Origin of the sequence: Microbacterium sp. LRZ72 (assembly GCF_033792225.1) — a bacterium.
Lineage (GTDB): Bacteria > Actinomycetota > Actinomycetes > Actinomycetales > Microbacteriaceae > Microbacterium.
Window position 1 is genome coordinate 114,694 of sequence record NZ_JANGEX010000005.1, and the last position, 57,082, is coordinate 171,775.

Annotated in this window: 51 protein-coding genes and 2 pseudogenes (2 of these 53 running past the window's edge); 21 read left to right on the forward strand and 32 right to left on the reverse strand. The window is 71.6% G+C overall.

From position 1 onward, the window contains the following. The 4 genes and pseudogenes from rpoB to M4I32_RS07535 form a co-directional block, all read right to left on the reverse strand. Positions 1-2,012: the 5' portion of a DNA-directed RNA polymerase subunit beta gene (gene rpoB, locus M4I32_RS07520; RefSeq protein ID WP_319033866.1), read on the reverse strand. The gene continues 1,483 nt to the left of window position 1, outside the view; the window shows 2,012 of its 3,495 coding nt (coding positions 1-2,012); its start codon is at positions 2,010-2,012; the stop codon falls past the left edge of the window. Between the two features lie 273 nt (positions 2,013-2,285). Next, on the reverse strand, positions 2,286-3,269 hold the full coding sequence (locus M4I32_RS07525) for a biotin-dependent carboxyltransferase family protein (RefSeq protein WP_319033973.1): 984 nt from the start codon (positions 3,267-3,269) through the stop codon (positions 2,286-2,288). Positions 3,270-3,296: 27 nt separating this feature from the next. After that, positions 3,297-3,902, reverse strand: a pseudogene (locus M4I32_RS07530) (5-oxoprolinase subunit B family protein); the annotation flags it as partial. Positions 3,903-3,917: 15 nt separating this feature from the next. Beyond that, positions 3,918-4,673: a 5-oxoprolinase subunit PxpA gene (locus M4I32_RS07535; RefSeq protein WP_319033867.1), complete on the reverse strand. Its 756-nt coding sequence runs from the start codon at positions 4,671-4,673 to the stop codon at positions 3,918-3,920. Positions 4,674-4,732: 59 nt separating this feature from the next. On the opposite strand from M4I32_RS07535, the gene M4I32_RS07540 reads away from it, so the two are divergent. The 3 genes from M4I32_RS07540 to M4I32_RS07550 all read left to right on the forward strand — a co-directional run bounded on the left by M4I32_RS07540 (position 4,733) and on the right by M4I32_RS07550 (position 6,802). Then, positions 4,733-5,614 (forward strand): spermidine synthase, encoded by an 882-nt coding sequence (locus tag M4I32_RS07540; protein WP_413466797.1) that lies wholly within the window; start codon positions 4,733-4,735, stop codon positions 5,612-5,614. A gap of 132 nt (positions 5,615-5,746) precedes the next feature. Further along, positions 5,747-6,274 carry a hypothetical protein gene (locus M4I32_RS07545; RefSeq protein WP_319033868.1) on the forward strand — a complete coding sequence of 176 codons (528 nt, stop codon included), beginning with the start codon at positions 5,747-5,749 and terminating at the stop codon, positions 6,272-6,274. Between the two features lie 39 nt (positions 6,275-6,313). Further along, complete coding sequence (locus M4I32_RS07550; RefSeq protein WP_319033869.1) at positions 6,314-6,802, forward strand: SprT-like domain-containing protein; 489 nt, start codon at positions 6,314-6,316, stop codon at positions 6,800-6,802. Positions 6,803-6,808: 6 nt separating this feature from the next. Here the strand turns inward: M4I32_RS07550 and M4I32_RS07555 are convergent, their stop codons facing one another. Next, positions 6,809-7,396: a 2-phosphosulfolactate phosphatase gene (locus M4I32_RS07555; protein WP_319033870.1), complete on the reverse strand. Its 588-nt coding sequence runs from the start codon at positions 7,394-7,396 to the stop codon at positions 6,809-6,811. Positions 7,397-7,446: 50 nt separating this feature from the next. Here M4I32_RS07555 and M4I32_RS07560 point away from each other — a divergent pair, with 50 nt between their 5' ends. Further along, positions 7,447-7,932: a hypothetical protein gene (locus M4I32_RS07560; protein ID WP_319033871.1), complete on the forward strand. Its 486-nt coding sequence runs from the start codon at positions 7,447-7,449 to the stop codon at positions 7,930-7,932. A 14-nt stretch (positions 7,933-7,946) separates the two neighbouring features. On the opposite strand, the gene M4I32_RS07565 is transcribed toward M4I32_RS07560, so the two are convergent. Then, positions 7,947-9,296, reverse strand: a complete 1,350-nt coding sequence (locus M4I32_RS07565; protein WP_319033872.1) for a PLP-dependent aminotransferase family protein — start codon at positions 9,294-9,296, stop codon at positions 7,947-7,949. 103 nt (positions 9,297-9,399) lie between these two features. Here M4I32_RS07565 and M4I32_RS07570 point away from each other — a divergent pair, with 103 nt between their 5' ends. The 9 genes from M4I32_RS07570 (at position 9,400) to M4I32_RS07610 (ending at position 19,781) form a co-directional block, all read left to right on the forward strand. Next, entirely contained in the window at positions 9,400-10,248 is an 849-nt protein-coding gene (locus M4I32_RS07570; RefSeq protein WP_319033873.1) for a nitrilase-related carbon-nitrogen hydrolase, read from the forward strand. Positions 10,249-10,387: 139 nt separating this feature from the next. Further along, entirely contained in the window at positions 10,388-11,836 is a 1,449-nt protein-coding gene (gene hydA / locus M4I32_RS07575; protein ID WP_319033874.1) for a dihydropyrimidinase, read from the forward strand. A 146-nt stretch (positions 11,837-11,982) separates the two neighbouring features. Then, positions 11,983-12,999, forward strand: coding sequence for a TIGR03842 family LLM class F420-dependent oxidoreductase (locus M4I32_RS07580; protein WP_319033975.1), 1,017 nt, complete (start codon positions 11,983-11,985; stop codon positions 12,997-12,999). Beyond that, positions 12,996-13,937 (forward strand): ABC transporter permease, encoded by a 942-nt coding sequence (locus M4I32_RS07585; RefSeq protein ID WP_319033875.1) that lies wholly within the window; start codon positions 12,996-12,998, stop codon positions 13,935-13,937. The genes M4I32_RS07580 and M4I32_RS07585 overlap by 4 nt, the downstream gene beginning before the upstream one ends. Further along, positions 13,937-14,734 carry an ABC transporter ATP-binding protein gene (locus tag M4I32_RS07590; protein ID WP_319033876.1) on the forward strand — a complete coding sequence of 266 codons (798 nt, stop codon included), beginning with the start codon at positions 13,937-13,939 and terminating at the stop codon, positions 14,732-14,734. The genes M4I32_RS07585 and M4I32_RS07590 overlap by 1 nt, the downstream gene beginning before the upstream one ends. Beyond that, complete coding sequence (locus M4I32_RS07595) at positions 14,731-15,552, forward strand: ABC transporter permease (protein ID WP_319033877.1); 822 nt, start codon at positions 14,731-14,733, stop codon at positions 15,550-15,552. Before M4I32_RS07590 ends, M4I32_RS07595 begins: the two co-directional genes overlap by 4 nt. A gap of 69 nt (positions 15,553-15,621) precedes the next feature. After that, a complete protein-coding gene (locus tag M4I32_RS07600) occupies positions 15,622-16,773 on the forward strand; it encodes an ABC transporter substrate-binding protein (protein ID WP_319033878.1) in 1,152 nt (383 codons plus the stop codon). A 120-nt stretch (positions 16,774-16,893) separates the two neighbouring features. Beyond that, entirely contained in the window at positions 16,894-18,210 is a 1,317-nt protein-coding gene (locus M4I32_RS07605; RefSeq protein ID WP_319033879.1) for an aspartate aminotransferase family protein, read from the forward strand. Positions 18,211-18,248: 38 nt separating this feature from the next. Then, a complete protein-coding gene (locus tag M4I32_RS07610; RefSeq protein WP_319033880.1) occupies positions 18,249-19,781 on the forward strand; it encodes a CoA-acylating methylmalonate-semialdehyde dehydrogenase in 1,533 nt (510 codons plus the stop codon). 48 nt (positions 19,782-19,829) lie between these two features. On the opposite strand, the gene M4I32_RS07615 is transcribed toward M4I32_RS07610, so the two are convergent. The 5 genes from M4I32_RS07615 to M4I32_RS07635 form a co-directional block, all read right to left on the reverse strand. Further along, positions 19,830-21,257, reverse strand: a complete 1,428-nt coding sequence (locus M4I32_RS07615; RefSeq protein ID WP_413466798.1) for an FtsX-like permease family protein — start codon at positions 21,255-21,257, stop codon at positions 19,830-19,832. Further along, a complete protein-coding gene (locus tag M4I32_RS07620; protein ID WP_319033881.1) occupies positions 21,254-22,018 on the reverse strand; it encodes an ABC transporter ATP-binding protein in 765 nt (254 codons plus the stop codon). Before M4I32_RS07620 ends, M4I32_RS07615 begins: the two co-directional genes overlap by 4 nt. 79 nt (positions 22,019-22,097) lie before the next feature. Next, complete coding sequence (locus M4I32_RS07625) at positions 22,098-23,105, reverse strand: diacylglycerol/lipid kinase family protein (RefSeq protein WP_319033882.1); 1,008 nt, start codon at positions 23,103-23,105, stop codon at positions 22,098-22,100. A gap of 78 nt (positions 23,106-23,183) precedes the next feature. Then, positions 23,184-23,831, reverse strand: coding sequence for a response regulator transcription factor (locus tag M4I32_RS07630; RefSeq protein ID WP_319033883.1), 648 nt, complete (start codon positions 23,829-23,831; stop codon positions 23,184-23,186). Beyond that, a complete protein-coding gene (locus tag M4I32_RS07635; protein WP_319033884.1) occupies positions 23,828-24,991 on the reverse strand; it encodes a sensor histidine kinase in 1,164 nt (387 codons plus the stop codon). The genes M4I32_RS07630 and M4I32_RS07635 overlap by 4 nt, the downstream gene beginning before the upstream one ends. Before the next feature lie 97 nt (positions 24,992-25,088). Here M4I32_RS07635 and M4I32_RS07640 point away from each other — a divergent pair, with 97 nt between their 5' ends. Beyond that, on the forward strand, positions 25,089-26,198 hold the full coding sequence (locus M4I32_RS07640) for a low specificity L-threonine aldolase (RefSeq protein WP_319033885.1): 1,110 nt from the start codon (positions 25,089-25,091) through the stop codon (positions 26,196-26,198). An 8-nt stretch (positions 26,199-26,206) separates the two neighbouring features. Here M4I32_RS07640 and fmdA read toward each other — a convergent pair whose 3' ends face one another. The 4 genes from fmdA to M4I32_RS07660 form a co-directional block, all read right to left on the reverse strand. Continuing rightward, on the reverse strand, positions 26,207-27,466 hold the full coding sequence (gene fmdA / locus M4I32_RS07645; protein ID WP_319033886.1) for a formamidase: 1,260 nt from the start codon (positions 27,464-27,466) through the stop codon (positions 26,207-26,209). A gap of 35 nt (positions 27,467-27,501) precedes the next feature. Beyond that, positions 27,502-27,810: a zinc ribbon domain-containing protein gene (locus M4I32_RS07650; protein WP_319033887.1), complete on the reverse strand. Its 309-nt coding sequence runs from the start codon at positions 27,808-27,810 to the stop codon at positions 27,502-27,504. A gap of 12 nt (positions 27,811-27,822) precedes the next feature. Continuing rightward, a complete protein-coding gene (locus tag M4I32_RS07655) occupies positions 27,823-28,455 on the reverse strand; it encodes an AmiS/UreI family transporter (protein ID WP_319033888.1) in 633 nt (210 codons plus the stop codon). A 279-nt stretch (positions 28,456-28,734) separates the two neighbouring features. Beyond that, a complete protein-coding gene (locus M4I32_RS07660) occupies positions 28,735-29,334 on the reverse strand; it encodes an NUDIX hydrolase family protein (RefSeq protein WP_319033889.1) in 600 nt (199 codons plus the stop codon). A 193-nt stretch (positions 29,335-29,527) separates the two neighbouring features. On the opposite strand from M4I32_RS07660, the gene M4I32_RS07665 reads away from it, so the two are divergent. After that, complete coding sequence (locus M4I32_RS07665; protein ID WP_319033890.1) at positions 29,528-30,205, forward strand: alpha/beta hydrolase; 678 nt, start codon at positions 29,528-29,530, stop codon at positions 30,203-30,205. 46 nt (positions 30,206-30,251) lie between these two features. Here M4I32_RS07665 and M4I32_RS07670 read toward each other — a convergent pair whose 3' ends face one another. Then, positions 30,252-31,742 (reverse strand): thioester domain-containing protein, encoded by a 1,491-nt coding sequence (locus M4I32_RS07670; RefSeq protein ID WP_319033891.1) that lies wholly within the window; start codon positions 31,740-31,742, stop codon positions 30,252-30,254. A gap of 124 nt (positions 31,743-31,866) precedes the next feature. On the opposite strand from M4I32_RS07670, the gene M4I32_RS07675 reads away from it, so the two are divergent. The 5 genes from M4I32_RS07675 to M4I32_RS07695 all read left to right on the forward strand — a co-directional run bounded on the left by M4I32_RS07675 (position 31,867) and on the right by M4I32_RS07695 (position 39,722). Continuing rightward, the gene (locus tag M4I32_RS07675; RefSeq protein ID WP_319033977.1) at positions 31,867-36,723 is read left to right on the forward strand and encodes a DEAD/DEAH box helicase; all 4,857 of its coding nucleotides are present in this window, start codon (positions 31,867-31,869) and stop codon (positions 36,721-36,723) included. Positions 36,724-36,731: 8 nt separating this feature from the next. Continuing rightward, a complete protein-coding gene (locus M4I32_RS07680; RefSeq protein ID WP_319033892.1) occupies positions 36,732-37,514 on the forward strand; it encodes a DNA-formamidopyrimidine glycosylase family protein in 783 nt (260 codons plus the stop codon). A gap of 209 nt (positions 37,515-37,723) precedes the next feature. Further along, on the forward strand, positions 37,724-38,131 hold the full coding sequence (locus tag M4I32_RS07685; protein ID WP_319033893.1) for a transferase: 408 nt from the start codon (positions 37,724-37,726) through the stop codon (positions 38,129-38,131). A 163-nt stretch (positions 38,132-38,294) separates the two neighbouring features. Continuing rightward, positions 38,295-38,933 carry a LysR family substrate-binding domain-containing protein gene (locus M4I32_RS07690; RefSeq protein WP_319033978.1) on the forward strand — a complete coding sequence of 213 codons (639 nt, stop codon included), beginning with the start codon at positions 38,295-38,297 and terminating at the stop codon, positions 38,931-38,933. Between the two features lie 39 nt (positions 38,934-38,972). Continuing rightward, entirely contained in the window at positions 38,973-39,722 is a 750-nt protein-coding gene (locus M4I32_RS07695) for a glutamine amidotransferase-related protein (protein ID WP_319033894.1), read from the forward strand. A 36-nt stretch (positions 39,723-39,758) separates the two neighbouring features. Here the strand turns inward: M4I32_RS07695 and M4I32_RS07700 are convergent, their stop codons facing one another. The 6 genes from M4I32_RS07700 to M4I32_RS07725 form a co-directional block, all read right to left on the reverse strand. Further along, the gene (locus tag M4I32_RS07700) at positions 39,759-40,580 is read right to left on the reverse strand and encodes a TspO/MBR family protein (RefSeq protein ID WP_319033895.1); all 822 of its coding nucleotides are present in this window, start codon (positions 40,578-40,580) and stop codon (positions 39,759-39,761) included. Between the two features lie 108 nt (positions 40,581-40,688). Continuing rightward, positions 40,689-41,735: an isopenicillin N synthase family dioxygenase gene (locus M4I32_RS07705; RefSeq protein WP_319033896.1), complete on the reverse strand. Its 1,047-nt coding sequence runs from the start codon at positions 41,733-41,735 to the stop codon at positions 40,689-40,691. Between the two features lie 268 nt (positions 41,736-42,003). After that, positions 42,004-43,743: a malto-oligosyltrehalose trehalohydrolase gene (gene treZ, locus M4I32_RS07710; protein ID WP_319033897.1), complete on the reverse strand. Its 1,740-nt coding sequence runs from the start codon at positions 43,741-43,743 to the stop codon at positions 42,004-42,006. An 85-nt stretch (positions 43,744-43,828) separates the two neighbouring features. Further along, complete coding sequence (gene treY, locus M4I32_RS07715; protein WP_319033898.1) at positions 43,829-46,228, reverse strand: malto-oligosyltrehalose synthase; 2,400 nt, start codon at positions 46,226-46,228, stop codon at positions 43,829-43,831. Positions 46,229-46,262: 34 nt separating this feature from the next. Beyond that, positions 46,263-48,473 carry a glycogen debranching protein GlgX gene (gene glgX / locus M4I32_RS07720; RefSeq protein WP_319033899.1) on the reverse strand — a complete coding sequence of 737 codons (2,211 nt, stop codon included), beginning with the start codon at positions 48,471-48,473 and terminating at the stop codon, positions 46,263-46,265. A gap of 66 nt (positions 48,474-48,539) precedes the next feature. Beyond that, a complete protein-coding gene (locus M4I32_RS07725) occupies positions 48,540-48,719 on the reverse strand; it encodes a hypothetical protein (protein ID WP_319033900.1) in 180 nt (59 codons plus the stop codon). 149 nt (positions 48,720-48,868) lie between these two features. Between M4I32_RS07725 and M4I32_RS07730 the strand changes: the two are divergent. Continuing rightward, positions 48,869-49,168: pseudogene (locus M4I32_RS07730) on the forward strand (hypothetical protein); the annotation flags it as partial. Positions 49,169-49,360: 192 nt separating this feature from the next. Here M4I32_RS07730 and M4I32_RS07735 read toward each other — a convergent pair. The 10 genes from M4I32_RS07735 to M4I32_RS07780 all read right to left on the reverse strand — a co-directional run. After that, the gene (locus M4I32_RS07735) at positions 49,361-49,687 is read right to left on the reverse strand and encodes an ATP-dependent DNA ligase (protein WP_319033901.1); all 327 of its coding nucleotides are present in this window, start codon (positions 49,685-49,687) and stop codon (positions 49,361-49,363) included. Between the two features lie 30 nt (positions 49,688-49,717). Continuing rightward, positions 49,718-50,230 carry a glutaminase gene (locus M4I32_RS07740; protein WP_319033902.1) on the reverse strand — a complete coding sequence of 171 codons (513 nt, stop codon included), beginning with the start codon at positions 50,228-50,230 and terminating at the stop codon, positions 49,718-49,720. Positions 50,231-50,270: 40 nt separating this feature from the next. Then, positions 50,271-51,167: a TerC family protein gene (locus M4I32_RS07745; RefSeq protein ID WP_319033903.1), complete on the reverse strand. Its 897-nt coding sequence runs from the start codon at positions 51,165-51,167 to the stop codon at positions 50,271-50,273. Between the two features lie 34 nt (positions 51,168-51,201). Next, complete coding sequence (locus M4I32_RS07750) at positions 51,202-52,407, reverse strand: cation:proton antiporter (protein ID WP_319033904.1); 1,206 nt, start codon at positions 52,405-52,407, stop codon at positions 51,202-51,204. 48 nt (positions 52,408-52,455) lie between these two features. Beyond that, positions 52,456-53,571 (reverse strand): 5-methyltetrahydropteroyltriglutamate--homocysteine S-methyltransferase, encoded by a 1,116-nt coding sequence (locus M4I32_RS07755; protein ID WP_319033905.1) that lies wholly within the window; start codon positions 53,569-53,571, stop codon positions 52,456-52,458. 39 nt (positions 53,572-53,610) lie between these two features. After that, positions 53,611-53,949: a DUF6804 family protein gene (locus tag M4I32_RS07760; RefSeq protein ID WP_319033906.1), complete on the reverse strand. Its 339-nt coding sequence runs from the start codon at positions 53,947-53,949 to the stop codon at positions 53,611-53,613. Positions 53,950-54,007: 58 nt separating this feature from the next. Then, complete coding sequence (locus M4I32_RS07765) at positions 54,008-54,955, reverse strand: PDR/VanB family oxidoreductase (protein WP_319033907.1); 948 nt, start codon at positions 54,953-54,955, stop codon at positions 54,008-54,010. Further along, entirely contained in the window at positions 54,952-55,752 is an 801-nt protein-coding gene (locus tag M4I32_RS07770) for an MOSC domain-containing protein (RefSeq protein WP_319033908.1), read from the reverse strand. The genes M4I32_RS07765 and M4I32_RS07770 overlap by 4 nt, the downstream gene beginning before the upstream one ends. Before the next feature lie 5 nt (positions 55,753-55,757). Then, positions 55,758-56,492, reverse strand: a complete 735-nt coding sequence (locus M4I32_RS07775; RefSeq protein WP_319033909.1) for a GTP pyrophosphokinase family protein — start codon at positions 56,490-56,492, stop codon at positions 55,758-55,760. Positions 56,493-56,580: 88 nt separating this feature from the next. Continuing rightward, positions 56,581-57,082, reverse strand: the 3' portion of a protein-coding gene (locus M4I32_RS07780; RefSeq protein WP_319033910.1) for an SDR family oxidoreductase. The gene runs 386 nt beyond the window's last position; the window shows 502 of its 888 coding nt (coding positions 387-888); its start codon lies beyond the right edge, outside the window; it ends in the stop codon at positions 56,581-56,583.

The window sequence follows — 57,082 nt, forward strand, 5'->3', positions numbered from 1 at the left end:
GTGCCCTGGTTGGAGCGGTCGAACTTGCGCAGGTAGTAGTCCTGGGTGCCGCCCTCGTCGAGCTGCACCGTGACGACATCCGCCGACACCTCGGAGACCACGCCGGGCTTCTCCGCCGTGATCACGTCACCGGCGTCGACGGCCGCGTAGCCCTCCATGCCCGTGCCGACGAACGGCGAGTCGCTGCGCAGCAGCGGCACCGCCTGACGCTGCATGTTGGCGCCCATGAGCGCGCGCTGCGCGTCGTCGTGCTCGAGGAACGGCACGAGCGAGGTCGCAACCGACACCATCTGGCGCGGCGAGACGTCCATGTACCCGATCTCCTCGGGGTGGAACAGGTCGACCTCCCCGCCCTTGCCGCGGCGGGCGAGCACGCGCTCCTCGACGAAGTTGCCGTCGGACTTGAGCGGGGCGTTGGCCTGGGCGACGACGAAGTCGTTCTCCTCGCTCGCGGTGAGGTAGTCGATGTCGTCGGTGACGCGGCCGTCGATGACGCGGCGGTACGGCGTCTCGATGAAGCCGAACGCGTTGATCCGCGCGAACGAGGCGAGCGAGCCGATCAGGCCGATGTTCGGGCCTTCCGGCGTCTCGATCGGGCACATGCGGCCGTAGTGCGAGGGGTGCACGTCACGGACCTCGACGCCGGCGCGCTCACGCGAGAGACCACCGGGACCCAGTGCCGACAGACGGCGCTTGTGGGTCAGGCCCGCGAGCGGGTTGTTCTGATCCATGAACTGCGACAGCTGGCTCGTGCCGAAGAACTCCTTGATCGCGGCCACGACCGGGCGCACGTTGATCAGGGTCTGCGGCGTGATCGCCTCGATGTCCTGCGTGGTCATGCGCTCGCGGACGACGCGCTCCATGCGCGACAGGCCGGTGCGCACCTGGTTCTGGATCAGCTCGCCGACGGCGCGGATGCGGCGGTTGCCGAAGTTGTCGATGTCGTCGATGTCCATGCGGATCTCGGCCTGCTTGCCGCCGCGCAGCCCCTCGAAGGTCTCGTCACCGCGGTGCAGGCGAACGAGGTACTTGATCGTGGCGACGATGTCGTCGACGCTGAGGACCGAGTCGGTCAGCGGCTGGTCGAGCCCCAGCTTCTGGTTGATCTTGTAGCGACCGACCTTCGCGAGGTCGTAGCGCTTGTGGTTGAAGTAGAAGTTGTCGAGCAGCGCGCGCGCGGCCTCGGCGGCCACCTGCTCGCCCGGACGCAGCTTGCGGTAGATGTCGCGGAGCGCGTCTTCCTTGGTGAGGATCGTGTCCTTCGACAGCGTCTCTTCGATCGAGTCGAAGCCGGCGAACTCGTTCAGGATGTCCTCGCTCGACAGGCCGAGGGCCTTGAGGAACACCGTGACCGACTGCTTGCGCTTGCGGTCGATGCGCACGCCGACCTGGTCGCGCTTGTCGACCTCGAACTCGAGCCAGGCGCCGCGGCTCGGGATGATGCGGGCCGAGACGATGTCCTTGTCGGACGTCTTGTCGGGCGTCTTGTCGAAGTAGACGCCGGGCGAGCGCACCAGCTGCGAGACGACGACGCGCTCGGTGCCGTTGATGATGAACGTGCCCTTGCCGGTCTGGAGCGGGAAGTCGCCCATGAAGACCGTCTGCGTCTTGATCTCACCGGTCTGGTGGTTCATGAACTCGGCCTCGACGTACAGCGGCGCGGCGTAGGTCTTGCCGCGCTCCTTGCACTCGTCGATCGAGTACTTCTCGGGCTCGAGGTAGGGGTTGGTGAACGACAGCTGCATCGTCTCGGAGAGGTCCTCGATGGGGGAGATCTCCTCGAAGATCTCCTCCAGACCGCTCTGCAGCGCGATGTCCGTGCGACCGGCGGCCTGCGCCTCGGCCAGGCGTTCCCGCCAGGCCTCGTTGCCGACCAGCCAGTCGAACGACTCGGTCTGCAACGCCAGCAGGTCGGGGACCGTCAGCGTGTCGGAGATCTTGGCGAACGACAGACGCGATGCGGCGCGGCCGTTCTTGGGGGTGGTGGTGGATGCGTTGCGCGCAGCAGCCAAGGGGATAACCTCCACGGGCCCGATCAGGGCCTCTAGATTCCTTGTCGTGAGATGGAATGCTCGTCTTCCCCGAATCCCTCTCGCCGCACGCCGCTTTCGCGGGGGGCGCGGGGGAACAGCCGACCACCATATGAAGGCAGGGGGAACCTAGGAGCGCAAACATCCACTATATGCCGGGCGCCGCGCCGTGTCCAGCCGGATCCTTGACGACTTCAGAAACCTGCGGTATAAACCGCGCGCTCCTCGTCGCCGGGCGACGAGGAGGAATCACCCTCACCGCCCGCGCGAGCGCCGAAAGCGCACCTCGTCCCCCGAGCGGACCTGCGCGAGGGTGTCGAGACTGGCATCGGCGACGACCGCGATGACGGGGTAGCCGCCGGTGACGGGACCGTCGCAGAAGAGGATGGTGGGACGGCCCGACGGCGGGATCTGCACCGCGCCGGGAACCATCCCCTCGCTCGGCAGCTCCCCCGGGATCGTGCGCGCCAGGGCGGGGCCCTCGAGCCGCACGCCGACCCGATCCGCATCGGCGGCCACCCGCCAGCGCGTGCCGAGCAGGAGCGCCTCCGCCTCGGGGGCGAACCACGGGGCGCGGGGCCCCTCCGCAAGATCGAGCCACGCGGGGCGGGCCGGATCGCCCCACGGCGCCAGGTCGAGCGGCGGCACCGGGGCGACGGCGTCCGTCCCGATCGCGATCTCATCGCCCGCGGCCAGCGGCGGCGGGCCGATGCGCGCCAGCCGGTCGCTCGCCCGGGAACCGGCCGTGACGGGGACGTCGATCCCGCCGCGCACGGTCAGGTAGCAGCGGGCACCGTGCGGCGCCCAGCCGATCCGCAGCTCGTCCCCGGCCCGCCACGGCACCGCGGCGTGCGGCCCGACGGCGCGCCCGGCGATGGTCGCGGGGGTCGGGGCACCCGACACCGCGATCCAGAGGTCGCGGTGCGCGGTGGCGCGCAGTCCGCCGAGCGTGATCTCGATCGCGGCGGCGCCCTCGTCGTTGCCGACCAGCCGGTTGCCGCGCCGCAGGGCCCCGCGGTCGAGCGCCCCCGATCGCGCGATCCCCCGCGAGGCGAGGCCCGGCCGGCCGAGATCCTGCACCGTGGCCAGCGGACCGGGGTCGTCGATACGGAAGGCCGCGGCGCGCCGATCGGCGCCGCGGACGTTCGCGGGCGCCGCGGCGTCGCGGGCGGACGGGGGCGCCGCGCGGGCGGACTCGGATGCCGCGCGGACGACGGGCGCGTCACGACGAAAGCGCACGCGGGTGCCGGGCGCGAGCAGCGCCGGAGGGTCGGCATCCGCGTTCCACAGGGGCGCCGCGGTGCGCCCGATCAGCCGCCAGCCGCCCGGCGTGTCGCGGGGGTAGGCGCCCGTGAACTCTCCCGCCAGCCCCACCGCTCCGGCGGGCACGCGCGCGCGGGGCGCCGCAAGGCGCGCCACGTCGAAGCGTCAGTCCGGGCTGACGAGGTAGCCGAAGCCCGGCGCGAAGCCGCTGAAGGCGACCGTCCAGGCCGCGGCCTCGTGCCGGCTCGCCAGGGCGAGGGGCGAGAGGCCGAGCAGCTCGGCCGTCTCGGCGAGGTCGTCGCCGTCGTAGACGATGTCGAGGGTGCGGACCGGGACGGCGCCCGGAGCATCGGGCCGGACGGCATCCGGGAGCGCGTCGCCGTCCGTGCGGGCGATCCACGTGCGCGCGGCGGCCGGCGACAGCACGCGCGGGTCGATCTGCACCAGCACCGTGCGCGCCGCGGGCACCAGGTCGATCACGCCCGGCGGGGCGGATGCCGCCAGCGCGGCGTGCAGCGTCAGCACCTGTGCGAGTGAATCGACCTCGACGAGCAGGGCGGCATCCCCCATCGGGCGCACGCGCCGCTCCCCCTCGCCCGAGCTCACCATGCGATCACGCTGCGCTCACCAGGGGGCGCGCACGGGGATGCCGGCCGCATCCAGCGCCCGACGCACCGCGCGCGCCATCGCCACCGCGTCGGGGGTGTCGCCGTGCAGGCACAGCGACGCCGCGGCGATACCCACCCGCCCGCCGCTCACGGCGTCCACGCTGCCCTCGGCCACCAGCCGGAGGGCCCGCTCCGCCACGCGCTCCGGATCGGCGAGCAGGTCGCCGGGCTCGCCCCGGGCCACCAGGGTGCCGTCGGGCCGGTAGCCGCGATCGAGGAACGCCTCGGCGACGAAGGGCAGTCCGGCATCCGTCGCGGCCCGCTCGGCCCCGCCCGGCAGCCCCAGCAGCGGCAGGGCCCGCCCCAGTTCGCCGGAGAGATCGGCGACGGCGGCCGCGACCGCATCCGCCTGGCCCGCATCGACGGTGATGGCGTGATAGAGCGCGCCGTGGGGCTTGACGTAGCGGATGTCCGCGCCGGCCGAGCGCAGCGCCGCGAGCTGCCGCGCGACCTCCGCGCGCAGGTCACCCGCGTCGAGGCGCATCGGCCGGCGCCCGAACCCGGCCCGGTCGGGGTAGGACGGGTGCGCGCCGATCGCGACGCCGACGCGGCGGGACCGAGCCGCAGCATCCGCCATCGACGCGGCATCGCCCGCGTGGCCGCCACAGGCGATGTTCGCGCTCGAGATCACGGCGAACATGGCCTCGTCGTCGGCGGTCGGCACGCCGTCGACGCTCTCGCCGAGGTCGCTGTTCAGGTCGATCGGGCCCACTCCTCCACGCTAGACCCGCGACGATCCCGCCGCACGACCCGCGCGGGTACGGTGTGAGCGTGACGAACGGGCGGGGACGGCGGCGGGGCGAGGGCGGCGAGCCCGCGCAGGCCCGCCTGGCCGACGGAACCCTGGCGCGCATCATCCCCTCGTCGCACACCAGCGGCTGGGAGCTCGAGGTCGACGGCACGCCCCAGTCGCACGTGGACACGGATGACCCCACGCACCTGCACTTCGAGTACGTGGCCCGCATGGCCGCCGTCATCGACCAGTGGGGGATGCCGGGGCACCCGCTCACAGCCGTGCATCTGGGCGCCGGGGCGTACACCCTGCCGCGGTACGTCGACGCCACCCGGCCGGGCTCGCGGCAGCAGGTGATCGAGCTCGAGCCGGCGCTCGTGGAGCTCGTCCGCACCCACCTGCCGTTGCGGCCGGGAGCGTCGATCCGCACGCGGGTCGGCGACGCGCGTGCGGTGCTCGGGCGTCTGCCGCGCGGCCTCGTGGGCACGGTCGATCTGCTGGTGTCGGACGTCTTCGGCGGCGCGCAGACCCCCGCGCACCTGACCTCGGTGGAGTTCTACCGCGAGGCCGCGGACGTACTCGCCCCCGACGGCATCCTGCTGGCCAACATCGCCGACGGCGCCGGGCTGCGGCATGCCCGCGCCCAGGTGGCCACGGTGCGCGCCGCGCTGGCGCACGTGCTCGTGCTCGCCGAGGTGCAGGTGCTGAAGGGTCGGCGCTTCGGCAACCTGGTGGTCGCGGCCTCGCGCGCACCCCTGCCGGTGGAGTGGCTGCCGCGGCTGATGGCGGCCGGCCCCCATCCCGCCAAGGTCGCGCAGGGCGCCGAGCTCGACGCGTTCGCCGCCGGCTCGCGCATCGTGCACGACGCCGACGCCACGGCCTCGCCCGCCCCGGCGGCGTCGCTGTTCGAGAAGCGCTGAAGAGGTCTCGGCGCCCGTCGTGCACCCCGGATCCCGGCGGCGCGCGGCGCGGCTGGCGCGGGCGGCGCGGGCGGCGTTGCACACTTGAGGCGAACCAGTCGGGCGGGCATCCGCTGCAGTGAGGAGGTCACGGTGAGCTACATCCACGGGCACGACCCCGAGACCCTGCGCGAGATCGTGGATGCCGCCGAGTGCCGCGCCCGCCTCGCGGATCTCGGCGACCAGCGCTCGCTGCCGTCGCTGCTCGAGCGCGTGTGGCTGCTGAAGGTGCTCGACCAGCTCGACGACGCGCTGCTCGTCTCGGACGAGTCGGTGCGCGTCGCCCGTATGGCCGGCACCCGCAAGGACCTGCTGCGCGCCCGGATCCTGCACGCGACGGTGCTGCAGCGCCGTGGAGCGTACGCCGCCGCCGCGCACGAACTGACGACCTGCGCCGAGGAGGCCGAGGGTCAGGGCTGGGCGGCGATCGCCGCGTTCGCCTGCCAGCACCGTGGCAAGGTGCACTTCGACGCCGGCGACTTCGACGCAGCCCGGCGGGACTTCAAGCAGGAGCTGTTCCTGCGTCAGGAGGCCGGCGCCTCGGATGCCGAGCTGCAGTCCACGCTGCTGGCGGTGGATGCCGCCGACCGCCGCCGCACCCGCGACGTCGTGGCGAGCTGACCCGGCCGAGTGTCGTAGGTACGTTCTAACGTCTCGCCCATGTCAGATCTTGCTCGTGTGCGCGCGTGGGCGGACGCGCTGATCAGCCGCCATCTCGACGAGTCGTGGAGCTTCGGCTTCGACAACGCCAAGCGCCGGGCGGGGCTGTGCGATTTCACCCGCAAGCGCATCAGCGTCTCGCGCTACCTCGCTGCCCGCTACGACGACGACACCAACCAGCAGACCCTGCTGCACGAGGTCGCGCACGCGATGGCGGGCGCGAGCGTGGGGCACGGGCCGGAGTGGAAGCGCACGGCGCGCGCTCTGGGCTACACCGGCGGCACGACGCATCGCGGCGAGACGGCCACCGAGCTCGCCCCCTGGGTGGGCACGTGCCCGGCCGGCCACACCGCATACCGCTACCGCCGACCGGCACGCGCGATGTCGTGCGTGGCATGTGCACCGCGCTTCGACAAGCGTCACCTGTTCCGGTGGCAGCGGCGCGAGATCACCACCGCCGAGCGGCTCGCCGCCCTCGCGCCCCGCTGACGGCGTTCAGGCGCGGTTCAGCACCGGAACGCTGTCGGTGACGTCGATGCGCGCGGCGGCGGCGACCTCTTCGGCCAGCCCCCGCGCCGCAAGCTCCCGGCCCGATCCGCTCGCGGTGACCAGGTGCCGCACCGCGCGGCGCAGCGCGCGGTACGACTCGGCGGCGGCGGCGGCATCCGGTGAGCCGTGGTCGAGGCCCACCTCGCCGAGGGCCGCGATGACCGCGCCCGCCGCGAGCAGGTCCTCGACGGCGAAGCGTGCGGCGCTGCCGGCGGGGTGGCCGGCGCCGGCCGCGATCACGGAGACGCTCGTGCGCGCCCCGCGGCGATGCTGCTCGGCCAGGATGGCGGCGGCGACCGCGCTCGCGTTCACGAAGCCGCCGGCGAGCACCAGGGCGCCCGGGGCGCCGCTCTGCGCGGCGGCCGCGGCGATCGCCGCGCCGTCGTCGTCCGCGGCGAGCGCCGCTCGGGTGGAGGAGAGCAGCACGTCGACGATGACGACGACGTCGGCCGGCGCGAGACGCGCCAGCCCGTCGACGCCCCAGTCCAGACGCACCTGATAGGTCGATTGATCGAAGGGCGTGGGTTCGGGCACCGGCCGAGCCTACCGGCGCGCCCCGGCGGCACCGGTGCGAGACTGCCCGCATGCGTATTCTGCTGAAACACGTCATCGACTGCGACGCGGATGCCGCGTGGCGCGCCCTGCACTCGCCGCACGCCGTCGCGGAGCTCTACGGGCCGTTCCTGACGATGAAGCCGCTCGCGCCGTCGCCGCTGCCGACCCGCTGGGAGCCGGGGACGGATGCCGCTGTGCAGCTGAACGTCGCGGGGCTGTCGACCGGGCGCCAGTTCCTGCACCTCACCGACCGCTACGTCGCGGAGACGGACGGCGAGGTGCGCATCCTGCGCGACAGCGGCATCCCCCTGACCGGTCCGCTGGCGCTACTGGATGTGTGGGACCACCAGATGGCGGTCTCGCCCGCGCCGGGAGACCCGGGTCGCACGCTCTGGCGGGAGCGCCTGGTGATCGGGGGCCGGGCCGCTCCCGCACTCTGGCCCGCGCTGTGGGCGGTGTGGCAGTGGCGGGCCGGTCGCATCCGCGCGCTGGCACCCTCATGGGCGGCCGACTGACCCACGCGGGCGGATCACGGCGATGCGCGATGGGCCGCGTCGGCCAGCACCCGCGCGACGCGTGGAGCGTCCGGCTCGGGGACGAGCCCGGTCGTCAGACGCAGGTGATCGCCGGGCACCGGTGCGACGAGAAAGGGCGACCCCAGCGCGGCGGCGATGCCGGCCGCCGCGAGCTGCAGCAGCGCCTGGCGCTCGTGCGCCACCGGCATCCACAGGTTCACGCCGTCGGGCGTGGCGATCCGCACGCCGCACTCCCTCAGCGACGCGGCGACGGCCGCCTGCCGTGACCGGTAGCGCTCCCTGGCCCCCTGCACCGCCGCGACGGCGGCGGGATCGGTGAGCAGCTCGACGAGGATGCGCTGCAGAATGCGCGAGGTCCAGCCGGGGCCGAGCATGCGGCGCGCGACCACGCGGTCGATGATGTGCGCCGGACCACCGAGGGCCGCCAGCCGCAGGTCGGGCCCATGCGACTTCGAGAAGCTGCGCACGTGCACGACCTGGCCGGGCATCCAGCGCGCGAGCGTCACATCGTCGGCCGTCGCGATCATGCCGGAGTGGTCGTCCTCGACGACCACGACCCGGTCCCCGTCGCGGACCGACGCCAGGACCGCCGCCAGTTCATCCGTCCGCTCCTCGGTCATCGACGCTCCGGTGGGGTTCTGTGCGCGCGGCTGCAGCACGACCGCGCGCAGGCGCGTCGCGGCGGCTCGTGCGAGGGACGCCGGCACGACGCCGTGCTCATCGAGGTCGAGCGGCACGACCTGGGCGCCGAGCGCCTCGAGAAGGTCGAAGAGGTAGGGGAACCCGGGGCTCTCGACCGCGACCCGATCGCCGAAGCTCACCAGGCGCTCGAGCGTGCGCCCCATTCCATCGAGCGCGCCGTCGAGCACCGTGATGCGCTCGGCCGGATGCGGCCAGGAGCGCGCGAGCAACTCCCCGAGCTCGGTGAGCACCGGAGCATCGGAGTAGCTCCCTGCGTCGGCACTCAGGCTCACGCGGGCGAAGGCGGGCGCGAGCGCGGGAAGCAGATCGGGATCGGGCGTGCCGCGCGAGAGGTCGAGGGCGGGTACACCCGGATGCGCCGCGAGGTTCTGTACGCGGGGGGTCAGCCATTCGGCGCGGCCCTGCATGACGAACGAGCCCGCGCGGCCTCGCGAAACGATCAGCCCTGCCCGCGAGAGTGCCTGCCACGCCGCGCTCACCGTCGCGGGGCTCACGCCGAGCTGTGCCGCGAGCTGACGGACCGTCGGCAGGCGCGCGGCGGGCGCGAGGTCTCCCTCCGAGATCGCACGCGAGAGCGCGGACGCGATGGAGGGGGGCGATCGATCGCCGAAGTCGAGGTCGAGGTCCGCCGATTCCACCATCGCCGCCCCACTCGTGCTTTTACGGCCGCGACACAGGACGAAACCGAAGAGAAATGTTCAACGCTCACGATAACAGAAAGGCGCACGGCGAGACGGAGCGACGATGACGACGGTGCGGGCGGCGATCACCCAGACGACGTGGACGGGCGACAAGGAGTCCATGCTCGACAAGCACGAGCAGTTCGCTCGCGACGCCGCATCCGCGGGGGCGCAGGTCATCTGCTTCCAGGAGCTGTTCTACGGGCCGTACTTCGGCATCACGCAGGACAAGAAGTACTACGCCTACGCCGAACCCGCCGACGGTCCCATCGTGCAGCGCTTCGCCGATCTGGCGAAGGAGCTGGGCATGGTCATGATCCTCCCGATCTACGAGGAGGCGATGGCCGGCGTCTACTACAACACCGCCGTCGTCGTGGATGCCGACGGGACGATCCTCGGCAGCTATCGCAAGCACCACATCCCCCACGTGGAGAAGTTCTGGGAGAAGTTCTACTTCCGCCCCGGCAACCTCGGCTACCCGGTGTTCGACACCGCCGTCGGCAAGGTGGGCGTCATCATCTGCTACGACCGGCACTTTCCCGAAGCCTGGCGCGAGCTGGGGCTCAACGGCGCGCATCTGGCCTTCAACCCCAACGCCACCAAGCCGGGCCTGTCGAACCGGCTGTGGGAGGTGGAGCAGCCGGCCGCGGCCGTCGCGAACGGCTACTTCGTGCTGGCGCCGAACCGCGTGGGCCTGGAAGACAACGAGTACGGCGACGAGGCCGTGGACTTCTACGGCCGCAGCCAGATCGTCGACCCGCGAGGGAACTATGTCGGCGCACTGGGCTCGGGCGAGCACGAGGAGGTCCTCATCCGCGACCTCGACATGAGCCTGGTGCGGCAGATGCGCGACGACTGGCAGTTCTACCGCGACCGCCGTCCGGACTCCTACGGCGAGATCGTGGCGCCGTGACGGCCGGCACGGACACCCGCCCCGTCGCATTGCGGCTGCACTTTTCTGCGCGGGCGGCATTGATCGGTGGCGCCGCCGCAGAAAAGTGCAGCCGCAAGCGGAGGATGCGGCACCACGGGCACACACAGGGAGTGAGCACATGACGACGACACTGATCACGGGCGGAACGGTCGTCTCGGCCACCGGACGCGCCCCCGCCGACGTGCTGGTCGACGGCGAGCGGATCGTGGCCGTGCTCGAGCCCGGCTCGGCCCTGCTCGGCGCCGACATCGCGGCATCCGTCGACGCCGTCATCGACGCGCGCGGCAAGTACGTGATCCCGGGGGGCATCGACGCGCACACCCACATGGAGCTGCCCTTCGGCGGCACGGCGGCCAGCGACACCTTCGAGACAGGCACGCGGGCAGCGGCCTGGGGCGGCACGACGACGATCATCGACTTCGCCGTGCAGAAGTACGGCGAGCGCGTGCAGGACGCCCTGGCCGCCTGGCATGCGAAGGCCGCGGGCAACTGCGCGATCGACTACGGCTTCCACCAGATCATCGGCGGCGTCGACGGCGATTCGCTGCAGGCGATGCGCGGGCTGCTCGACGAGGGGGTGTCGAGTTTCAAGCTCTTCATGGCCTACCCGGGCGTGTTCTACTCCGACGACGCCCAGGTGCTGCAGGCGATGCAGGTCTCGCGCGAGACCGGGCTGATGACGATGATGCACGCCGAGAACGGCCCCGCGATCGACGTGCTGGCGCAGCAGCTGGTGGATGCCGGCAAGTCCGCCCCGTATTTCCACGGCATCGCCCGTGCGTGGCAGATGGAGGAGGAGGCGACGCACCGCGCCATCATGCTCGCCGACCTCACGGGCGCCCCGCTCTACGTCGTGCACGTGAGTGCGAAGCAGGCGGTCGGGCAGCTGGCCTGGGCGCGCGACCGCGGCCAGAACGTCTTCGGCGAGACCTGCCCGCAGTACCTCTACCTCTCGCTCGAGGAGCAGCTGGGCGCGCCGGGCTTCGAGGGCGCGAAATGGGTGTGCTCCACTCCCCTGCGCTCGCGCGAGGAGGGCCACCAGCACTCGATGTGGCAGGCGCTTCGCACCAACGACCTGCAGATGGTCTCGACCGACCACTGCCCGTTCTGCATGAAGGACCAGAAGGAGCTCGGGGTCGGTGACTTCCGCAAGATCCCGAACGGGATCGGCTCGGTCGAGCACCGCATGGACCTGATGTACCAGGGCGTGGTCACCGGCGAGATCAGCCTCGAGCGCTGGGTGGAGCTCACGAGCACGACCCCCGCGCGCATGTTCGGTCTCTACGGCCGCAAGGGCGTCATCCAGCCGGGCGCCGACGGCGACATCGTGGTCTACGACCCGAACGGGCACACCTCGATCGGCCTGCCCGTCGGCCCCGACGGCTCGCCGACGGGCCGATCCCACCACATGAACATGGACCACTCGGCGTGGGAGGGCTTCGAGATCGACGGCCACGTCGACACCGTCCTCTCGCGCGGCAAGGTGATCGTCGACGGCGGCCGCTACCTCGGGGCCAAGGGCGACGGCCGCTATGTCAAGCGCGGCCTGAGCCAGTACCTGATCTGAGCGACCACGGTCATTGAGCGACGAGCGCAGCGAGGAGACGAAATGACGCGGTCGGGGTACGCACGTTTCGACTCGCTGCGCTCGCTCAACGACCGGGAGCGGACGCTGCGCTCGCTCAACGACCGGGACCGAACGAAAGGCACGTGATGGACTTCGGAGTCGTCCTGCAGACCAACCCGCCCGCGGCGCGCACCGTGCAGCTCGCCAAGCTCGCCGAGGCGCACGGCTTCACCCACGCGTGGACCTTCGACTCGCACCTGCTCTGGCAGGAGCCCTACGTCATCCACTCGGCGATCCTCGCCGAGACCCGACGCATCATGGTCGGGCCCTTCGTGACCAACCCCGCCACGCGGGACTGGACGGTGACGGCATCCGTCTTCGCCACGCTCAACGAGATGTACGGCAACCGCACCATCTGCGGCATCGGCCGCGGCGATTCGGCCGTGCGGGTCACGAACGGCAAGCCGACGACGCTTCGCGAGCTGCGCGAGTCGGTGCACGTCATCCGTGAGCTCGCCAACTCCCGCTCCGTGGAGCACAACGGCGCGACGCTGCAGTTCCCGTGGAGCCGCGGCTCGGAACTGGACGTCTGGGTGGCCGCGTACGGCCCGCTGGCACTGAAGCTCACGGGCGAGGTCGGCGACGGGTTCATTCTGCAGCTGGCCGACGTCGACATCGCCGAGTGGATGATCAAGACGGTGAAGGATGCCGCGGCCGCCGCGGGCCGCGACCCCGAGTCGATCGCGTTCTGCGTGGCCGCCCCGATGTACATCGGCACCGACCGCGCGCACATGCGCGAGCAGTGCCGCTGGTTCGGAGGCATGGTGGGCAACCATGTCGCCGACATCGTCACCAAATACGGCCCGGATGGCGATGTGCCCCGCGCGCTGACCGACTACATCGCGGGACGCACGGGCTACGACTACAACTCCCACGGACGCGCGGAGAACGACCACGTCGACTTCGTGCCCGACGAGATCGTCGAGCGCTTCTGCATCCTCGGCAGCGCCGAGGAGCACATCGCCAAGCTCGAACGGCTGCGCGAGATCGGCGTGACGCAATTCGCCGGGTACCTGCAGCACGACAGCAAGGAAGAGACGATGCGCGTCTACGGCGAGACCGTCATCCCCGCTCTCTCCGAGCACCTGACGGCGACGGCATGACGGCCGCGCCCCGGGCGTCGAGCGAGCGCAGCGAGACGAGACGCGGGAATGCAGGCGCCGGCGCCGCGCATCGCCGCGCGCTGTCGGCGTGGGCGTGGGGCCTGGCCGGCGTGGTGGCCGTCGTGCTGGCCTGGGAGGCCTACAAGGCGCTCGCCCCCGACGACGGCGTCGTCATCGGCGACACGCGGATGCTGCCGCGCACCACCGACCTGTCGATGCCGCACATCTGGGACATGCTGGTGCGCCTCGGCGAGCCCGTCACCCGTGCCGACGGCGCCGCCCCCCTGTGGCTGGAGGTCGCGCTCGCAGCCCTCATGACGCTCGGCATCGCGGCCGCGGGCTGGGCGCTGGCCGCGGTCGTCGGCTTCGCGCTCGCGCTCGTGATGCAGCGCTGGCGCATCGCCGAATGGAGCCTGCTGCCCTGGATCGTCCTGAGCCAGACGGTGCCACTGATCGCGTTCGCCCCGATCGTGCGCAGCTGGGGCTCGCGCATCGAGATCGGCGCATTCGAATGGCAGGACTGGATGTCGGTCGCCGTGATCGCCTCGTATCTGGCGTTCTTCCCGATCGCCGTCGGCGCCCTCAAGGGACTGCAGTCGCCCGACCGCATCCACGCCGAGCTCATGCACACCTACGCGGCCGGCTACTGGCAGACGCTGCGCGCACTCCGGCTGCCCGCCGCCGTGCCCTACCTGCTGCCCGCTCTGCGCCTGGGGGCTGCGAACGCCATCATCGGCGCGGTCGTGGCCGAGGTGTCGACCGGGCTGCAGGGCGGGATCGGGCGCCTGCTGATCCAGTTCGCGGGCCAGGCCTCCGGCGACCCCGCCAAACCGTGGGGGCCCATCTTCGGAGCCGTCGTGCTGGGACTGGTGGCCGCCGGGTCGGTGGCCCTGCTGGGTGTGCTGCTGAAGAACTACCGACGCGGAGAGGCGACCTGATGACGACAGCGGTGGACGTGCGGGGCGTGTCGAAGACCTTCCCCGGCAGCGCCGGGGAAGTGCACGCCCTCGAGGGGGTCGACCTCGAGGTGCGCGAGGGCGAGTTCGTCTCGCTGATCGGACCCTCCGGCTGCGGCAAGTCGACGCTGATGCGCCTGATCGCCGACCTCGATGCGGCCTCGGGCGGCACGATCGAGGTCTTCGGCAAATCCCCCGACCGCGCCCGCCGCGACCAGGACTACGGCATCGCGTTCCAGCAGGCCGGGCTGCTGCCCTGGCGCACCGTCGGCGCGAACATCGCGGTGCCGCTCGAGCTGCATGGGATGCCGTCGGCCGAGCGCCGCGAGCGGGTCGCCTGGCTGACCGAGCTGGTCGGGCTCACCGACTTCACCGACCGCTACCCCGACCAGCTCTCGGGCGGCATGCAGCAGCGCGTCGCGATCGCCCGGGCGCTGGCGGAACGGCCCCGCCTGCTGCTGATGGACGAGCCGTTCGGAGCGCTCGACGAGATGACCCGCGAACGCATGCAGTCCGAGCTGGCGGGCATCGCGAGCGAGACCGGAGCCGCCGTCGTCTTCGTCACGCATTCGATCCCCGAGGCCGTCTTCCTCTCGCACCGGGTCGTCGTGATGTCGCCGCGACCGGGCCGGATCACCGACGTGATCGAGACCGGTTTCGGCGCGGACGTCACCCGCGACGACGCGCTGCGCGAAGACCCCGGCTTCTTCGCGCGGGTGACGGCGGTGCGCGAGGCCCTGCACGGCGTGCCCGCGGGCGGCGGGCGGGAACGGCGATGACGAGCGCGACGCAGTCTCAGACGCAGGCGGCGCCTCGCACGCTCTCCCCCCGCGCGGAGCAGACCGTGCGGGTCGTCGCCCCGATCGCCGTCGGCGTCGTGGCGCTCGCGATCTGGCAGCTGCTCGTGACCGTCGGGGGCGTGTCCGAGTACCTGCTGCCGAGCCCCGCATCCATCCTGGACGAGCTCGTCGAGTTCGCCGGGCCGATCGGCGACGCGGCCCTCATCACCGGCACGAACGCGCTCATCGGACTCGTCGTGGGCGGCGTGCTCGCCATCGGGCTGGCCGCCCTGGCGTCGCAATGGCGGGCCATCGACGGCATGTCGGCGCCGATCATCGCGGCGCTGGCCGTCGTGCCGATCGTCGCACTGGCGCCGGTGCTCAACTCGATGTTCGGGGCCGACAGCCAGTTCGGGCGCCAGAGCATCGCTGCGCTGGCCGCCTTCGTGCCCGTGTTCCTGAACACGCTGCGCGGGCTGCGGCAGACCCGGCCCGTGCATCGCGACCTCATGCGGGCGTACTCGGCCACGGCCGGGCAGGGCTTTCGCACCGTCACCCTGCCGACCGCCCTGCCCTACTTGCTCACCGGGGTGCGCATCGCCAGCTCGCTCGCGGTCATCTCCGCACTCGTCGCCGAGTACTTCGGCGGCCCCCGCGGCGGGCTCGGCAGCGCGATCTCGACGTCGGCCGCCACGAGCGCCTACGCCCGCGCCTGGGCCTACGTCGCCGCGAGCATCGCTCTCGGCCTGCTGTTCTACGTCGCGACCGCGCTGCTCGAGCGCGTGGTCTCGCGCCGGGTGCCGAACGGCTCCCGGTGACGCCGGCCGCGGCATCCACGACCCTGCCTCCGGACCCACCACCTGCTCCACCCAACCGAAAGGAACGACATGAGACACAGCACACGTCGATCAGTGGCGGCGGGCGCTCTCGCGCTCTCGGCCACGCTCGTCCTGGCCGCCTGCTCGGGAGAAGCGACCGAGGATGATGCGGCCGGCGGCGCAGAGGACGAGCTGACGCCCGTCGTGCTGCAGCTGCAGTGGCTGCCGCAGGCACAGTTCGCCGGATACTTCGCCGCCGCCGAGCAGGGCTTCTTCGAGGAAGAGGGCCTGGATGTCGAGATCGTCCCCTCGGGCGGTGACATCGTGCCGCAGGACGCGCTCGCGGCCGGCGACGCCGACTTCGCGATCGCCTGGGTGCCGAAGGTGCTCGGTTCGATCGAGGCGGGCGCCAACCTCACCGACATCGCCCAGATCTTCCAGACATCGGGCACCCTGCAGGTCGCCTGGGCGGACTCGGGCATCGACTCCGTCGCGGACTTCGAGGGCAGGACCATCGGCTCGTGGGGCTTCGGCAACGAGTGGGAGATCTTCGCGGCGATGGCCGAGGAAGGACTCGACTCGACCACCGTCGAGATCATCACGCAGGACTTCAACATGAACGCCTTCCTGCAGGGCGACATCGACGCAGCTCAGGCGATGACCTACAACGAGTACGCGCAGCTGCTCGAGACGGTCGACCCCGACACCGGCGAGCTCTACACCCCCGAGGACTTCAACGTCATCAGCTACCAGGACACCGGCGGCGCGATGCTGCAGGACGCGATCTGGGCCGACACCGAGAGGCTCGAATCGGACGCGGCGTACGCCGAGACGGCCGTGTCGTTCCTGAAGGCCGTCATCAAGGGCTGGGTCTTCGCGGCCGAGAACCCCGAAGAGGCCGCCGAGATCACCCTGGCATCGGGTTCGGGGTGGGGCCCCAGCCACGAACTGTGGATGATGAACGAGACCAACAAGCTGATCTGGCCCGCCCCCGAGGGCATCGGCATCATCGACGAGGCGGCCTGGGATCAGACGGTCGCGGGCGCCCTCGCAGCCGAGAACGAGACCGGTGCGCGGCTGATCACCGAGGAGCCGCCGGCCACCGCGTACTCGAACGAGTACATCCAGCAGGCGCTCGACGAGCTCGCCGACGAGGGACTCGACCTGACGGGCGAGTCCTTCGAGCCCATCGACGTCGAGCTCGTCGAGGGCGGCAACTGACCCACCGCACGAGCGTTTCGTCTCGCTCCGCTCGCTCAACGGCCGGGACCACCGGCCCCGGTCGTTGAGCGAGGAGCGCAGCGACGAGACGAAACGACAGACCCCGAAGAAGGCGAGAGCATGACAGAAGACCTCGACGCACGCGCGAAGCGACTCGACGCCGCGCACGTGTTCCACTCCTGGTCGGCGCAGGGCTCGCTCGACCCGATCGTCGTCGCGGGCGGGCGCGGCACGACCGTGTGGGATCACTCGGGACGGCGGTACCTCGACTTCTCGAGCCAGCTCGTGAACGTCAACATCGGGCACCAGCATCCGGCCGTCGTGCGCGCCATCCACGAGCAGGCCGACACGCTGGCGACCATCGGGCCCGCCACGGCCAACCTCACGCGCGGAGAGACGGCGCGGAGCATCGCCGCGCGAGCCCCGGCGTCCTTGTCGAAGGTGTTCTTCACCAACGGCGGCGCCGATGCGATCGAGAACGCCATCCGCCTGGCCCGGCTGCACACCGGGCGCGACACTGTGCTCTCGACGTACCGCTCGTACCACGGCAACACCGGCGCCGCGATCGTCGCGACGGGCGACTGGCGACGCCTGCCGAACGAGTACGCGCGCGGGCACGTGCACTTCTTCGGGCCCTTCCTTTATCGCAGCGAGTTCTGGGCCACGACGCCCGAGGAGGAATCGGAGCGTGCGCTGCGCCACCTGGAGCGCGTGATCCAGTCCGAGGGGCCGGAGGGCATCGCGGCGGTGCTGCTCGAGAGCGTGCCGGGCACCGCCGGCATCCTGCTCCCGCCACCCGGGTACCTCGCGGGGGTCCGCGCGCTGTGCGACCGCTACGGCATCGTGCTGATCCTCGACGAGGTGATGGCCGGTTTCGGCCGCACCGGGCGCTGGTTCGCCTTCGACGGCCACGACATCGAGCCCGACCTGATCGCCTTCGCCAAGGGCGTCAACTCCGGATACGTGCCGGTCGGGGGCGTGGTGATCTCGGACGAGATCGCCGCCGGATTCGACGAGCGCGTCTTTCCCGGCGGCCTGACCTACAGCGGGCACCCTCTGGCGGCGGCCTCGATCGTGGCCGCCGTGGAGGCGATGGAGGGCGAGGGAATCGTCGAGAACGCCCGGCGGGTGGGCGCCGAGGCCATCGGGCCCGCCCTGGCCGGGCTCGCCGAGCGGCACGAGATGATCGGCGAGGTGCGCGGCGAGGGCGTCTTCTGGGCCCTCGATCTGGTGATCGACCGGCGCACCCGCGAGCCGGTCCCCGCCACCGTGGTCGCCCGGCTCAAGGCCGCGCTCGTGGCCCGCGGGCTGCTGCCGTTCACCGCAGAGAACCGCATCCACGTCGTGCCGCCGTGCGTCGTCACCGCCGACGAGGTCGCCGAGGCCGCGGCGATCTATGACGAGGCATTCACCGAGGTCGCCCGCGACATCCGCTGATACCCCGCCCCACCGCGGGCGGCGAGAGAGGAACAGACATGACCGAGAGCACCAGCACGGCGCCCACCGGGTCGTCGACCCTGCCGATCCTCGACCACTGGGTGGGCGGCGGCGCGTGGCCGGGCGCGTCCTCGCGCACCGCCCCCGTCTACGATCCCGCCCGCGGCACGGTCGCTCGCGAGGTGCGCCTTGCTTCTGCCGACGACGTCGCGGATGCCGTCGCCACGACCGCGGCGGCATGGCCGGCGTGGCGCGATGCATCGATCTCGAGACGGCAAGCCGTGCTGTTCTCGTTTCGCGAGTTGCTGAACGAGCGCAAAGACGAGCTCGCGCGGATTCTCACGGCCGAGCACGGCAAGGTGCTCGCCGACGCGCACGGCGAGATCGCCCGAGGCCTCGAGGTCGTCGAGTTCGCCTGCGGGCTCGGGCACCTCACCAAGGGTGCGTACACCGAGAACGCCTCGACCGGCGTCGATGTCTACACTCTGCGGCAGCCGATCGGCGTCGTCGGCGTGATCAGTCCGTTCAACTTTCCCGCGATGGTGCCGCTGTGGTTCTTTCCGATCGCGCTGGCCGCCGGCAACGCGGTGGTTCTGAAGCCGAGCGAGAAGGACCCGACTGCCGCCACCTGGATGGCCGCGCTGCTGGCCGAGGCGGGTCTGCCCGACGGCGTCTTCTCGGTCGTCCACGGCGACAAGGAGGCCGTGGATGCCCTCCTCGAGCATCCCGAGGTGCGGGCGATCTCGTTCGTGGGGTCGACCCCGATCGCGCGATACGTCTCGTCGACGGCCGCCGCCCACGGCAAGCGCGTACAGGCCCTGGGCGGCGCGAAGAACCACATGCTCGTGCTGCCGGATGCCGATCTCGAACTGGCGGCCGATGCCGCCGTCAACGCCGGATTCGGATCGGCCGGTGAGCGCTGCATGGCCATCTCGGTCGTGCTCGCTGTCGACGCGGTGGCCGACGCCCTTGTGGACAAGATCGCGGACCGCATGGCGACGCTGCGCACGGGCGATGGCCTGCGCGGTTGCGACATGGGACCGCTCATCACCCGAGCACACCGCGACAGGGTCGCCGGCTATATCGAGACCGCGGGCGCCGACGGCGGGGTGGTCGTCGTCGATGGGCGCGACGTCGATATCGACGGGGATGCCGGGGGCTTCTGGCTCGGGCCCACGCTGATCGACCGGGTGCCCACCTCATCGGCCGTGTACCGCGACGAGATCTTCGGACCCGTGCTGTCGGTCGTGCGGGTCGCCGGCTACGAGGACGGGGTGGGGATCATCAACAGCAGCCCGTACGGCAATGGCACCGCCATCTTCACCAACGACGGCGGGGCCGCCCGGCGATTCCAGCGTGAGGTACAGGTCGGGATGGTCGGCGTCAACGTGCCGATCCCGGTGCCCGTGGCCTACCACTCGTTCGGCGGCTGGAAGGCGTCGCTCTTCGGCGACGCCAAGGCGTATGGCCCCCAGGGTTTCGACTTCTTCACGCAGGAGAAGGCGGTCACCTCGCGCTGGCTCGACCCGTCGCACGGCGGCCTGAACCTCGGGTTCCCGCGCAACACCTGATCCCGTTCTCCCCATGCCGGTGCCAGAGGCGTCGGAGTCGTCGGGGCGTCAGGGGGCCGAGAGGGCGGCCAGCGGCGACACGCGCGTCGCGGTGCGCGTCGGCAGCACCGCCGCGACGAGCGTGAGCAGCGCGGTCGCCGCCACGACCACCACGACGGGAGCGAGCGGAACCGCCGGCGCCACGAGCGTGCCGGTCTGCCACTGCGGCGGCATGGGGACGGCTCCGAGCAGCGACTGCGCCCCCGCCCAGCCGTAGAACGCGCCCAGGACCAGCCCGAACAGCAGCCCTGTCACCGTCAGGTGCACCGCTTCGAGCAGCACGAGGCGACGGGTCTGGGCGGCACTGAGGCCCAGCGCGCGCAAGAGCCCCAGCTCGGCGCGGCGTTGCCGCACGCCGATCGCCAGCAGGTTCACGAGCCCCACCGCGGCGATGACCGCCGCGACGCCCACGAGCCCCATCATGATGGCGGCGAAGGCGTCGATCATGACCACCAGGTCCGCCGGGAGCTCGCCCCCCGACGACCGGACCAGCACGCTCTTCGCCGACTCCGTCGCCACGGCGAACATCGTCACGAGTGCGACGCTCATGACGACGCCGATCGCCATGCGGGCGGAACGCTCCGGATGACGCAGCGCGTTCTGTGCCGCCAGGCGCCCCACGACGCCGCCACCGAGGCCGCGCCCGACCAGCCGCAGCAGGGGCGGCATGACCCAGGCCGCCCCGAGCGAGAGCCCCGTGAACGAGAGCAGACCACCGACGAAGGCAATCACGACGCCCAGCGGGGTGACGAGTCCGACCACGATGCCGAGCGCGAGCATCCCGCCCCCGATGCCGGTCAGAACGCCGGCCGCGACGTGGCGGCCTCGGCGGCGCACGAGCGTGGCGTAGGCGACCTCCTGGGCCCCGTCGAGCGCCTGCAGCGGGGTGACGGCGAGCACCCGGCGGGAGCCGGCCCACGCCGCCGCCCACGTCGTGAGCGCGACCACCGCCGCCGGCACCAGCAGCTCACCGCGCACCAGCACGAATCCGTCCGCGGGCGCATCGACCCATACCGCGGCACCGGCGGCGAGTGCACCGGCGAGTGCGGTTCCGCCGACGAGTCCGGCGACCGAGCCGATCACTCCGACGACGAGTCCCTGCGTCGCCACCTCGCGTCGCTGCGCCCCGGCGGACGCCCCGATCAGACGCAGCAGGGCGATGCGGCGGGTGCGCCCCGCCACGACCGTCGCGAACGTGTTGGCCGTGACCATCGCACCCACGTAGACGGCGACCCCCAGCAGCAGCACGCCGAGGATGCCGACGACCACCGCGAGGGTCCCGCTGTCGCCGATGTACGGATCGGCCAGCAGCAGCGCGGCGATGTAGGCGGTCGCGGTCAGCAGCACGACCCCGAAAGCGCTCGAGAGCCCCGCGACGAGCACGCTGGCACCCATGCCCGGCTCACGCAGCCAGGCGACGCGCCCCCCACCGCTCACGCGGCGACCCCCTCGGCGGCGAGCATGTGCGCCGACAGCTCGGCGGCGCTCTGACGCGGCTTGTCGGCGGCCACCCGGCCGTCGGCGAGGAAGACCACGCGGTCCGCGTACGAGGCGGCGATGGGGTCGTGCGTGACCATCGTGATGCTCTGGCCGTGGTCGCGGCAGGCGGCGCCCAGCAGCTCGAGCACCTCCCGGCCGGTGCGCGAGTCGAGGTTGCCCGTCGGCTCGTCGGCGAAGATCAGATCGGGAGCCGTCGCGAGTGCGCGGGCGATCGCCACGCGCTGCTGCTGCCCGCCGCTGAGCTCGTGCGGGCGGTGGGTCAGTCGCTGTTCGAGGCCGAGGCTCTCGATCAGCGCGTCGATGCGCGACCGCTCCCGGATGCTGGGCCGACGGCCGTCGAGGTCGAAGGGCAGCAGGATGTTGCCCTTGATGTCGAGGGTCGGCACGAGGTTGAAGGACTGGAAGACGAACCCGACACGGCGCCGGCGCAGGATGGTCAGCTCCGCGTCATGCATCCGGCCGATCTCGGCGTCGCCCACCCAGACGCGTCCGGCGGTCGGCGCGTCGAGGCCGGCCATGATGTGCATGAGAGTCGACTTGCCCGACCCGGAGGGACCCATGATGGCGGTGAACTCGCCGCGGCGGATGCCGAGGCTCACGTCATCGAGCGCGCGCACCGCGCCCTCGCCGTTCCCGTAGGCCTTGGACAGGTGCTCGACACGGGCCGCGAGCCCGAGTTCGGAAGAGGTGATCTGCATTCCTGTGACGCTACGCAGGGCCGTCGCCCCGGGCATCGGCCCCCAGGATCATCCCCATCCGCCGCGAGGATGATCCTCGTCAGGCGACGACGACGAGGGCGCCGGGATGCATCGTCATCCGCAGCACGTACCGGCCCTGATCGTCGGGGGCCGGCGCGGCCTCCAGCTCACCGTCGTGCCCGTAGCCCGGCACGTCCTCGGCGCGGGCGTGCACCGCGATCTGCACGGATGCCGCCAGCCGGCGCGAGAGCTCGGGGCCCCGCGGCATCAGCCGCAGCCCGCGCGCGAGTGCGACCGTGCGCCGCCCGAACGCGAGCGAGGCCACAGCGTGCCGGCGCGGCCCCCGGGCGTGCAGAATGCGCACGTCGAGCACGTCGTCGTCGATCGCGAGACGCTGCATCGTCGCGACCTGCCGGGGGTCGTTGCGGCCGACGCCGACGAAGACCGACCACACACGGGTCTCGCGCCCGTCGATCTCGACCACCAGCGGCTCCGCGTCGCGGAGCACCCGCCAGGCCGCCCACACGCCGGCGAGCCATTTTCCCCACCGGCCGCTGCGTCGCTCGCGCCGTGCGATGAAGTCGGGATAGATCCCCACCGACGCGGTGTTGAGCACCGTGTGCACGGCCTGACCGTCGGTCAGCGTCGCCACCCCGACCCGCACCGCGCGGCCGTGCTGGTAGGCGTCGATCGCCGCGTCGACGTCGTCGAGGCCCACGGCTCGGGCGAAGTGGTTGAAGGTTCCTGCGGGCAGCACGAACAGCGGCAGCCCGTACTCCCGGGCGAGGCCGGCCATCGTCGAGACCGAGCCGTCGCCGCCGAGCACGCCCAGCACCGTCGGGGGCGATGCCGAGGCGAGGGCCGCGCGCACGACGTCGCCGGGCGCCTCGCCGGGGCGCAGCTCGTGGATGCGCGCAAGAGGCAGCCGCCGCGCGATGACGGGCAGCGGATCGGCGCGCACGACGGCCTGCCCGGAACCGGGATTGGCGAGGATGAGCACGCCGGCGCCGTCGATCGGCGCGGCGAGGGCGATGCGAGGGGCGTCGTCCGGCATCCGGGCGGCGGGGGTCTCACGGCGCGCGGGCATGCGTCGAGCGTACGCCGAGCGCGACGCCCACGCCGGGGCGAGGGACGCTTGCGCCATGGTTGTTCCGGGCGCAAGCGCTCAGGCGAGACCGTGATCGAAGGCGTAGACCACCAGCTGCACACGGTCGCGCACCTCGAGCTTGGCCAGGATGCGGCTGATGTGCGTCTTGACCGTCGCCTCCGACAGGTACTCCCCCGCCGCGATCTCGGCGTTGGTCAGGCCGCGGGAGGCGAGAGCGAAGATCTCGCGCTCGCGCTCGGTGAGCCGGCCGTACGACGCGGGCGGGGCGGGCGCGGGGCCTGCCGTGTCGAGGTGCGCGAACAGCGCCCGCGTGGCGGCGGCGGCGATCACCGCGCTGCCGGCGTGCACGGTGCGGATCGCCTGCAGCAGGAACTCGGGCTCGGCGTCCTTGAGCAGGAACCCGCTGGCGCCGTGCCGGATCGCCCGGGCTGCCGCCTCGTCCAGGTCGAAGGTGGTCAGAACGACGATGCGCGGTGGCTCGGCGTCGGCGAGCAGCTCGGCCGTCGCGGCCAGGCCATCCTGCACCGGCATCCGCACGTCCATCAGCACGACGTCGGGGCGCGTGCGGCGCACCGCCGCGACTCCCTCTCGGCCGTCGGATGCCTCGGCAACCACCTCGAGGTCGGGCTGGGAGTCGACGAGCATGCGGATGCCCGCGCGGAACAGCGCGTGGTCGTCGACGAGCGCGACGCGGATCGGGGTCATGCTCCGCCCCCCAGAGGCAGGCGCGCTCGCACGACGAAGAAGCCGTCCTCCTGACGGGCCGACAGCGTGCCTCCGACCAGGTGGGCCCGCTCGCGCATGCCGATCAGGCCGTGGCCCTCGGTGGCCCCGCGCATCTCGCGGATCGGCGCGGCGTTGCGCACGACGACATCCACCGCGTCGCGCCACCACGCCAGCGACACATCCACCGGAGCGCCGCCGCCATGCCGCAGGGCGTTGGTGAGCGCCTCCTGCACGATGCGGTAGACCGCGAGCTGCAGCGAAGCCGGCGGCGCGGCCGCCGGTGCCGGGTCCACGTCGACCCGCAGGCCCACGCCGGCGTGACGCACCTGCGCGTAGAGCGCCTCGAGGTCGGTCAGCGTCGGCTGCGGGCCCGCGCCCTCGGCGTGGCGCAGCTGCGTCAGCAGCAGCCGCACGTCCGCGAGCGCCCCGCGCGCCGTGCCGGCGATCGTCGCGAGCGCGGCCGGTGCGGCCTGCGCGTCGGATGCCGCGGCGTAGCGGGCGCCGTCGGCCTGCGCGACGATGACCGCGAGCGAGTGCGCGACGACGTCGTGCATGTCGCGGGCGATCCGGCCGCGCTCCTGCTCGGCGAGCCGCGCGCGCTCGGCCTCGTCGCGGGCTCGACGGCTCTCCTGCGCCCGCCATGCGGTGCGTGCGAGGGCTCCGACGGTCCACGACAGCAGCAGCGCGAATCCCGCGGCGATCAGCACGAACAGTGCCGTCGGCAGGTCCTGCCACCCCGTCCCGCCCCCGCCCTGCGCGGGCGCGAAGAACATGTACCCCGTGATGACGACCGCGCCGAGCAGGGCGGAGGCGAAGCCGAGCCAGAACACCAGGCGCGTGCCGTAGGCGGCGGTGACGTAGAGCACGGCGAAGATCGCCACGTCCGAGGGTCGCGGTCCCAGATCGCCCGCCATCTGCACGATGGCAGCGGCCCAGGCGATGCCGAGCGCCACCGCCGGCGACAGACGTCGCACTGCCAGGGCCGCGCCCAGCATCCAGCACACGACGAAGCCGAGGACGAAGCCGGCGGGAGCCGTCCCGACGCTCGCCCCGAACTCCGGGGGTCCCAGGATGACCACGAACAGCGCCGCGACGATCATGTCGGCGGCGATCTGCAGCGGACGGAGCGGGCGGAACACGACCCTCACGCTACGACGGCGGATGCCGCGGTGGCATCCGCCGCGCGATGTATTCCGATTCGCGCACGCACGTCCCGGTGCCGCCTAGGCTGACCGCGTGAACCGACACCACGACCCGGCGGTCCGCGGATTCGCGTCCGACAACGCCTCCGGCATCCACCCCGCCGTGCTCGAGGCGATCGCGACCGCCAACGACGGCCACGTCAGCGCCTACGGTGCCGATCCATACACGCAGCGACTGCGGGAGCGGTTCGGCGAGATGCTCGGGCACGACATCGAGGTGCACCCCGTGTTCAACGGCACGGGGGCGAACGTCGTCGCGCTGCAGTCGATGCTGCCCCGGTGGGGCGCCGTGATCGCGGCCGACGGGGCGCACATCAATGTCGACGAGGGCGGCGCACCCGAGCGGGTGGGCGGCATCAAGCTGCTCACGGTGCCGACCGGCGACGGCAAGCTCACGCCCGAGCTGATCGATCGCGAAGCATGGGGCTGGGGCAACGAGCACCGTGCGCAGCCCCTCGTGGTGTCGCTGACCCAGTCCACCGAGCTCGGCACGCTCTACACGCCCGCCGAGGTGCGGGCGATCGCCGACCACGCACATGAGCTCGGGATGCGGGTGCACATGGACGGCGCGCGCATCGCCAACGCCGCGGCATCCCTCGGGGTGTCGCTGCGCGCTCTCACCCGGGATGCGGGCGTCGACGTGCTGAGCTTCGGCGGGACGAAGAACGGTGCGATGCTGGCCGAGGCGATCGTGGTGCTCGACCCCGCCGCATCCGACGGACTGACGTATCTGCGCAAGCTCGACATGCAGCTGGCGTCGAAGATGCGCTTCGTCTCGGCGCAGCTGCTGGCGCTGCTCGAGGAAGACCTGTGGCTGCGTAACGCGCGCCATGCGAACGCGATGGCCGCCCGCCTTCGACGCCGGCTCGACGCCGGTATCGAAGGCGGCCGGCTACCGGGTGTCGTCCCGACGCAGCCCACGCAGGCCAACGCGGTCTTCGCGACGCTGCCGGCAGGGGTCGCTGGCCGGGTGCGCGAGAGGTTCTCGTTCTACGACTGGGGTCCCGCCCCCACGGGCGCGGATGCCGCGCGGCGCGAGGTGCGCTGGGTGTGCAGCTTCGACACGAGGGCCGAGGACGTGGACGCTCTGGTGGATGCGCTCGTCGCGGCGACCGCCCGCGACGAGCGCGTCTCTCGTGGGTGACCTCCCGCCTAGGCGCTGTTCGCCGAGCGAGGGGCTCCGATCCCCGCGTCGATCCTCGTCGGCCCGTTCGACGATGGGCGCACATCGAAGTCGAACAGCGACGTCGGCAGGTACACCGTCGAGCACGAGTTCGGGATGTCCACCACCCCCGAGAGCCTGCCTTCGACCGGTGCGGCCCCCAGAAGCAGATAGGCCTGTTCGGGGCTGTATCCGAACTTGGTGAGGTAGTCGATCGCGTGCAGGCACGCGCGCTGGTACGACAGGTGCGAATCGAGGTACCGCTGCTCGCCGTCGAGCGTCACGGAGGTCCCCGAGAAGGCGAGCCACTCGCTGAACTGCGGGTCGACGTTGCCCGGCATGAAGATGGCGTTCTCCTGCACCCCGTAGGTGTCCATTCCGCCCCGGATGATGTCGACTCTCAGGTCGATGAACCCTCCCATCTCGATTCCGCCGCAGAACGTGATCTCGCCGTCGCCCTGAGAGAAGTGGAGGTCGCCGAGCGACAGGTTCGCCCCGTCGACGAACACCGGGTAGAAGATCCGTGTGCCCTTGGAGAGGTTCTTGATGTCCTGGTTCCCCCCGTTCTCGCGCGGGGGTGCGGTGCGCGCGGCTTCGCCGGCGACGCGATCGACGTCTGACGCGGGAACTCCACCGAGCACCGCTTCTCGAGGGTCCGGGGGAAGAGCCAGCGGAGGCACCCGATCCAGGTCGGTCGCGATGAGGTCCCGCTCACGCTTGTTCCACTTGGCGAGAAGCTCCGCAGAGGGCGCGGTTCCCATGAGCCCCGGGTGAATGAGCCCGGTGAAAGAGACCCCCGGGACGTGCCGCGAGGTCGCCGTCTGCCCGGAGAAGTCCCAGATCGCCTTGTACGCGTCGGGGAACTGATCGACCAGGAAGCTGCCGCCGTTGTTCCGGGAGAAGATCCCGGTGTATCCCCATCCTTGTCCTGCGAGCGGGCCCGAATCCTCCTGCGGGATCGGACCGACGTCGAGGATGTCGACGACGAGCAGGTCGCCCGGTCTCGCGCCCTCGACGGCGAACGGACCGCTCAGCTTGTGCACGCTCAGCAGCGGCGCATTGAGGATGTCGTCCGCGGAGTCGTCGTTGACGATGGCGCCGTCGAACCACTCTCGACAGTCGACGCGGAACGAATCCCCCGGCTTGACCGTGGCCACCGGCGGGATGTCCGGATGCCACCTGTTGTGGCCGATTTTCTCCTGGTCCTCGAACTTTTTCGTCGAGTCCAGCGGGAAGATGACGTCAGGCATTGTTCTCTCCTTCTGTGGTGATCCGCCGGGGTCGGCTACGGCCTCGGAAGCTTTCGATGCAGCGGGTTGGAGGTGTATCCACCTCCCGACCGCCGGGGGGCGCCGGGGAGGCCACCACGGACGACCTCCGGCTCATGTGCGCTCCGCGCACTGCGGTCGATGAGGCCGTACGCGGCGCTGCCCGCGGCGCTCAGGTGCGGTGCGCTCGGAAGGCGCACCGCGGGCTGCCCGCACTGCGGGCACACCGTGTTCGCGGGGACGCCAGCCATGCTGTGTCGCTCGTCGAAGACGTCGCCTTCACGACAGCGGAAGGTGTATGTCGGCATGTGGTTCCTCCGTCGCATTGCGGCAATGGTCTATGCGGTCGCGTCGTCCACGCGCACAGGCGCGGGCTCGGCGCCGCGGCCGCTCCGCCCGAGGATGACGGCCACGATCAGGGCGAGCGCTCCGAGCGCTGCCACCACACCCCCCAGGAGCACGTTCGTCTGAAAGGTGCCGGAGAGCAGGAACAGCGCCGGAATGGTCCCCGTGAGGAACGACACGAAGATCGTGAACCACCCGGTGGCCTTCTCGATGCCCGATTTGCCGAGCCCGAGGAGCAGAAAGAACATGAACCACAGCACGGCCCAGATCAGCCAGATGGCGCCGAAGACCGGGTCTCCGACCCCGATGAACTGCAGAATCCCCACGACGGTCGCGACGATCACGACGAACAGCGAGAACCATCCCAGTCCTTCTCCGCTCACCCCCGTCCATTGGATGATCCCGACGTACAGATAGGTGAACCCGAAGAGATAGAGGCCGAAGGCGCCGAAGACGACGGCGGGATCACCGGCCCCCTGCAGCAGGATCAGCGTCGGGAAGACCACCTGCATGCCGCCCACGAAGAAGTTCAGGATCGCGGCGGACCTGCCGGGTATGACCCCGATGAGCATGAGCCCGTTGATGAACAGCACGGCGCCGACATAGAGAAGTCCGACGTTGGCCATGGGCTTCACCTCGCGATCGCGAGCACATCAGCGAAGGCGAAACGCAGCAGCAGACGCACGTCGTGCGGGCACCCTGCGTAGGGTCGGCCCCAGACCAATTCGTTCGACTCTGAACCGCTCGGCAATGGGTATTTCACGTTACGGGGCCATTGATGCTCAAGCTAGTGCGCGCCCGATGGCAGGTCAATAGACCGCCGCTCCGGCCGGAGAGCCCAGGCTCAGCGCGACGCCGGTGTCAGCCGGCGGGTACGGCCACTCGACGTCGACAAGCGTGCACCGTCAGCGCAGCGCGCCGACGCTCGCCAGGGCGAGGCGCACGAGGGTGCCGCGCCCACCTTCCATCTCTGCGGCAAGGGCGTCGGAACAGGCCTCTTCGGGCGGCATCCACGTCACCTCGAGTGCATCCTGCCGGGGTTCGCAGGTGCCGGTGACCGGTACGACGAACGCGAGCGACACCGCGTGCTGGCGGTCGTCGTGGAACGCGCTGACACCGGGGATCGGGAAGTACTCGGCGACGGTGAAGGGCGACGGCTGCGGGGGAAGCATCGGGAACGCCATCGGCCCGAGATCGTTCTCGAGGTGGCGGAAGAGCGCATCGCGGACACTCTCGCCATAGCGCACGCGACCGCTGACGATCGTGCGGCTGATCTCGCCCACGGGCGTGGACCGCAGCAGGATGCCGACCTCGGTCACCGCGCCGACCCCGTCGGTGCGCACGGGCACGGCCTCGACGTACAGCATCGGCAGACGTCGGCGCGCCTCGGCGAGTTCGACGTCGCTCAACCACCCGGGGTTTCCGGCAGCGCCGCCGAGCGGATCACGGCCGCTCCCGTCGTCGTCGGGCTCGCGGGGGTCGGGATCAGGAGTGCGGACCGGCATGACTCCTGTATACCCCAGTGCCCCGCGCGCGCCCTCGCCTTCCCCAGCGCGCCGCCGAGGGGCCCCCACGCCGCAGCTCACTCTCCCGCCCCGCTCATCCGACGCATTCTGCGGGTGGGGCGACGAAGCACCCGCGAAGTGCGTCGGGCGAACGCCGGGCACGGCACGAGAACGGTGCGCGAGGATGGAGGACATGAGTGATTCCATGCCCTCACGCCCCGGCGACACTCCGCCCCTTGACCCGCGGGTGGTGCGCTGGTCGGGCGATCCCGCCGGACGCCACCTGCTCGTGCTCCTGCACGGGTACGGCGCCGACGAGAACGACCTGTTCGCCCTCGCGCCGCTGCTCCCCGCGGATTTCGCGTTCGCGGCAGTGCGCGCGCCCCTCACTCCCCCCTGGCCCGCCCCCGGCTACTCCTGGTATCCCATCGAGGGGCTGGAGGGGCGCGACATGGCCGGCGTGACCGTGGGGGCGGAGCGCCTGCTGCAGTGGCTCGACGAGCACACCGACGGGGCGGCCTCCGTCGGGCTGCTCGGGTTCTCACAGGGCGGCGCCGTCGCCGTGCAGGCGATGCGGGTGCAGCCGGAGCGCGTCGCGTTCACGGTCAACCTCAGCGGATACGCGGCCCCCGGCATGCTGCCCGGCGACGCCGCCCTGGCAGCGAATCCGCCACCGGTCTTCTGGGGACGCGGCGCCAGGGACGACGTGATCCCGCCGGAGCTGGTCGCGCACACCGCGGATTGGCTCCCCGGTCACAGCGACCTCGTCGGCAGGGTCTATGACGGGCTGACGCACAGTGTCTCGGAGGAGGAGCTCGGCGACGTGCGCACGTTCCTCGAGGGGCGGCTGACGGCGCTCACCGCCGGCTGAGCCCGTCGACGCGCCACGGCTCCGGAAGTGCCGGGTCGCGTCGGGATCAGGACCGCGCGCGCCGCGAGCGAAGTGCGGCGAGGAGGACCAGTCCGCCGCCGGCGGTCAGCAGCACGGTCGGCAGCGGCCACGCCATCGCATCGTTCGAACCCGTAGCCGGCAGTGCGGTGTGCGTGGGCGAGGGCTCTGGCGACGGCGGCGCCGGTGCGGCGTAGACATCTGCGACGGTGATCGTCACAGATGCGTCCTCGACGATGGTGGCGGATGCCGGCGCGATGCTCGCCTGCGTGAGCACCACGTCGTCGTTCGCCCCGTTGGCGGTCTGCTCGACGGTGCACACCGTGCCCGCGGCGATCGGAGCCACCGTCAGGACGCGCGCGGTTCCCGCCCCGGTCCCGGCCGGGAGGGTCGCCGAGCGGCCCGGCGCTGCGGGGTCGTCGACGCACGTCGCCGCCACGGTGATGGCGCCCTGCTCGCCGGCGGCCGCTCCCGACACGTCGATGTCGACGTGCAGGGTGCCCGCGGCGAACGGCGTGATCCGCGCGGCGGCACGCAGGGGCAGATCGGCCTGTTGCGCCAGGATCAGCTTCTGGGCCGAGGATCGCCCCGGATTGCCGCCGTCGTACAAGAAGACGTTGCCCTGCACGACCGGTTCGGTGGTCGACAAGACGAACCCTTCCGACGGCGTCGCGTCGGAGTGCCGTGCCCACAGCTCGGACCCCTGATCCACGGTCGCGCCATCGCTCAACGGCGAGGTTCCGCTCGCGTCGGCGAGAACGTCGACCCCCGAGGTGCTGAGGATCGAAGACGAGACGCTGCCCCCCACGGCGAACGGTCCGACCAGCTCGCCGGTGGTCGGCGCCTCGGCCTGGGCAGGGGTCACGGTCAGGGTCGGCAGCGGCGGCGCGGGTGGCGCACCGCCGGCGAGGGCGGCCTGGGCCGCTTCGACGATGGTGCGCACCTGGTCGTGCTGCGCATAGGCCGGAGCGACGACGAACTGGTCGGTGAAGTACCAGATCGCGGCCTGCACGACCGCGACCCTCTGTGCATCGTCTGCGAGCGCCGGCTCCCCCGGGACCTGCGGATAGTAGTTCTCGAGGATGTGCGTGACGTAGGGCAGGTTGGGCACGTTCGCCGAGGTCCAGTCGCCCAGTTCGTAGTGCACCCCGATCTCGGTCTCGGTGGCGAGGTCGATGCAGTAGGTCAGGATGGGGTCGCCGCCGCCCGGCTCTTCGAGCACGATCTGCGCTGTCTCCACGGTGCGTTCGTCCTGCAGCCCGGTCGCCGGATACGAGGTCGTGGCTGTCGCCGAGGGGACGAATCCGCCGAACAGGCCGCCCTGGTGGATCATGTCGACGACCGTCGCCTCGGTCGCGGGCGCCGGCTCGTCCGTCGCTCCGGGCGCGTCGAGGCCGGGCTCGGCGGCGGCCGCGGTCGGCCAGAGCACGGCGAGGGCCAGCAGACCGGCGGCGGCGACAGCGCACAACCGCAGCGAAGTGCGGGCACCGGGGAGACGGAGACCAGCGGCTCTCGACATGACACTCCTTGCGCCGTGCGCGACGCCCCCGTGGCGCCGCGGCCTCTACTGTGGCAGGTCGGGTTCCCCTCCCGCATCCCTGAGGCCTGCCGCCATGTCGCCGGCCCGGGGCAAGATGGAGGCGATGGGCGACGTGCTCGAACGCTTCGGCCCCGCGACCCAGGACTGGTTCCGCGGGGCGTTCGCCGCGCCCACGCCGGCGCAGGCCGGGGCATGGCGGGCGGTGTCGGCCGGCAAGCATGCGCTGGTGGTCGCGCCGACAGGCTCGGGCAAGACGCTCTCCGCGTTCCTCTGGGCGATCGACCGCGTGTTCCGAGAGAAGGAGCCGCAGTCCGACCAGCCGCCGGCCCGCGGGCGCCGCCGCGATCCCTCGGCGACCCGAGCGCGCACCCGCATCCTCTACGTCTCGCCGCTGAAGGCGCTGGGCGTCGATGTGGAGCGCAACCTGCGCTCCCCCCTCGTGGGGATCGGGCAGGCTGCCAGGCGCCTGGGCATCGCGCTGCCCGACGTCACGGTCGGCGTGCGATCGGGCGATACGCCGACCGACGAACGCCGTCGGCTCGTGCAGGACCCACCCGACATCCTCATCACGACCCCCGAATCGCTGTATCTGATGCTCACCAGCCAGGCCGGGCAGACCCTGCAGGGCGTGCACACCGTGATCGTCGACGAGGTGCACGCGGTCGCCGCGACCAAGCGCGGGGCGCATCTGGCGGTCAGCCTGGAGCGGCTCGACGCCCTGCTCGAGCGCCCCGCGCAGCGCATCGGCCTCTCGGCCACCGTGCGACCGATCGACGAGGTCGCCCGATTCCTCGGCGGTGCCGCGCCCGTGGACATCGTCGCGCCGAAGGCCGAGAAGACCTTCGATTTGTCGGTGGTCGTGCCGATCGATGACATGCTCAATCCCCCACCGGCTCCGGATGCCGCGGGCGCGGCATCGCGCGCCCGCTCCGGCACCGGCACCGACACCGGCACCGACAGCGGAGACGGGCACGAGTCCGAATCGGAACGGCGAACGGGGCCGGACGGCTCGGATGCCGCGGCATCCGACGCCTGGTATGCGGCCGACAGCCGGCTGCGGCCGGAGAGCACCGAGATGACGGGTTCGGTCTGGCCGCACGTCGAGGAGGCGATCGTCGACCGCGTGCTCGAGAACCGCTCCACGATCGTGTTCTCGAACTCGCGTCGCCTCGCCGAGCGACTCACCGGTCGACTCAACGAGATCTATGCCGAGCGGCTCGGCGTGGACCTGCCCGAGGACTCCATCCCGGCCGCGATGATGGCGCAGGCCGGCTCCGACGCGGGAGCACCTCCCGTGCTCGCGCGCGCGCACCACGGATCGGTGTCGAAGGAGCAGCGCGCGCAGGTCGAGGAGGACCTCAAGGCCGGTCGACTGCGCTGCGTCGTCGCCACGAGCAGCCTCGAACTGGGCATCGACATGGGAGCGGTCGACCTGGTCATCCAGGTCGAGGCACCGCCGTCGGCCGCCAGCGGGCTGCAGCGCGTCGGGCGCGCCGGACACCAGGTGGGCGAGATCAGCCGGGCGTATCTGTTCCCGAAGCACCGGGCCGATGTGCTGCACACGGCGATCACCACCGAGCGGATGCTGGCGGGGCGCATCGAGGCGATCACGATCCCCCAGAACCCGCTCGACATCCTGGCGCAGCAGACGGTCGCCGTCGTGGCCCTGGGCGAGATGGCGGTCGAGGAGTGGTTCGAGCAGGTGCGCCGGAGCGCGCCGTTCCGCACCCTGCCACGATCGGCCTTCGAAGCCACCCTCGATCTGCTCGCGGGGCGCTACCCCTCCGACGAGTTCGCCGAGCTGCGTCCCCGCATCGTCTGGGACCGCGACGCCGGCACGATCACCGGCCGTCCCGGCGCGCAGCGCCTGGCGGTCACGAGCGGCGGCACGATCCCCGACCGCGGGCTGTTCGGGGTCTTCGTCGCGGGCGAGAGCAGGGGCGCCCGGGTGGGCGAGCTCGACGAAGAGATGGTCTACGAATCACGGGTGAACGACGTCTTCACACTCGGCACCACCAGCTGGCGCATCGTCGAGATCACGCACGACCGGGTCAACGTGGTGCCCGCGTTCGGGCAGCCGGGCAAGCTGCCGTTCTGGCACGGGGACGGGCTGGGGCGACCCGCCGAGCTCGGCGAGGCGCTCGGCAGGTTCTCCCGCGAGATCTCGACGGCCGACAGCGCGGCGGCCACGCGGCGCCTGCGCGACGCCGGGCTCGATGACCGCGCGATCGGCAACCTGCTCGCGCACCTGGCCGAGCAGAAGGAGGCGGCCGGCAGCATCCCCACCGATCGCACCCTGACGGTCGAGCGCTCCCGCGACGAGGTCGGCGACTGGCGCATCATCCTCCATTCCCCGTACGGCATGAGCGTGCATTCGCCATGGGCGCTCGCGGTGAATGCACGCATCCGCGAGCGGCTCGGGGTCGAAGGGTCGGCGGTGGCCAGCGACGACGGCGTCATCGCGCGCATCCCGGATGCCGCCGCCGAGCCCCCGGGCGCCGAGCTCTTCGTGTTCGACCCCGACGAGCTCGAGCAGATCGTCACCGAGGAGGTGGGTGGCTCCGCCCTGTTCGCGTCACGCTTCCGGGAGTGCGCGGCGCGCGCGCTGCTGATGCCGCGCGTGAACCCGAGCAAACGCAGTCCGCTCTGGCAGCAGCGGCAGCGCTCCGCCCAGCTTCTCGAGGTCGCCAAGCGGCATCCGACGTTCCCGATCATCCTCGAGACCCTGCGCGAGGTGCTGCAGGACGTCTACGACGTGCCCGCGCTGCTGCGCCTGCTGCGCGGCATCGGCGAGCGCCGCGTGCGCCTGGTCGAGACCACCACGACGCAGCCCTCCCCCTTCGCCCGCGACCTGCTCTTCGGGTACGTCGGGGCGTTCATGTACGAGGGCGACTCGCCCCTCGCCGAGCGCCGCGCCGCCGCACTCTCGGTCGATCCGGCCCTGCTCTCGGAGCTGCTGGGACGGGTCGAGATGCGCGAACTGCTCGACCCCGACGTGATCGCCCAGTTCGAGCGCGAGGCGCAGCGGCTCGCTCCCGACCGCCGGGTGCGCGGCGTCGAGGGCGTCGCCGATCTGCTGCGCCTGCTCGGCCCGCTCACCGCCGACGAGGTCGCGCTGCGCCTGCAGCCGACCGACGAGGGCGATCTCGACCCGACGGCCGGGGAGGACGGCTCCGCTCCTCCTGCTGCCGCGGGGGCCGCGGATCCGTCGACGGCGGCCGCCCACCTCGAGACCCTGCTCGAGAGCAAACGCGCGATCTCGGTCTCGATCGGCGGCGCCGCACGGGTGGCGGGGATCGAGGACGCCGGACGGCTGCGTGATGCGCTCGGCGTCGCGCTCCCGGTGGGCGTGCCGCTCGCCTTCCTCGAGCCGATGGACGATCCGCTCGCCGACCTCGTCGCCCGCCACGCCCGCACGCACGGGCCGTTCACGGCGGATGCCGTCGCCGCTCGTCTCGGCGTGGGCGTCGCCGTCGCCCGCCAGAGCCTGCAGCGCCTCGAGTCGCAGGGCCGCGTCACGCGCGGCTTCTTCCTGCCCGCGAGCGACGACCTGCCCGGCGACACCGAGTGGTGCGACACCGAGGTGCTGCGCCGGCTGCGCATGCGCTCGCTCGCCGCCATCCGCGGCAGTGTCGAGCCCGTTCCCCCCGAGGCCTTCGCGCGCTTTCTGCCCGCGTGGCAGCACGTCTCCCGCCCGCTCGAGGGGATCGACGGCGTCGCCGCCGTCATCGAGCAGCTCGCGGGAGTTCCCATTCCCGCCAGCGCATGGGAGTCCCTGGTGCTTCCCGCGCGGGTGTCGGACTACCGGCCGGCTCTGCTCGACGAACTCACGGCCACCGGCGAGGTCGTCTGGTCGGGCCACGGATCGCTGCCCGGCCGGGACGGCTGGATCGCGCTGCACCCCGCGGATGCGGCGCCGTTCACCCTCGCCGACGTCGACGACGAGGTCGCGGCCGAGTCGCTCGAGCAGGCACTGCTCGACGCCCTCTCGGTGGGCGGTGCGTGGTTCGCGGGCCAGCTGCGGCAGGCCACCGGCGCGCCCAACGAGCAGGCGGTGCTGGACGCCCTCTGGAACCTGGCGTGGGCGGGTCGTGTCACCAACGACACGTTCGCGCCCGTGCGAGCCCTGCTCGGTCAAGGATCACAGGCGCATCGCACCGCGCGACGCGCTCCGCGCTCCCGCATGTTCCGCGGCACCTCTCTGCCGATTCCCGCCGCGCCCCGCTCAACGACCGGAACGGCCGAGCGCTCGTCGCGTCCCGCAGCAGCCGGGCGCTGGTCGCTCCTGCCCGAGCGCGAGCCCGACCCCGCCGCCCGGGCCACCGCCGGCGCCTCGCTGCTGCTCGACCGGTACGGCGTCGTGACGCGCGGTTCGGCGCAGGCCGAGGGCGTCGCGGGAGGGTTCGCACAGGTCTACCGCATCCTGGCCGGGTTCGAGCAGGCCGGGCACTGTCGGCGCGGCTACCTGATCGAGAAGCTCGGCGCCGCGCAGTTCGCCGCATCGGCGACGATCGACCGGATTCGCGAGTTCGCGTCGGTCGCCGACCCGGCGCCCCTGCGGGCCCAGACGCTCGCCGCGACCGACCCCGCGAGCGCGTACGGCGCCGCGTTGCCGTGGCCGAGCCTCGAGGGCGTCAGCCAGCGACCGGGCCGCAAGGCGGGCGCGGTCATCGTGCAGGTCGATGGGTCTCTGACGCTGTATCTCGAGCGCGGCGGGCGCACCGCGCTCGCGTTCACCGACGACGATGCGGCCCTCGCCGCCGCGGCCGCCAGCCTGGCGGGCACCGCGCGGGCACGGCGGCTCGAGACCCTCACCATCGAGCAGGTCAACGGAGCGTTCGTCTACGGCACGCCCGTGGAGCGGGCCCTGCGCGCCGCCGGCTTCGTGGAATCGCCGCGCGGCCTCACCCTGCGCAAGACCACCGCCGGCGACGCGGCCCGCGAGGCCGCCCGTGCCTGAGGCCGACAGTGCCTGAGGGGGACACCGTCTGGCGCACGGCGCACCATCTGTCCGAGGTGCTCGCCGGTGCGGTGATCACCGACTTCGACATCCGCGTTCCCGGCAGCGCCACGGCGGATCTCACCGGTGAGACCGTGCGCGAGGTGGTGCCGCGCGGCAAGCACATCCTGCACCGCATCGGCGAGCACACGCTGCACTCCCATCTGAAGATGGAGGGCGCGTGGCACATCTACCGCCCGGGCGCACGGTGGCGCGCCCCCGCCTTCCGCGCCCGCGCCGTGGTGGCGACGAGCCAGTGGCAGACGGTCGGCTTCGACCTCGCGATGGTCGAGGTGCTGCCCACCCGCGAGGAGCACCGCGTCGTCGGCCACCTCGGTCCCGACCCGCTCGCCGACGACTGGGACGCTGCCGAAGCCGCCCGCCGTCTCGCCGCCGATGATCGCGCCGTCCACGTCGCTCTGCTCGACCAGCGCCTCGTGGCCGGCTTCGGCAACGAATACGCGAACGAGATGCTGTTCGTGCGCGGCATCCACCCGAACACGCCTGCCGCCCGCCTCGACGCCCTCGCGATCGTCGAGCTCGGGGCGCGCATGATGCGACAGAATCTGGCCGGACCGGGGCGCACCTTCACCGGCGACGCCCGGCCCGGCCGGGCGACCTGGGTGTACGGACGGGAGCACCGCCCCTGCCGGCGGTGCGGCACGAAGATCCGGTCGGGCAGCCTGGGCTCGGACGCGACCCGCGAGCGGAACGTCTTCTGGTGTCCGCGCTGCCAGCCGCGGCAGGCGTAACCCCGGCCGCCGCCGACGTGGGGCGGCGATCATAGGCTTGCACCCGCAGACCGCGCAACCGGGCACCGGCGCCCGCAGATTCCGGCCACAATGGGCAATCCGCAAACGACTCCGCACCGAATCCCTCGTGACGCCGATCACAGGGAATGAATGGGCCGATCCATTCGTTGTCGTTTATTCGGCTCCAACCCGATCCGCGGGAGGATGAAGTGGGCAAGAACTACGTCGACATCGAACGCGACAACGGCGAGACGCTGCGCTATCGCAAGCACGCGAACGGGCGCGGACTCATCGCGCACGGCGCGAAGGTGCACGCGAGCGCGCTCGTCGAGGCGGGCGCGTACGTCGAACCCGGTGCGCGAATCGCCGCCGGGGCGAAGGTGATGCGCGGGGCGTGGGTCGAATCGGACGCGATGGTCGGGCACGACGCCGTCATCGAAGCGCACGCGCACGTGGGGCGAGCGGCCCTGGTCGGGTCGCGTGCGAGGATCGGCGTGCGAACGCACGTCGGCGACCGCGCGCGCGTCGCCGTGGGCGCGCTGATCGGCGACGACGAGTCGATCGACGACGACGAGGCCGTGGCGACCGACCGGCGAGGTCTGCGCCTGGCCGCCTGACGCGGGCCGTCCGCCCGTGAGAACACGGGCGGCCCGTCGGGGCAGCGACGAACGCCGGGATAGCCTGTTGCGCATGGCGAGGGGCGGACGAGGCGCAGCCGGCGGAGCGCGCCGGGCACGACCGGGCGACGCACGCGCCGGGCGACGGACGACCGCCCCGCGCGTGCCCGCACCGGAGTCGTCGACCGGCGCCCCTCCGCCGCGCACAGGGGTCTTCTGTCTGGGAGCGATCCCCGGCGCCACACCTGGAACATGGATCTCACGGTGGCGGGAACGACTTCCGGGCGTGGACCTGGTCCTCGTCCCGATCGCGGCGAGAGACGCGCGCAGGGTCTTGGACGACCGATCCGTGGATGCCGCCCTCGTCCGCCTGCCGATACCCGGGGACGGGCTGCACATGATCCCCCTGTACGACGAGATCCCCGTCGTGGTCTTCGGCGAGGACTCCTCGCTGGCCGCCGCCGACGAGCTCCAGCCCGAGGATCTGCGGGGGGAGGTACGGGTCATCCCGGATGACGACGTGTTGCCCGGACTGCATCTGCCGCAGACCACCACCCCCCGTTTCGCGGCCCCGGCATCCACCGAGGAGGCGATCGCCCTGGTCGCCACCGGGGCGGCGATCGTCATCGTCCCCCAGTCGCTGGCCCGGCTGCACCGGCGCCGCGACGTGTCCTACCGGCCTTTGGCGCGCGGTCCCGCGTCGACGGTCGCCCTCGCCTGGCTCGCCGACCGCACGACACCCGACGTCGAGGACTTCGTCGGTATCGTGCGCGGACGCACCGCCCGATCCTCGCGCGGCTGACCCCCTTCGTCTCGGCGCCGGCGACCTAGACTCGACCGCATGACCCACGCCCCCGCCGGCGCGCGACCACTGCTCTGTGTGTGCGCGCGCCCTCAGACCGAGGCGGCCGAGGCCGAGTACCGCTCCTTTCTCGAGGCAGCCCAGCTGCCCGAGCCGATGCTGCACGCCCACGACCTGGTACACGACCCTCTGCCGGCCGGTGTCTTCGACACGTATTCCGGCTTCGTGATCGGCGGCAGCCCGTTCAACGTCGCCGACCCCGAGACGTCGAAGACGCAGTCGCAGCGGCGCATGGAGTCCGAGCTCGAGCAGATCGCGGCGCGTGCCGCGGACGGCGCGACGGCAGCGCTGTTCACCTGCTACGGCATCGGCATCGTGACCAGGATGCTGGGCGGCGCCGTGACCCGCGCCTACCCCGAGGCCACCGGGCCGGCATCCGTCGAACTCACCGCCGACGGCGCCGACGATCCCGTCTTCGCCGACCTCCCGCCCCGGTTCACCGCCCTCACGGCGCACAAGGAGGGCACCGGCGAGGCGCCCCCCGGCGCCGTGCTGCTGGCACGCAACGACGCATGCCCCGTGCAGGCGTACCGCGTGGGCACCACCCTGTATGCGACGCAGTTCCACCCCGAGCCGACGGCGCAGGCGTTCATCGATCGCATGCAGGTCTATCGCAACGACGGCTACTTCGACGTCGAGCAGTTCGAGCAGATCGCCGAGCGTGTGCGGGCGACGCCCCTGACGGAGCCGCCGCGCGCCGTGCGGGCATTCGCGGCGCTCGCGCTCTGACCTCGCCTGCGGATCAGGACGCTCGGTGACCCGGAATCAGTCGCCCTGCGGACGCAGCATCCGCAGACCTGACACCACGAGCGGAACGCCCCCGACGATCACCGCGACGACGATCGCCGCGATCGCGATCGGGGTGCTCTGCGGCTCGGCCGCCAGCCGGCCCACCGCCAGCCAGACGGCGCCCCAGGCGATCGCCAGCCCCGGGGCGACGCGCCATCCGCTGAAGAATGCGATCGCCATTCCGACCAGACCCAGCACGATCAGTACGGCGATGCCCCACGCGTCGGCGTAGGCCTCCCACGACGCCGGGCCGGTCTCGGTGAGCCAGGCGGCGACGTTTGTGGCCGAGGCGAGGCTGACCCAGCCCAGATGCAGTCCGGTGACCCCGTCGATGAGGGCCGCGTCGATGACGCCGTCTCTGGGAATGCGCGTCGCGACGGTGCGCTGGAACGTCACGGCCAGCGCGACGAGCAGCGCGAAGATCACCACGACCGTCCACACGACGTCGAGCAGCTGAGCCGCGACGAGCCAGAGTCCGTTCAGCACGATCGTGAGGGCGATCCACCAGCCCACCGCGCGCTGGCGCACGGACGCGCGCTGCGCGGGCAGCGCCTGCCACGCGACATAGGCGGCGAGCCCCAGATAGATCACCGACCAGATCGAGAACGCCGGTCCGGCCGGCGCCAGGTAGGTGGCGTCGGAGTCGAGGGCGCCGCCCTGGGTGTTCTCGACGGAGGTGCCGCCCAGTCCGCCGACGCCGACGAGCACCGCGACGATGGCGAATCCCATCGACGAGATGACGACGATCTGCCGGACCAGGTCGAGGGGGCGGGATGCCGCCGCAACACGCGTGCTCATCTGTTCACCCTACGACGCCCCCTCCGCCCCGTCGCCGCAAATGCGCACATGGCTCACCCGAGGGCCAGCTGCGCGCGGCCGCGTCTTCGAGACGGAGGGAGCGGACCGTCACGTGCGCTGGCTGGCCAGCACCCGGGCCGATTCGCGCTCGGCCCGCTCGTTGCGCTTGCCGGCGCGCGAGCCGGCGAGCTTGGCGCCGATGTGCTCGCCGATCGTGATCGGCTCGTACAGGTCGGGGTGGGCGGCATCCACGCACGAGGGCAGCGTGCTGATCGTGGCGTCGACGTTGCCGTCGTGGAAGAACGCCGCCGAACGGCGCCGCTCGATCGTGCCGTTCACGATCGGCGGCTTGACCCGGTGCAGCGTCGACATCCACCGCTCGTTCGTCCAGCGCGCGGTGACGTCGCCCAGGTTGATCAGCAGCGCGTCATCGGCCGGCGAGACGTCGTTCCAGGAGCCGTCGGCGCCGAGCACCTGCAGCCCGCGCACCTGATCGGCCCACAGGATCGTGACGATGCCGTAGTCGGTGTGCTCGCCCATTCCCATCAGGTCGCCGTCGAGCTGGATGTCGGTGCCCGCCGGCAGCGCGTAGTTGTTCATGCGCATCACGTCGAGCGAGTGGTCGGTGTAACGGTCGAAGAAGTCCGGCTCCAGCCCGAGCGCGTCGGCGAAGATGCGCGTCATGGTGCGGGCCACGCGCCCGGCCTGGCCGAAGTACGCCTGCACCTGCTCCTCGAAGCCCGCCACGGCCGGCCACACGTTCTCGGCGTAGTCCGGCTGCGGCAGCGCGGGCACGTGCGGGTAGTCGGCCTCGCCCGCGCCGACGTTGAACGCCTCGAAGAAGTCGTTCATGCGGGTCGCCGACTCCACACCGAGCGACAGGCTGAGCGACTCGGACTTGGGCGGGCTGTACCCGCGGTTGATCTTCGGGGGCGTGCGGTACGCCTTCTTCTCGTCGAGCTCGAGGGCGAAGAAGCGGTCCATCGCCTCGGTCAGCCCGGTCGTGATCCGATCCGGGATGCCGTGGCCGGTGATCTGGATGAAGCCGACCGTGCGGCAGGCGTCGTCGATCTGTCGCGCCACCTCGGCGCGCGCCTCGGGCGAGCCATCGTGCACGTACGGCGTGATGTCGACGGTGGGAACGTGGAAACTCATCGCAACTCCTCAATCATGAGGCCGCCTCGAAGGGCGGCCGTGGGATTTCACGGGCAGCCACTTCACGTCTTTCCAGTCACCCGCGCGAGACGGGCTTTCGCTTACGGTGAACGCTGAGGGCGACGCTACCGCGCGCACGTTTCAGTCGCGTTTCGGATGCCGCGGGCGTCCCACGAGAAACCACCGTTCGCGCCAAACGCACCGCATCGCGAGTGGTCTCGCGCGAACGCTGATTTCTCGGCGGGCGGGAGGGCGGGAGGGCGCCGCGCTATGGGAGCCGCGGGCCGATCACCGCGGCCGAGCCCGGCGCAAGCGTGGCCCGGCGGTCCGCGATCGGCACGCCGCCCGCATCCGTCGCCAGCAGCACGGTCCCCTCCGCCGCGACCTCGAACGAGACCGGATGCGCCCCCAGGTTCACGAGCACCGACAGTGCACCGCGGTCGAGGCGGAACGCCCCCTCGGCCGGAACCGAGGCCGCGACCGAGGCGAACGACGGGTCGGTCAGCTCGGGGCGCGCACGCCGCAGAGCCGCGAGATCGCGGTACAGCGCGAGCAGCCGCGCGTGGTCGCCGTGAGAGGGCTCGGACCAGTCCAGTTTCGAGCGCCGGAAGGTCTCGGGGTCCTGCGGGTCGGGCACGACCGACTCGTCCCACCCCATCGCTTCGAACTCCGCGATGCGCCCCTTGGCGGTCGCCTCACCCAGCTCGGGCTCGGGGTGCGAGGTGAAGAACTGCCAGGGCGTCGAGGCCCCCCATTCCTCGCCCATGAACAGCATCGGCGTGAACGGCGCTGTCAGCGTGAGCACGGCCGCCACGGCGAGCCTGTCGGCGGACAGGGACTGCGACAGGCGATCCCCGGCCGCCCGGTTGCCGATCTGGTCGTGATCCTGCCCGAACGTCACCAGGCGCCAGGTCGGCACCTCGGGCGGGATCGGCGAGCCGTGCTCCCGGCCGCGGAACGACGAGTACGTGCCGTCGTGGAAGAACCCGCGCGTCGAGGTCTTCACGAGCGCGTCGGGGGCGGCGAAATCCGCGTAGTAGCCGGCTGTCTCGCCCGACACGGCGACGTGCACGGCGTGGTGGTAGTCGTCGCTCCACTGCGCCGTGAGGCCGTATCCGCCGGCCTCGCGCGGCAGGATCAGTCTCGGCTCGTTCATGTCGGATTCCGCGATCAGCGACAGCGGCCTGCCCAGATGCGCCGAGAGGGCGTCGGATGCCGCGGCCAGCTCGGCGAGGATGTGCGTCGGGCGCTCGTCGAGCAGCGCGTGCACGGCGTCGAGGCGCAGGCCGTCGACGTGATGGTCCCGCATCCACATCAGGGCGTTGTCGACGATGAACGCGCGCACGGCGGGCTCGTCGAGGTTGACGGAGTCGCCCCAGGTGTTGCGACTGCCCTGCCGCAGGTAGGGCCCGAACTCGGGCAGGTAGTTGCCGCTGGGTCCGAGGTGGTTGTAGACGACGTCCTGGATGACGGCGAGCCCCTTGCCGTGCGCGGCGTCGACGAAGCGCTGGTAGGCGGCGGGGCCGCCGTAGGCCTCGTGCACCGTGTACCAGAGCACGCCGTCGTAGCCCCAGTTGTGCACGCCGTTGAAGCCGTTGACGGGGAGCAGCTCGACGTGCGTGACGCCGATGTCGAGCAGGTGGTCGAGGCGCTCGACCGCGGCGTCGAGCGTGCCCTCGGGCGTGAACGTGCCGATGTGCAGCTCGTAGATCAGGCCGCCCGCGAGCTGTCGCCCCGTCCAGGAGTGATCGAGCCAGGTGTGCTGCCCGGGGTCGAAGAACGCGGATGCCGCGTGCACCCCGTCGGGCTGCCGCCGCGATCGCGGATCGGGGCGCAGCTCATCGCCGTCGCCCAGCACGAATCCGTAGCGCTCGCCGTCGGTCAGTCCGAGCTCGGTCGTCCACCAGCCGTCGCCCCGCGGCGACATCTCGGTGTCGGCCTCGCCCGGGCGCCGCACGCGCATCCGCTCGACCGCCGGAGCCCAGACCTCGATGGTGCCTGTCGTCATTTCGTCTCCTCGCTGCGCTCGTCGCTCAATGACCGGGGGCCGCTGCGCTCGTCGCTCAATGACCGGGGGCCGCTGCGCTCGTCGCTCAGTGACCGTGCAGATGATCATCCTCGGCCGGCACCAGCAGCGCCACGGGGTAGACATCGAGCAGTTCGGCGAGCGCGACCTCGCCCCCCTCGTACCGCCGTCCCGTCAGCACATCCACCGCCGGCACCGCCGGGCGCATCAGCGCCGCGTCGCCCCACCCGCCGCGTGCGGCCAGGCCCGCCGGCAGCCGCGTGGCGACCGCGAGCGCCCCGCCCCGGTCCACCGCCACGGCGTGGCCCGCGGCAGCGCCCACGACGGTCAGGGGCGTGTAGCGCATGAACAGGTCGGGGCGATCGCGCCGCAGCCGCAGCGCTCGCGAGGTCAGCAGCAGTTTCGCGCGACCGGATTCGTCGACCGGCGGCGTCTCGCCCCGATCGAGGCCCTCGTCGATCTCGCCCAGCATCCGCGCACGCTCGGCGAAATCCACCGGGCGCCGGTTGTCGGGGTCGACGAGGCTCATCTCCCACAGCTCCGAGCCCTGGTACACGTCGGGCACCCCCGGGCCCGTCAGCTGCAGCAGCTTCGCCGACAGGCCGTTGGACCAGCCGTACGGCGCGATCTCGTCGACGAACCCCGCCAGCGCCGCGGATGCCGCGGGGTCATCGAACGCGGCATCCACCACGGCGTGCATCCGGGCCTCGAACGCCTCGTCGGGGTCCCACCACCCGGTGGCCTCGGCCGCCTCGCGCGCGGCCTTCTCGGCATAGGCGTGCAGGCGCTCCCTGGACGCGGGCCAGGAGCCGACGATCGCCTGCCAGAGCAGGTTGTCGAACGGGCCGTGTCCGCTCGACGCCGCCTGGCGCAGGGTGCCCAGCACGTCGGACCACCGCCCGGGCATCTCCGCGAGCACCGAGAGACGGGCGCGCACGTCCTCACCGCGCTTGGTGTCGTGCGTGGAGCGCGAGGTCATCGCCAGCGGCCAGGACGCGTGCCGCGCCGCCTGCGCGGCGTGGTAGCCCGCCGCATCCAGGGCGAACACCGACGGGTCGCCGCCCACCTCGGTGAGGGTGCCCAGCCGGGTGTCGCGGTAGAAGGCCGTGTCCTCGACACCCTTGGCCATCACGGGCCCGGTGGTCTGCTCGAACCGCCGCGCGATCGGATGGCGGGGGTCGGCCAGCTGCGGCGCGATCGCGTCGATCGCCCCCGCGAGTTCGGGCCGGCGCCGCAGCGCCTCGGCGATCGCGTGGTCGAGGTGCTCGCGCCCGGCGGACAGGTAGGAGCGATAGACGGGAAAGCAGGCCAGCAGCTCCGCGAGCGCATCCGTCGCGCCGGTGACCGGTGCCACCAGCATCCGCGCCAGGCGCGCCACCTCGGCGGCCTGGATCGTGTCGGCGATCCCGCGCTTGGTGTCGTGGATGAGGTCGGCCCAGGACTGCGCCGTCGGCAGCCCCGTGTCGGCCCGGAGCCGCGCGTCGAGCTCGCCGAGCCCGGCCTGTCCGGCGGGGTCGATCAGCAGACGGTCGGTCTCGGCCATCGCGTCATAGCCGGTCGTGCCCTCCGTGCGCCACCACGACGGCAGCGCCTCACCGTGCTCGAGGATCTTCTCCACCAGCACGTACGCCCCGCCGGTGGCGTCCGCGAGGCAGTCCAGGTACGCACCGGGGTCGGCGAGACCGTCGGGGTGGTCGACCCGCAGGCCGTCGACAAGCCCCTCGCGCAGCCAGCGCAGGATCTCGGCGTGGGTCTCGTCGAACACCCAGGGCACCTCGACGCGCACGCCGGCGAGCGTCGTCACGGCGAAGAAACGGCGATAGTTCAGCTCCGCCGCCTCACGCCGCCAGAACAGCAGCGCGTAGTGCTGGCGGTCGTGCACCGCCCGCACCACGTCCGGCTCGTCGAGGCGATCGACCTCGTCGTCGTGGATCGACCCCTCGGCCAGCGGGAACACGTTGTCGTAGTAGCGCAGCAGCCCGTGCGGCGCGTCGTCGGCGGGCTCGGCATCGACCCGCAGCTCTCCGTCGGCGATCACCTGGTCGATGTCGGCCCCGAGCACGGGGACGCGCAGGGCGCCGTTCCCGAACTCCCAGTCGATGTCGAAGGCCTCGGCGTAGCGGGAGTCGCGCCCTGCGCGCAGCACGTCCCACCACATCGGGTTCTCGCGGGGGCGCGAGACCCCCTGATGGTTCGGCACCGTGTCGACCAGGATGCCGAGACCCGCCGTGCGCGCCGCCGCCGCGAACCGCTCGAGCGCCTCCGGCCCCCCGCGCGCCCTGTCGACCCGGGTGGGATCGACGACGTCGTAGCCGTGGTCCGAGCCGGGCGTGGCCGCCAGCAGGGGCGAGAGATAGGCCCAGGAGGCGCCGAGGTCGCGCAGATACGAGGTGACGGATGCCGCGGCATCCAGGTCGAACGCCTCGCGGATCTGCAGCCGATACGTGGAACGCGGCGTTGTCGTCACGATGTGTCCTCCCAGGGTTCCGCGGTCCTCCGCGTCAGTGGCCCGTCTCGGGCTTCGAGGGCTGTGGGGAGCCGTCGAGGTGGTTGTTCGTGAACCCGGCGAGCGATGCCGCGACGGAGTGGTCGATCTCGGGTTCGGGTGCGATGTGCTCGCGAAGCAGGATGAGCGAGTACCCCTGCAGATCGACGTGCTCCCCCGGCCCGATCGGGCGGGTGTCGGCGAGATCGCCCGCGGTGTCGATGATGACGTCCCACCGGGGCGAGAAGTCGAGGTCGGGAAGATGGAAGTCCAGCCGCTCGTCGCTGGCGTTGAACAGGATGATGAAGTGCTTGTCGGAGATCGGCTCTCCTCTCCTGTCCCGCTCGCGGATGCCGTTGCCGTTGAGGAACACGCCCACCGCCCGGCCGAACCCCGACTCCCAGTCCTCGGGCTGCATCTCGGTGCCGTCCGGGCGCAGCCACACCAGGTCGGGCAGGCCCTGGCCCTTCTCGCGCCGCACCGGACGGCCGTCGAAGAACCGGCCGCGGCGGAACGTCGGGTGCTCGCTGCGCAGGCGCGCCAGCGCGGCGGTGAACTCGATCAGCGGCTGGTCGGCGTCGTCCCAGTGCATCCAGGTGAGCTCGTTGTCCTGCGCGTACCCGTTGTTGTTGCCCCGCTGCGTGCGTCCCATCTCGTCGCCGTGCAGCAGCATCGGCACGCCCTGCGACAGCAGCAGCGTCGCGATGAAGTTGCGCTGCTGGCGGGCGCGCAGGGTCTGTACCTCGGGGTCGTCGGTGGGTCCCTCGACGCCGAAGTTGTGCGAGCGGTTGTGTGACTCACCGTCGTTGTTGTCTTCGCCGTTGGCCTCGTTGTGCTTGTCGTTGTAGCTGACGAGGTCGTGCAGCGTGAAGCCGTCGTGCGCGGTGACGAAGTTGATCGAGGCGACGGGAAAGCGGCCGGACGTCTCATAGAGGTCGGCCGACCCGGTCAGCCGCGAGGCGAACTCGCCGAGGGCCTGCGGCTCGCCGCGCCAGAAGTCGCGCACGGTGTCGCGGTACTTGCCGTTCCACTCGGTCCACTGCGGGGGGAAGTTGCCCACCTGATAGCCGCCGGGACCGATGTCCCACGGCTCGGCGATCAGCTTGACCTGCGAGACGACCGGATCCTGCTGCACCATCTCGAAGAAGGTCGACAGGCGGTCGACGTCGTAGAACTCGCGGGCAAGCGTCGAGGCCAGGTCGAAGCGGAATCCGTCGACGTGCATCTCGAGCACCCAGTAGCGCAGGGAGTCCATGATCAGCTGCAGGGTGTGGGGGTTGCCCACGTTGAGGCTGTTCCCGGTGCCCGTGTAGTCGGTGTAGTACCGCTTGTCGTCGTCTTCGAGGCGGTAGTAGGCGCAGTTGTCGATCCCCCGCATCGACAGGGTGGGCCCCAGGTGGTTGCCCTCGGCCGTGTGGTTGTAGACCACGTCGAGGATCACCTCGATGCCGGCGGCGTGCAGCGAGCGCACCATCCCCTTGAACTCCTGCACCTGCTGGCCGAGCTCGCCTGTGGACGAGTAGGTGTTCTGCGGGGCGAAGAACGAGATCGTGTTGTATCCCCAGTAGTTCGACAGGCCCTTCTCCTGCAGCAGGCTGTCGTTTACGAACTGGTGCACCGGCATCAGCTCGAGGGCCGTCACCCCGAGCCGCTGCAGGTGGTCGATCATCGCGGGGTGCGCGATGCCGTTGTAGGTGCCCCGGATGTCGTCGGGGATGTCGGGATGCAGGGCGGTCAGGCCCTTGACGTGGCCCTCGTAGATGAACGACGACGCATACGGTGTCTTGGGCTGCCGGTCACCCGCCCAGTCGAAGAAGGGGTTGACGACGACGCCGAGCATCATGTCGCCCGCGGAGTCCTCGTCGTTGCGCGAATCCGGGTCGCCGAAGGTGTAGCTGAACACCGACTGCCCCCAGGTGATGTCGCCGGCCACGGCCTTGGCGTACGGGTCGAGCAGCAGCTTGTTCGGATTGAACCGCTGGCCGGATGCGGGGTCGTACGGCCCGTGCACGCGATACCCGTAACGCTGACCGGGCGCGACCTGGGGCAGGTAGGCGTGCCAGATGTACGCGTCGATGTCGACCAGCTCGACGCGGGTCTCCTCCCCCGTCTCGCTGAACAGGCACAGCTCGACACGTTCGGCGTTCTCGCTGAAGAGGGCGAAGTTGGTCCCGCTGCCGTCGTACGTCGCGCCCAGCGGGTAGGTCGATCCTGGCCAGCTCTGCACGGTTCTCCTCGCGTCGGGGCCCGTTTCGGGGCTTCTCACCCTAGCCCAGCGGGGTGCGTCGACCACTCACTCGGCCACGCCCTCCTCGGGGGCGGGCGACCACACGCGATCCCGCGCTCCGCGGTGCGGCCCCGGCAGCAGTTCACCGTCGATGAACTCCAGGTCGAGGGCGTCTCGCAGATCGGCCAGCACCTCGGCGCGCTCGCCCTCGTCGTCGTGCGCGTCCTGCGAGTTCCGGCCGGCCATCGGCACCACCCCTCCATTGCGTCCACTCTCGCGCACTCGGCACGACAGCGACACACGATTGACAGGGCCCACGCGAGCACCTATGAGCCGTGCGCGGCGGCACGCGGCCACGGTACGGCAGAACTCTCGCGGCGGACTATTCTTGTGCGGTGGGCACGATCTATTACGGCGGTTCTGAGACGCCGATCAACATCGAAGACCGCGCTCTGGCGCACCTGAAGGTCGTCATCGCGACCAAGCTGCGCCGGGGCGAGAGCTTCACGGTCTCGTGGCGGCATCCCGAAGACCAGCCGCGAGGGCGCAGCACGATCTGGCTGCACCCGTCCATCCCGCTGCGGTTCGTCTTCGACGACCCGGAGCCCGCGGTGCTCAGCCGCGAGTGGATGGACGAGCTGGTGAAGTCCGCCAACTCCTCCGGCGGCATCATGCTCGTCTCGGAGTTCTTCGACGTCGCGCAGGACGAGGCCGAGGACGAGAAGAACGTCGTGATCGAGAACGCCAAGGTCGAATCGGCGGAGGTCGAACACGCGCACGTCGACGAGGTCAGCCGCTCCGATTCCGAGCGCGGCGACCGCCACTCCCGACGCGGCACCCCGCAGCCGGTCGACTAGACCGACGCCTCGACGAGGGAGACCTCGGCCTCACTCCTCCGTGGGCGCGGCCGCGGGCGCCTCGGGCGGTTCGGGAACCACCTGCAGCCCGTTGGGGCTGGACGCCGAGTTCATGAGCGCGTCGATCCACGCGCGGTTCAGACGCGGCTCACGGCTGCCGTGGAAGGCGAACTGCAGCGGGACCGAGGGGTGCACCCAGAAGCTGCGGCGGGTGATCCCCTCACTGTCGAGCTCGACCGTGAACATGAACGGCTCGCTGCGGCGCAGCTTGTTCATGATCACGATGCGAAGGTGCGCGAGCGTGCGATCCTCGATGTCGATCGAGTTGTTCAGCGTGTCGTAGATGAAGCGTCCCACGACCTGAGCATATCCCGCGCCGGCCGCCGCTCAGGTCGCGCCGGCGGGGGGATGCCGCAGCAGCTCGATCCGCTCCGCGAGGTACCCCTCGAGGGGCACGTGCCGGGCACCCGGGCTCCACCGCACCCCCACCGTGCCGTCGATCACCGCGAGCGGCCCCTCGGCCCCCGTGCGGGCGAAAGCGCCCAGATCGAGGCGCCGCCAGCCGACGTGCGCGGGCTCGCCCTCCGCGAAACCGCCCCGTCGCGCCGCGGCGGCCCACTCCGCTCGCGTGCGGGCGGCCTGCGCGGCGTAGCCGCGACGGCCGGGATCGCTGGCCCGCACGACGTCACCGGTGGCGTAGAGCTCGGCCTCCCCCAGCAGCACCACGCCCAGGTGCCAGGCGGAAGCCCGGGGGACGATGCGCGGCGGTCGCAGCGCGGCGACCCACCGCGGCGGCGAGGTCCACTCCCCGAGCCGCACCTGCGGCACGTCGGCGAGCCGGGACCGGGCCTCGGCAAGCATCGACGCGATGCCGGCCGCCGCGCCGCCGGCATCCGTCACGCGGCTCCTTCGGCACGTGCTCGGCACCCGCGCTCGGGGCTCATCCCAGGCCGGCCCGCCGCTCGGCCGCTTCGCGGACTCCCTCGACGGGCCGCCCCGAGAGCCCCACCGAGCCCGCCTCCGGGCCGCGCGTGGTCGCGGCGTCGACGGCGATCGACTCGTCGATGTCGGGATAGCGGGGCCGCAGCTGCACCGCAGCGCGACGTGCGTGCTCGCGCTTGGCCGTGCGGGCCGCGGCGAACAGGTTGAGCGCCTCGACCAGGATCGCGAAGGCCATCGGGCCGTAGATGAAGGCCTTGTCGATGTGGAAGCCGAAGCCCTCGGCCACGAGGAACACGCCGATCAGCAGCAGGAAAGACAGCGCCAGCATCTTCACCGTGGGGTGCGCGTTGACGAACGCGAAGATGAAGCGGGCGGCGAAGAGCATGATGCCGAACGCGAGCACGACGACCGTGATGATGACCACGAGGTTCTCGGTCATCCCGACGGCGGTGATGACCGAGTCGAGCGAGAACACCAGGTCGAGCAGCAGGATCTGGGCGATCACCGCGCCGAAGGTGACCGCCTTGACGCCGCCGGCGCCATGCCCCTCCTCGGCCCCCTCGAGCTTGTGGTGGATCTCGGTGACGGCCTTGTAGACCAGGAAGAGCCCGCCCGCGATGAGGATGATGTCCTTCCACGAGAAGCCGATGCCGAACAGCTCGAACAGCTCGTCGCTCAGGGTGATGATCCAGCCCGCGAACAGCACCAGCACCACCCGCATCAGCATCGCGAGCGTCAGGCCGAGGTTGCGCGCCTTGGCCTGCTGCTCCTTCGGCAGCTTCGAGGCCAGGATCGAGATGAAGATGACGTTGTCGACGCCGAGCACGACCTCGAGCACGAACAGGGTCAGAAAGACCGGGATCAGATCCGGCGTGAAGGCGAAGGAGAAGTCCACCGCTACATGCTAGGCCCGGAGGGGCACGATGCGCTCAGGCGGCGTCCTCTTGCACGGGCGGCAGGTGCCGTCCCTCGTCGTGGATGCCGCGCAGCGCCATTCCGATCAGCGGATACAGCAGCACCGACAGCATCCCCGCACCCACCAGCGCCGAGGCCATGCCGGTCGTGAGGATCTCTTCGCTCACGCCGATGCCGGTGACGGCGACGATCACGGGCAGGCCCGTCGCGCCGAGGAAGGCGACCGCGGCCCGTTCGCGCGGGGACGCCCCCAGTGGCGCGGCCAGCAGCGACGGCAGTCCACGGATGACCAGCAGCGCGACGAGGAAGACGGGCACCAGAACGGCGACGGACGGATCGGTGACGAGGGCGTCGAGGTCGAAGGTGATGCCCGTGTAGATGAAGAAGACGGGTACGAAGACCCCGAACCCCACCGCCTCGATCTTGGACTCCACCTGGTGGCGATCCCCCTCGGGGGCGTTGCGCATGATCAACTGCCAGATCAGACCGGCGACGAATGCCCCCAGCAGCATGTCGAGGTCGAGGAAGAGGCTGAGGGCGACGAGCGCCCCCAGGATGAGCATGATGGTGCGCACCGCGAACTGGCCCGAGGTGTGCAGCGTCGCCGTGACCACGCGGTGCAGGCTGCCGTGCGGCATCCGCATGGCGAGCAGGAGCGCCCCGGCCGCCACGGCGACGAAGGCGAGCAGCACGATCGTCGCCGGGCCGATGCTGCGCCCCGACATGAACAGCGAGATCGCCACGAGGGGACCGAACTCGCCGACCGCGCCGATGGCCATGAGGGAGCGCCCGAACGGGGTGTCGAGCAGCTGGTCGTCGCGCAGGATCGGCAACAGGGTGCCGAGGGCGGTGGAGCAGAGCGCGATCCCGATCACGACCGCGGCCGGGCCAGGGGCCAGCAGGAAGCCCGCGAGGATGCCGGCGCCGAGACTGATGACCCATCCGATCGAGGCGCGGGCACCGGTGCGGCCCCGCAGCACGCGGGCGTCGATCTCGTTGCCGGCCATGAAGAACAGCACCGCCAGCCCCAGGTCGGCGAACCACTCGATCAGCCGGTCCGGGGTGACCCAGCCGAGCACGGCCGGGCCGACCAGGATGCCGAGCACGAGCTCGAACACCACGATCGGCACCCGCACGACCCGCGAGACCCCGCGCGCCAGCAGCGGCGCCAGCACGGCGATGGCCGCGACGAGCAGGAAGGCGGAGTCGCTCAACGGCATCTGCTCAGGCTAGCGGCACGCCCGCTCACCCCGCCGGAGCCGACGGCCTCAGCGCCAGACATCCTCCGAGATCGCGACGACCTCGCGGATCTTCGCCCACTGCTCCTCTTCGGTCAGCACGTTGCCCTCCTCGGTCGAGGCGAACCCGCACTGCGGGCTGAGGGCCAGCTGCTCGAGCGGCGCGAACGCGGATGCCTCGTCGATGCGCTTCTTGACGGCATCCACGTCCTCGAGCTCCCCGCTCTTCGAGGTGATGAGCCCGAGCACGACGGTCTGCTCGCCCCGCGGAAGAAAGCGCAGCGGCTCGAAGCCACCGGCGCGGTCGCTGTCGTACTCGAGGAAGAACCCGTCATACGCCACCCGCCCGAGCAGCTGCTCGGCGATCGGCTCGTAGCCGCCGGACGAGATCCAGGTGGAGCGGAAGTTGCCGCGACACACGTGCGTCGTCACGACCAGGTCGTCGGGCTTGCCGGCGAGCACCCGGTTGAGGATGTCGGCGTAACGCTCGGCCAGGCCCTCGGTGCGGATGCCGCGGTCTCGGGCCTTGAGCACCTCCTCCTCGCTGCACAGATAGGCCCAGGCCGTGTCGTCGAACTGCAGGTACCGGCATCCGGCCGCGTAGAAGGCGGCGATGGCGTCGCGGTACGTCTGCACCAGGTCGTCCACGTACGCGTCGCGGCCCGCATACACGCGGGGGTCGATGTGGTCGGGCTCGAGCCGGAAGTCGAGCACCGTCGGCGCAGGAATGCTGAACTTCGGCTGCGCGCCGGTCGTCTCTGCGATCGTCGCGCTCAGGCTGCGATAGTGCGCGAGCATCGGGTGGGTCTCGGAGAATCCCAGCGGAGCGCTCAGGTGCAGGCCCTTCGGCTTCGTCTGCACCCCCTGGAACTGGATGCCGTGGTCGAGATCGACCAGGTCGACCCCGTCGAGCATGCCGTAGAAGTCGAAGTGCCACCACGATCGGCGGAACTCGCCGTCCGTGGCGAGCGCGAGGCCGTTGTCGGCCTCCTTCTGCACCAGGTCGCGGATCTGCGCGTCCTCGACCTCGCGCAGCCCGGCGTCGTCGATGAGGCCTGCGGCGCGGTCGGCGCGGGCGGCCTTGAGGGGCTCGGGTCGCAGGAACGATCCGACGATGTCGGCGCGGTACGGGGGGTTCACACTCATGCTGTCACTGTAAACCCCGGCGCGCGGGTGTGCGAGGCGTCACGTCCGCGTCAGCGGAACCCGGATCAGCGCGCCCGCGACGGCGAAGAGCGCCGCCACCACGACGTGCGCGACGATCCACCACGGCCCCTCCACGGGCACGGGGAAGATCGGGTTCCACACGATCGCGACCGCGAAGAACACCACCGTCCACCACCACTGCGAGGCCTGCACGGCGAACCACGCGACGATCAGCGCCATGATCGCGACGATGAACCGGATCAGCAGGAACCAGTCGGCGCCGAGCAGGGGGATGCCCGACAGCAGCGCCGCCGCGGCGATGAGCGCGGGCAGGAAGGCGGGGCGGGTGGTCTGCGGGGCGGACGGCTGCGCGGGCATGTCCTCATCCTCCCGCATGGTCGCCGCGGTCGCGCACGGCGGCGGGCTGTGGCGGATGTCAGAGCGGGGCGAGCCGCACTGTGCCCTCGGCCCTGGACACGCAGGTGATGATCTGCTCGCACCGTTCCTCGTCGGTCAGCACGACGTCGCGATGCTGCGGGGTGCCCTCGAGCAGGCGCACCCGGCAGGTGCCGCAGGTTCCGGAGCGGCACGAGCTCGGCACCGACACGCCCGCCGCGGTGAGCCGCTCGAGCAGTGAGGACGAGGCATCCACCGCGATGGACTCGCCCGTCGGTGCCCACTCGGCGGTGAAGGGACCCCCGAACGGGTCGACGGCCGAGACGCCGAGGAAGTCCTCGAAGTGCAGGCGCGACGCCCGCCAGTGCATCGTCAGCGCGCGCACGGAGCGCATGAGGCCGGCGGGCCCGCAGCAGTACAGCTCCTTGCCCGTCGGGTCCTCGAGCAGCGGCCAGAGGTCGTAGCGCCGTCCGTCGTTCTCGCTCGCGATGTGCACGTCGGCACCGGCGGCGGCCATCTCGTCGAGGTAGGCCGCGCGGGCGCGCTCGCGCACCAGATAGGCCGTGGTGACGGACCGCCCGCTCGCCGTGAGGTCGTGGAGCAGGCCGCGCACGGCGGTGATCCCGATTCCCCCGGCGATCAGCACCGCCTCGTCGGTCGCGGCGTGCGCGGTGAACGCCGGGCTGGGTGCCGAGACGCGCAGAGCGGTGCCGGGCGTCGCGTCGCGGTGCATGCTGATCGAGCCGCCCTCGCCGTCGTGGCGGCGGTCGACGGCGATCACGTATTCCGACGGCGCCTCGGCGCCCCCGGTGCACAGCGAGTAGCTGCGGCGGTGCGCGCCGGGCGTCTCGACGTCGATGTGCGCGCCGGCCTCGAATCCCGGCAGCGCCCGTCCATCCGGAGCCCCCAGCGCGAACTCGTCGATGTCGGCGGCGAGGGGGCGACGACGCACCACGCGCACGTCGATTGCGGTCTCGCCGGCGCTCACAGGGCGTCCTCGGCGGCCGTCGCCGCGACATCCATGCCCGGGCGCAGCTCACCCTCGGTGAGGATGTTCGCGTAGATGCCGAAGTCGGTGTGGCCGTAGTGCGTCATGAGCAGGCGAGGGATCGGGATGTCGCGCTCGGCCGTCTCGAGACTCACCTCGGTGGCGGCGCAGCGCGCCGTCGCCATCTCACCGCGCAGCTGCACGTCGCCGACGCGGAAGGTGCGCCCGAGCAGATCGTTCTCGATCCACGGTTCGCCGAGGTCGACGTAGAGGTTCGCGCGGAACCTCAGCGGATCGACGGGGCGGCCGATGCGCTCCTCCAGATCGCGCACCGAGGCAAGGTTGACGACGTGGCAGGCCCAGGTGAGCGACGTCGAGACCGACGCCGTGTAGGCGAAGTTGTAGCCGGCATCCGCCCGGCGCACGAGGTGCGGCCGATCCTCGGGCTCGAGATCGAGCACGCGCGCGAAGAACTCCTCCGCCTCGGCCACGCCGCCCTCGCTCGCCAGCGAGCACGCCAGCACGAGGTGGTCCTGCACCCGCACCTCGAGCCACTCGGATTCCGGGTCGAACGAGGTGGCCACCCCGGCCAGACGCGGGTCCATCGTCGGCCCGTGCACGTTGCCCGACCCGAGCGGCCGATCACGCACGGTGCGGTACTCCCCGTTCCGGGTGGGCAGGGCCCAGCACCGGTCGAGGGGGAAGCCGCGGTCGGGGCCGACGCTCACGGCATCCAGGCGCTGCGCGCTCAGCCCCCGGATCGGGTAGAAGTAGAGGTCGGTGACGGTGCCGTGCATCGTTCCTACGCTACGCGGGGTCCGGTGCCGCCGCGCCACTCGGCAGGCGCCGGGGCGTGCATCGCGCCGGATGCGGAGCCCGGCACCTCGCCGTGCACCTCGCGGTGCAGGCGCTCCATTCGCACATCCAGCTCGGCGGCGGTGTCGGCGGCATCCTTCAGCGACGCGAGCAGGCCGTCGGGCACCTGCCGGTCGTACTTGTAGTAGATCTTGTGCTCGAGGCTCGCCCAGAAATCCATCGCGATCGTGCGGAACTGCACCTCGACCGGCACGCTCACCCGGCCGGTGGAGAGGAAGACCGGCACCTCGACGATCGCGTGCAGGCTCTTGTAGCCGTTCGGCTTGGGATGCGCGATGTAGTCCTTCACCGTGCGCAGCGTGATGTCGTCCTGCTGGGTGAGCAGGTCGAACAGACGGTAGGCATCGGCGACGAAGCTGACGGTGATGCGGATGCCGGCGACATCCGTGATCTCTTGCCGGATCACATCGAACGAGGGGTCGATGCCCCGGCGGGCGACCTTCTCGGCGAGGCTGTCGGGCGTCTTCACCCGGCTCGAGACATGCTCGATGGGCGTGTAGGCGTGGGTCTGCTCGAACTCGTCGCGCAGGATCGAGATCTTCGTCTCGACCTCCTGCAGGCCGAACCGGTACTCGAGCAGAAAGCGCTGGAAGTCGTCGCGCATGGCCCGCATCTCTTCGAGGGTGGCGGAGAAGGTCGCGTCATCGAACGAGATCGTCATGCCCCCACGCTAGGGCGGCGCGCTACGAGGCCACTGTGAAGCGCTCAGGCGGAGCGGCGACCCCCGGTGAGATCTGGCGAGCACGCCGCTACAGCCCTCGTCCGCCCGTCACCGGCAGCACCCCCGCCGACACGTAGGTCGCCTCGTCCGAGGCGAGGTACACATAGGCTCCGGCGAGCTCGGCGGGCTGGCCGGCGCGGCCCAGCGGCGTCTCGCTGCCGAAGGACTCCACCTTGCCCTGGTCGAAGCCGGTGGCGGGGATGAGGGGCGTCCAGATCGGACCGGGCGCGACGGCGTTCACGCGGATGCCGCGGGGGCCGACCTCCTGCGCGAGAGCCTTGACGAACGCCACCTGCGCGGCTTTCGTCATGGCGTAGTCGATCAGCCCGGGCGAGGGCTCGAACGCCTGGATGGACGAGGTGACGATGATGCTCGCGCCGGCGGAGAGGTGCCGCAGCGCGGCCCGGGCGCTGAACATGATGCCGTAGAGGTTGGTGCGGAAGACCCGGTCGAACTCGTCGGTGGGGATCGATTCCAGACCGTCGCGGTCCTTCTGATACGCGGCGTTCAGCACGAGGATGTCGAGCCCC

Bases quoted from the DNA above. Each gene is read 5' to 3' on its own strand.
- M4I32_RS07750 (WP_319033904.1), bottom strand. From the start codon at position 52,407: ATGCCGTTGAGCGACTCCGCCTTCCTGCTCGTCGCGGCCATCGCCGTG.
- hydA (WP_319033874.1), top strand. From the start codon at position 10,388: ATGACGACGACACTGATCACGGGCGGAACGGTCGTCTCGGCCACCGGA.
- M4I32_RS07695 (WP_319033894.1), top strand. From the start codon at position 38,973: ATGACCCACGCCCCCGCCGGCGCGCGACCACTGCTCTGTGTGTGCGCG.
- M4I32_RS07595 (WP_319033877.1), top strand. From the start codon at position 14,731: ATGACGAGCGCGACGCAGTCTCAGACGCAGGCGGCGCCTCGCACGCTC.
- M4I32_RS07775 (WP_319033909.1), bottom strand. From the start codon at position 56,492: ATGACGATCTCGTTCGATGACGCGACCTTCTCCGCCACCCTCGAAGAG.
- M4I32_RS07585 (WP_319033875.1), top strand. From the start codon at position 12,996: ATGACGGCCGCGCCCCGGGCGTCGAGCGAGCGCAGCGAGACGAGACGC.
- M4I32_RS07675 (WP_319033977.1), top strand. From the start codon at position 31,867: ATGGGCGACGTGCTCGAACGCTTCGGCCCCGCGACCCAGGACTGGTTC.
- M4I32_RS07760 (WP_319033906.1), bottom strand. From the start codon at position 53,949: ATGCCCGCGCAGCCGTCCGCCCCGCAGACCACCCGCCCCGCCTTCCTG.
- treZ (WP_319033897.1), bottom strand. From the start codon at position 43,743: ATGACGACAGGCACCATCGAGGTCTGGGCTCCGGCGGTCGAGCGGATG.
- M4I32_RS07570 (WP_319033873.1), top strand. From the start codon at position 9,400: ATGACGACGGTGCGGGCGGCGATCACCCAGACGACGTGGACGGGCGAC.
- M4I32_RS07725 (WP_319033900.1), bottom strand. From the start codon at position 48,719: ATGGCCGGCCGGAACTCGCAGGACGCGCACGACGACGAGGGCGAGCGC.
- M4I32_RS07755 (WP_319033905.1), bottom strand. From the start codon at position 53,571: ATGAGTGTGAACCCCCCGTACCGCGCCGACATCGTCGGATCGTTCCTG.
- M4I32_RS07625 (WP_319033882.1), bottom strand. From the start codon at position 23,105: ATGCCCGCGCGCCGTGAGACCCCCGCCGCCCGGATGCCGGACGACGCC.
- M4I32_RS07770 (WP_319033908.1), bottom strand. From the start codon at position 55,752: ATGCACGGCACCGTCACCGACCTCTACTTCTACCCGATCCGGGGGCTG.
- M4I32_RS07605 (WP_319033879.1), top strand. From the start codon at position 16,894: ATGACAGAAGACCTCGACGCACGCGCGAAGCGACTCGACGCCGCGCAC.
- M4I32_RS07560 (WP_319033871.1), top strand. From the start codon at position 7,447: ATGCGTATTCTGCTGAAACACGTCATCGACTGCGACGCGGATGCCGCG.
- M4I32_RS07610 (WP_319033880.1), top strand. From the start codon at position 18,249: ATGACCGAGAGCACCAGCACGGCGCCCACCGGGTCGTCGACCCTGCCG.
- M4I32_RS07565 (WP_319033872.1), bottom strand. From the start codon at position 9,296: ATGGTGGAATCGGCGGACCTCGACCTCGACTTCGGCGATCGATCGCCC.
- M4I32_RS07580 (WP_319033975.1), top strand. From the start codon at position 11,983: ATGGACTTCGGAGTCGTCCTGCAGACCAACCCGCCCGCGGCGCGCACC.
- M4I32_RS07650 (WP_319033887.1), bottom strand. From the start codon at position 27,810: ATGCGACGGAGGAACCACATGCCGACATACACCTTCCGCTGTCGTGAA.
- M4I32_RS07660 (WP_319033889.1), bottom strand. From the start codon at position 29,334: ATGCCGGTCCGCACTCCTGATCCCGACCCCCGCGAGCCCGACGACGAC.
- M4I32_RS07600 (WP_319033878.1), top strand. From the start codon at position 15,622: ATGAGACACAGCACACGTCGATCAGTGGCGGCGGGCGCTCTCGCGCTC.
- M4I32_RS07665 (WP_319033890.1), top strand. From the start codon at position 29,528: ATGAGTGATTCCATGCCCTCACGCCCCGGCGACACTCCGCCCCTTGAC.
- fmdA (WP_319033886.1), bottom strand. From the start codon at position 27,466: ATGCCTGACGTCATCTTCCCGCTGGACTCGACGAAAAAGTTCGAGGAC.
- M4I32_RS07550 (WP_319033869.1), top strand. From the start codon at position 6,314: ATGTCAGATCTTGCTCGTGTGCGCGCGTGGGCGGACGCGCTGATCAGC.
- M4I32_RS07705 (WP_319033896.1), bottom strand. From the start codon at position 41,735: ATGAGTTTCCACGTTCCCACCGTCGACATCACGCCGTACGTGCACGAT.
- M4I32_RS07630 (WP_319033883.1), bottom strand. From the start codon at position 23,831: ATGACCCCGATCCGCGTCGCGCTCGTCGACGACCACGCGCTGTTCCGC.
- M4I32_RS07620 (WP_319033881.1), bottom strand. From the start codon at position 22,018: ATGCAGATCACCTCTTCCGAACTCGGGCTCGCGGCCCGTGTCGAGCAC.
- M4I32_RS07670 (WP_319033891.1), bottom strand. From the start codon at position 31,742: ATGTCGAGAGCCGCTGGTCTCCGTCTCCCCGGTGCCCGCACTTCGCTG.
- M4I32_RS07655 (WP_319033888.1), bottom strand. From the start codon at position 28,455: ATGGCCAACGTCGGACTTCTCTATGTCGGCGCCGTGCTGTTCATCAAC.
- M4I32_RS07700 (WP_319033895.1), bottom strand. From the start codon at position 40,580: ATGAGCACGCGTGTTGCGGCGGCATCCCGCCCCCTCGACCTGGTCCGG.
- M4I32_RS07590 (WP_319033876.1), top strand. From the start codon at position 13,937: ATGACGACAGCGGTGGACGTGCGGGGCGTGTCGAAGACCTTCCCCGGC.